Below are 56,067 nucleotides of genomic sequence, written 5' to 3' on the forward strand. Positions count from 1 at the left end.
GCCGGCTCCGACCTCAACGCGCTGAGAACGCGGGCCGAGCGGGCAGGCGACGGCACCTACCGCATATTCGGCCAGAAGATCTTCATCACCTATGGCGAGCACGACTTCACGGACAATATTGTGCATCTGGTTCTTGCCCGCCTGCCCGATGCGCCGGCAGGCACGAAGGGCATCTCGCTGTTCCTCGTGCCGAAGTTCCTGGTGAATGAGGACGGTTCGCTGGGCGCCCGCAACGATGTTTTCTGCGCGTCCATCGAAAAGAAGCTTGGAATCCACGGCTCGCCGACCTGCACCATGATTTATGGCGACGGCAGGTTTGGCGATCAGCCCGGGGCCATCGGCTGGCTGGTGGGCGAGGAGAACCGGGGGCTCGCCTGCATGTTCACCATGATGAACAACGCGCGGCTGTGCGTCGGCGTGCAGGGCGTTGCAGTGGCCGAGGCGGCCTATCAGAAGGCGCTCGCCTATGCGCGCGAACGCAGGCAGGGCCGGGCGCCCGGGCACGAGGGCGAGGGAATGAGCCCGATCCTGGCCCATCCCGACATCAAGCGCATGCTGCTTACCATGAAGGTGATGACGAAGGCAGCGCGCGCGGTCACCTATTCCTGCGCCCACGCGCTCGATATGGCGCGGCTGAGCGGTGCCGCCGACAGGGAGCACTGGCAGCAGCGGGCGGATCTCCTGACGCCGGTGGCAAAGGCCTTCCCTACCGATATCGGCGTGGAGGTGGCCTCGCTGGGCGTGCAGGTGCATGGTGGCATGGGCTATATCGAGGAAACTGGTGCAGCGGCCCTGCTGCGGGACGCGCGCATCGCGCCGATTTACGAAGGCACCAATGGCATACAGGCCATCGATCTCGTCACGCGCAAGCTGCCGCGCGCGGACGGCGGGGTCGTCCGCGGCTATATCGCGGAACTGCGCGGGCAAGCCGAGGCGGCGCGCGGCGCGAACATTCCCGACCTGGGAGAAACCGGCGGCCATCTGCTTGCGGCACTGGACGATCTGGAGCGGGCGACGAACTATCTCCTTCAGCTTTTGAGCGAAGAAAGGGTGGAGGAAGCGCTTTGCGGGGCGACGCCCTATCTGCGCCTCTTCGGGTTTGCGGCCGGCGGAACCATGCTGGCGCGGGGCGCGCTTTCCTCGGGTGATGCCGGTGAGGCGAGGCTTTGCCGCTATTTCGCGGAAAACCACCTTTGCGAGACCACGGCGCTGAGGAAGAGCGTGATGGAGGGAGCCGAAAGCCTGTTGTCCGCCTCAGAGGTTCTTAGTTAAGGGCGGGCCGCTCTCATCCAACACGGGCGCGGCATGTGGGGTTCAGGGGTAAAGCCTTGTCTTGCTCCATGCGCCGCCTTCCTCGCGTCTGAAGAGCACGCGGTCGTGCAGCCGGAAAGGCCGGTCGTGCCAGAACTCGATGGTTTCGGGAACGATGCGGAAGCCGGACCAGTAGGAAGGGCGGGGTATTTCGCCGACGGCGAATTTGGCCGTGTATTCGGCGACAGCCTTTTCCAGAGCGAAACGGGATTCGAGCGGCCGCGACTGTTTCGACGCCCAGGCTCCGATGCGGCTTCCGCGCGGGCGCGAGGCGAAATAGGCGTTCGCCTCATCCTCGCTCACTACCTCCACGGGACCGCGGATGCGCACCTGCCGGCGCAGGCTTTTCCAATGGAAACACATGGCCGCCTTCATCGAGGCCAGAATTTCCCTGCCCTTGGTACTCTCAAAGTTGGTATAGAAAACGAATCCATGCTCGTCGAAGCCTTTGAGCAGCACCATGCGCACGTTCGGCATGCCGTACTCATCGACGGTGGCGAGCGCGGTGGCATTCGGGTCGTTAAGCTCGGATGCCTCTGCATCGGCGAGCCAGTCCGCAAACAGCCGGAAAGGCTCGTCACGTTCGGTGAAGTCTGCGTCTTTTAACGCGTTCGTAATCATCATCATGCTCTTTGATCTCATTTGGGAGAATGCTGATTGTACAAGCCGACGCAAGGGGCAGACGCTGCAATTCGCCAGTCCTTTTTGGTGAGAGCGGTGGTTCTCGCCGCCGTGATCGCGCTCGGGCAGGGATGTGCCGGCCCCATTTCAGCAAAATCAGCCCCTGATCTTGGGCTTACCACGGCCTCGATCACCGAGAGGAACGTAGCGTTTGAGGGCGACGAGAGCCTGCTTTCCGATGGCCGCGCCATCCTTTCAGCCCTTTCCGCGACCGATCTCTCGGATAACGCGGCCCTGCCGTGGGAGAACGAGGATAGCGGCGCGCGCGGACTGATTACGGCCTATGGCGCGGAGCAGAGGGACGGGCGGGAATGCCTTGCCTTCACGACGACGCGGGAGAATTTCGACGGAATCGGGCTTTACCGCGGAACGGCCTGCGAGGATGCGGCCGGGGTTCTGCGCCTCTACGACTTCTCGTCGCTTTAGAGGCGGAGCCCGGCGTTCCACTGGAATTCGGCCCGGTGAATACGCATATTACCGGCGAAAAGCGTCAGAAATTCACCCGGTTGCGGCTCCCGCGTCTAGGCGAACGATGAAAGACCCATATGATGTGCTGGGCGTGCCGAAAAGCGCGTCCGCCAAGGAGATAAAGGCGGCCTTTCGCCGTCTGGCGAAGAAGTATCATCCGGACCAGCGGCCAGACGATCCGCGGGCGAAGGAGCGCTTTGCCGAAGTCAACCAGGCCTACGAAATCCTGGGAGACGAGGAAAAGCGGAAGGCCTATGACCGCGGTGAAATCGACGCTACCGGCAAGCCGCGCTTCCACGGCTTCGAGGGCGGGGCTCATGGGGACCCGTTCGCCGCTTTCCGCCGGGCGGGCGGCGGCCCGGGTGGCGCGCGCTTCGAGTTTCGGACCAGCGGCTTCGACGGCGATCCCTTCGGCGGCGCCGATTTCTTCTCCGAGATTTTCGGCAATGCGTTTTCGGGCGGCGGCACGCGCCGCACCACCCGCCCTGACGGTATGGGCGATATCAACACCACGCTGGATGTCAGCGTCGAGGATGTGGCGACCGCCGCGAAGGTCACGGCCGTCTTTCCGGACGGCCGGCGCGTCGCGGTGAAGCTGCCGCGCTATGTGGAGGATGGCCAGACGATTCGTCTGAAGGGGCAGGGGGCCGAAACGCCCTTCGGCGAGCGGGGCGATGCGCTGGTGAAGCTGCGCATCAGGCCGCACCCGCGCTACCGGATCGAGGGGCGCGACCTGCATGTGGATCTGCCTGTCGGCCTGCGCGAAGCGGTCGTCGGCGCCAAGGTTGCCGTGGACACGCCCTCGGGCAAGGTGGCGGTCTCCGTTCCTCCCTGGTCGAGTTCCGACCGCAAGCTGAGGCTTAAGGGCCGTGGCCTTCCGCTGAAAACCGGGGGCAATGGGGACCTGTACGCCCACGTGCGCATCATGCTGCCGGAAGGCGGCGATCCGGCGCTGGAAGCGCTGTTCCGCTAGGAGGGCAGTGGCGCGGCGGGAACGTAAGAGCGGGGAGACTTTCCCCAGCCGCCGCACTGGCTTATTGCCTTTTACATGGCCGCCGTGCGATAGGCTCCCGCACGAAATTTGGAGAATGAACATGGCTGATGGCAATGGCCTGATGGCGGGCAAGCGGGGGCTGGTGCTTGGTGTCGCCAACAATCGCTCGATCGCATGGGGAATCGCCAAGGCATGCTCCGCGGAAGGGGCGGAACTGGCCTTCACCTATCAAGGTGATGCCTTGAAGAAGCGCGTCGAACCTCTGGCTGCGGAGTTGGGCGCCTGGGTCGTGGGCCATTGCGACGTGACGGAGCTTCAGACGGTCGACGCGGTGTTCGCGGAGCTCGAAAAGCGCTGGGGACGGCTCGACTTCGTTGTGCACGCCATCGCTTTTTCCGACAAGGACGAGCTTACCGGCCGCTACGTGGAAACCACGCGCGAGAACTTCCTGCGCACGATGGACATCTCCGTCTATTCACTGACGGCAGTGGCCAAACGGGCCGAGCCGCTGATGACCGACGGCGGCTCGATCCTGACCCTCACCTATTACGGCGCCGAGAAGGTGATGCCGCATTACAACGTCATGGGTGTCGCCAAGGCGGCGCTGGAGGCGAGCGTGCGCTATCTCGCCGTCGATTTGGGCGGCAAGAACATCCGCGTCAACGCGATTTCGGCGGGCCCCATCAAGACGCTTGCAGCCTCGGGTATCGGGGATTTCCGCTATATCCTGCGCTGGAACGAGTACAACTCGCCGTTAAAGCGCGTGGTCACCATCGAGGAGGTGGGAGACACGGCTCTATATCTGGTCTCGCATCTCTCGCGCGCCGTCACCGGCGAGGTTCTGCATGTCGATTCGGGCTATCACGTAGTGGGCATGAAAGCGGTCGACGCGCCGGATATTTCCACGGTCACTGAATGAAACGCCGCGGGGACGGGCCCCCGGCACGAGGGCATGTCATTGTTTCCGCAGCTTTACATCATCCGACACGGCGAGACCGACTGGAATGTCGAGGAACGCCTGCAGGGCCAGGCCGACACCGACATCAACGAACGCGGCCGCGCCCAGGCCGACCGTAACGGCCGGCGTCTGGCGGAGCTGATCTCCGATCCCTCGGCATTCGATTTCGTGGCGAGTCCGCTGCGCCGTACGGCCGAGACAATGGAGCGCGTGCGCGTGCAGCTCGGCCTGCCGCCGCATGGATACCGCACCGATCCGCGCCTCAAGGAGGTGCATTTCGGGGACTGGCAGGGATTCACCTATGCGGAACTGGAAGCGCGCGAACCGGGCTGCACGGATGCGCGCTCTGCCGCCAAATGGCATTTTCTTCCGCCGGGTGCGGATGCGGAAAGCTACGAGGTGCTTGCGGCCCGTGTCCGCTCGTGGCTGGAGGAACTGAAGAGGCCGACCGTCTGCGTCACCCATGGCGGGGTTGTACGCACGATCTTTCACTGGCTGGGCGGCCTGCCCGCCGAAGAGGCATGCGAGCTTGCGGTGCCGCAGGACAGGATTCTGCGCGCCGAGTGCGGCCGGCTCGAATGGGTGTAACGCCCGTCACTCGGGCAGGAACATGTCGGTGATCTGCTTCACGCCGTTTTCGGTTTCCTGGTAGGCAAGCACCACCTGGACACCGTCTGTAATGACGGAAATATCCATTTCCGCCGGCAGCTTGTAGGTGCCGCCGTCATCCAGCGTGATCGTCATCGCCTCCGGATCGACCTTGGTCACGGTGCCTTCCGCCTCGGCGGAAAGGGCGGGGAGGGAAAGGAACAGCAGTAAGAGCGCAGCAACTGCGTTTCGCATATCTGACCTCTTCGTGAATGCGTTTGCGACGACCGATCGTGACTATAATCCATTAGAAATGCGAAATGTGTCGAAACTCGTTCGGTGCATGGGTTTGACCGCATCCTGAAAGCGCCATAGAAGCGTACGGCACCGCGCGGAAAGAAGCATCTATGTCGCACAACACTTTCGGTCATCTGTTTCGCGTCACCACGTGGGGCGAAAGCCATGGTCCGGCGATCGGCTGCGTAATCGATGGGTGCCCGCCCGGCATCCGGTTCACCGTTGGCGACATTCAGGCCGAGCTTGACCGGCGCAGGCCGGGCCGGTCGCGTTTCGTCACCCAGCGCCGCGAGCCGGACGCGGTGAAGGTTCTGTCCGGAGTCCTGCCCGAGGAAGACGGCGAGACGCTGGTGACCACCGGCACACCCATTTCCATGATGATCGAGAACGTCGATCAACGCTCCAAGGATTACCGCGAGATTGCCGAGCGCTACCGACCCGGTCACGCGGACTACACCTACGAGGCGAAATACGGCCTGCGCGATTATCGCGGCGGCGGGCGCTCGTCCGCCCGCGAGACCGCCATGCGGGTGGCTGCCGGTGCGCTGGCGCGCAAGGTCGTGCCGGGGCTGGTGGTTCGCGGCGCGCTCGTTTCCATGGGCGAGAAGGAAATCGACCGCGCGAATTGGGACTGGGATTTCGTCAACGATCCAGAAAATCCGTTCTTTACGCCCGATCCGGCCTCGGTGCCGGTCTTTACGGATTATCTCGACAGCATCCGCAAGGCGGGCTCGTCGGTCGGTGCGGTGATCGAGGTTGTGGCCGAAGGCGTGCCGGCGGGTCTTGGCGCACCGCTCTACGGAAAGCTCGATCAGGACATCTGCGCCAATCTGATGTCCATCAACGCCGTCAAGGGCGTGGAGATCGGCAACGGCTTCCAGGCGGCCCGGATCAGGGGCGAGGAGAATGCCGACGAGATGCGCGCGGGGCCGGAGGGGAAGCCGGTCTTCCTGTCGAACAATGCCGGCGGCATTCTGGGGGGCATTTCTACCGGCCAGCCCGTGGTGGCGCGGTTCGCCGTCAAGCCCACCTCATCCATCCTGACGCCGCGCCGCAGCGTCGACCGCAGCGGGGCCGAGGTCGAGGTCGTCACCAAGGGGCGGCACGATCCCTGTGTCGGCATCCGCGCCGTGCCCATCGGCGAGGCGATGGTTGCCTGCGCGATTGCAGACCACTATCTGCGGCACCGCGGGCAGACGGGAAGAGGATGAGCGGACGGGCAACAAGTTCAGACGCTGCTAACCCGGGGCGCAGGCCAGGTCTTCTGCCGTTCGCCGCCCCCACTGGCGGATCATGACCTCCAATGACCTATGATCAGACAAGAGTAGTGGAAGCCCTGCGTGCCTTCGAGCGCGGGGAGATTGTCGTCGTCACCGACGATGATGGGCGTGAGAACGAGGGCGATCTCATTCTTGCGGCGGTGCACTGTACGCCCGAGAAGATGGCGTTCATCGTGCGCCACACCTCCGGCATCGTCTGCGCGCCCATGCCGCGCGAGGAGGCGAAGCGGCTCAATCTCCAGCCCATGGTGGCGGAGAACGACGCGCCGCACCATACGGCCTTCACCGTTAGCGTCGATTTCAAGCATGGCACCACCACCGGGATTTCCGCCGAGGACCGGACGCTTACAGTGCGCAATCTCGCCAATCCGAATGCCGGTGCGGGCGACTTCGTGCGGCCCGGGCATATATTTCCACTGGTTGCGCGTGAGGGCGGGGTGCTCATGCGCTCCGGTCATACGGAAGCCGCGGTGGACCTCTGCAAGCTTTCCGGGCTGCCACCCATCGGCGTGATCTGCGAACTGGTGAATGACGACGGCAGCGTCATGCGCGGGCCGCAGGTGGCCGAGTTCGCCAGGAAGCACGGGCTGCGTCAGGTCTCCGTCGCCGATCTGATCGCCTACCGGCAACGGCAGGAAACGTTGGTCGAGCGCGTGGCCACGTTCCCGATTGACACGCGCGGCGGCCCCGCCGTCGCGCACGCCTACACCCTGCCATGGGAGGCGATGCAGCATCTGGCCGTCGTCTTCGGGGATATCCGGGATGGCGCACGGATTCCGGTGCGGCTCCACACCGAGAATGTCGTGACCGACGTGTTCGGCAGGGAAAACCGGCTGCACCATGTGGTAAGGTCGATCGCCGCCATGGGGCGCGGCGTGGTGGTCTATCTGCGCGAGGGATCGGTCGGCGTTGCCCACCAGCCGCGCCGCCGCGCCGAAGGCAGCGAGTCGCACGCGGAGGCGCTGGACCGGGAGAGCGAATGGCGTGAGGTGGGTCTCGGCGCGCAGATCCTGAAAGATCTCGGCATCACCTCGATAAAGCTCATGGCCTCACGCGAGCGGCACTATGTCGGGCTTGAAGGCTTCGGCATCGAGATTGTCGAAACGCAGATCATCGATAGGGAGTAGCACCGGCACACGCATGTGCCGATGCCGCCGGCAATCGTGTGCCGCCCTCAGGCGTACCACGCGCCAAGCACGACTTTCGTTGCGCCGCCGGCTTCGGCGACCTTTTGGGCGAAAGCCTCCACGTCGCTGCCCTGGTAGTGATAGGGATAGACATAGGCGGGCGCGAATTCGGCAACCGCCGAGGACGCCTGGTCGATGTCCATGGTGTAGGGCAAGTTCATCGGCACGAAGGCGATGTGAATGTCGGTGAGCGCGCGCATTTCGGGAATGTCTTCCGTGTCGCCCGCGATGTAGACGCGCCGGCCGCCGGTCGTGACGATGTAGCCGTTGTCCCGCCCCTGCGGGTGATATTGCAGCCGCTCCGGCGTAGTGTTGTAGGCCGGGATTGCCTCGATCGTCAGATCGCCCACGGCGGTGCTGTCGCCGTTTCCGATGGCGCTCGCCTTCGCCTTCAGCTCCTCGGGCAGCATATCGAAAACGGCGGGGTTGGTGATCAGCCGAGTTTCGTCCCCGACGATAGCGGAGAGCGTTTCGGCATCATAATGGTCGCCGTGCTCGTGGGTGATCAGGATGAGGTCCGGCGCCGGATGGCCCTGGTAGGCTTCCGCCCCGCCAACCGGATCGCTGTAGATCACCAAGCCGGGCACGGTCATGACGAAGGAGGCGTGCGAGACCGGAAAGATGGTGATCTCGCCGTTTTCGGTCTCATAGGTGTCGCCGCTGCCCTGGGCACGCGCGGCAAAAGGCATAACGGTGATCGCGCCGGCCCCTGCCAAACCCGCGACGGCGAACTTCAGGGTCTCACGTCGTGTAAAGGGCATCTTTCCCTCCTCTCATGGGTCTACCGGCTGCTTTCGCCAGCCTCGAGATTTTCCGCGCATATGCCGGGAGCTTCAACTGTTTCCCTGATGAAATTTTTGCGATCAGGCGCGCCTCATGGGTCCGGGATGCAGCCCTGAAGCCTGTTGATGCCGCGCGCTGCGGCGTGGCCAAGCCCGGCTCACGCGTCTATACCGGGGCGATGCCGACGAGACTGTACAGCCACCCCGTGTGTCTCCAGCATTTGACGCCGCCCGGCCATCCCGAGCGGCCGGATCGGCTACGCGCCATCGAGCGGGCGCTGGAGGACGACGCTTTCAAGGAGCTCGAGCGTTGCGAGGCGCCTCTGGCGGAGGAATCTTCCATTCTTCTCGCCCATCCCGAAATCCATCTCCGCCGCGTGAAGGCCTTTGTCCCTGAGGAAGGGCTTGCCAGGGTCGATGCGGACACCAGCGTGAGCCCGAAGAGCTGGGAAGCAGCACTGGCCGCCATCGGCGGCGCGCTGGCGGCGGTGGATGACGTGTTCACCGGCAAGGCTGACAATGCTTTCGTGGCGGTTCGCCCTCCCGGTCACCATGCGGAGCGGGAGAGGGCGAGGGGCTTCTGCCTGTTCAACAATGCCGCAGTCGCAGCGCGCCATGCCCAGACGGCGCATGGGGCGGAGCGCGTGGCCATCGTCGATTGGGACGTGCATCACGGCAACGGGACGCAGGACATCTTCTGGGACGATCCTTCCGTGCTATACTGCTCGACCCACCAGATGCCGCTTTATCCGGGCACGGGTGCGGCGTCGGAAACGGGAGCAGGCAACATCGTCAATGTGCCGCTCGAGCCGGGGGTAGACGGAGAAGCGTTCCGCCGCGCGTTGAGCGGGATCATTCTGCCGCGCATTGAGGCGTTCCGCCCGGATCTCGTTATCATTTCCGCGGGTTTCGATGCCCATCACCGCGATCCGCTGGCCGAGCTCAATTTCAGCGAGGAAGATTTTGGCTGGGCGACGGAGAGGCTTATGGAGCAGGCGGAGCGCTGGTCGGGCAATCGCCTTGTCAGCCTGCTCGAAGGGGGTTACGACCTTCAGGGGCTGGCGCGCTCGGTGGCCGTCCACGTCAGACGCCTGATGAAGGGGTGAAGCATGAGTGCCGAAAACGGCGATGCCGCGAGCAATGACGACATCAAGACGATGACCTTCGAGCAGGCCCTCGAGGCGCTTGAAGCGATCGTGAACGATCTGGAGCGCGGCGACGTGCCGCTGGAACAGTCGATCCGCATCTACGAGCGCGGCGAGGCGCTGAAGGCCCATTGCGACCGGCTGCTCAAGGCCGCTGAGGACAAGGTGGAGAAGATCAGGCTGTCGCGGGATGGCGCGCCGGTGGGCACCGAGCCGCTCGATCCGAAGTGAGGCGCCTGTGGCCGGTTCTCTCCCGCCTGCAAACTTCCGGTAGATTCTATATCGCTGCGGCGCGTTTACTTTGTGCCTGTGACGGCCTATTTCCTTCCGGAAGTGTTCGAGACGAGTGACGAAGCGTGAAATCGCCCCCTGAAACGCCCATTCTGGATCGTGTGCGCTTTCCCTCCGACCTGAAGCAGCTTCCCGAGGAAGATCTGCCGAAGCTTGCCGAGGAGCTGCGCGCCGAGTTGATCGACGCGGTTTCGCAGACCGGCGGGCATTTAGGCGCCGGGCTGGGCGTGGTCGAGCTCACCGTGGCGCTGCACTATGTGTTCGACACCCCGCACGACCGGCTGATCTGGGATGTGGGCCATCAGGCCTATCCGCACAAGATCCTGACAGGGCGGCGCGACCGCATCCGCACGCTACGGCAGGAAAACGGGCTTTCCGGCTTCACCAAGCGCGCAGAAAGCGAATACGACCCCTTCGGCGCGGCGCATTCCTCGACCTCGATTTCCGCCGGGCTCGGCATGGCCGTGGCGCGCGAGCTATCCGGCGGCAAGCGTCATGTCATCGCGGTGATCGGGGACGGCGCCATGTCCGCCGGCATGGCCTACGAGGCCATGAACAATGCGGGCGCCCTGAATGCACGGCTGATCGTCATCCTGAATGACAACGACATGTCGATCGCCCGGCCCACCGGCGCGATGAGCGCCTATCTCGCCCGGCTCGCCTCGGGCGGCGCCTATCAGGGCTTCCGCGATTTCGGCAAGAAGCTCACCTCCTATCTCGGCAAGGGCGTCAACCGCGCGATCACCCGCGCGGTGGAGCATGCGCGCGGCTATGTCACCGGAGGCACGCTTTTCGAGGAGCTCGGGTTCTTCCACATCGGCCCGATCGATGGGCACAATCTGGAACACCTGGTGCCGGTGCTGAGGAACGTGCGCGACCATGGCAACGGCCCGGTGCTCATCCACGTGGTGACCCAAAAGGGCAAGGGCTATCCGCCGGCGGAAGCGGCCGCCGACAAGTATCACGGCGTCGCCAAGTTCGATGTCATCACCGGCGCGCAGGCCAAGAGCCCTGCCGGCCCGCCCAGCTACACGAAGGTGTTCGCGCAGTCTCTCGTCGAGGAGGCGCGCCGGGACGAGCGTATCGTGGCCATCACCGCCGCCATGCCCTCGGGCACGGGACTCGACAAGTTCGGGGAGGCGTTTCCAAAGCGTTTCTTTGACGTCGGCATCGCCGAGCAGCACGCGGTGACATTCGCGGCCGGACTTGCTGCCGAGGGCTTCCGCCCCTTTGCCGCCATCTATTCCACCTTCCTTCAGCGCGCCTACGATCAGGTCGTCCACGACGTGGCGATTCAGAACCTGCCGGTGCGCTTCGCCATCGACCGCGCGGGCTTCGTCGGCGCCGACGGTGCCACGCATTGCGGCGCCTTCGACGTGACCTTCCTCGCCACCCTGCCAAACCTCGTCGTGATGGCGGCGAGCGACGAGGCGGAGCTGAAGCACATGGTGCATACGGCTGCTGTCTATGACGAAGGCCCCATAGCGTTCCGCTATCCGCGGGGGAACGGAATGGGTGTGCCGATGCCCGAACGCGGCGAGGCGCTGGAGATCGGCAAGGGACGCGTGGTGCGCGAGGGCACGAAGGTGGCGCTCCTCTCCCTTGGCGGGCGGCTTGGCGAATGCCTGAAGGCGGCCGACGAGCTGGAGGCCGCGGGCCTTTCCACAACCGTCGCCGACGCGCGCTTTGCAAAGCCGCTGGATACGGCGCTGATTGCGCGGCTTGCGCGGGAGCATGAGGTTTTGGTCACCATCGAGGAAGGCGCGATCGGCGGCTTCGGCGCCCATGTCCTACATTTCCTCGCCCATCAGGGATTGCTTGAAAACGGGCTCAAGGTCCGCCCGCTGGTCATGCCCGACATTTTCATGGACCAGGCGAAACCGGAAAGGATGTATGCCAAGGCGGGGCTCGACTGCGCCGGCATCGTCAGAACCGTCTTTGCAGCTCTCGGCCAGGAGACGAAGGCCGCCCGCGCCTGAAACCTGCCGGTCATCCGGCGGGTGCAACCCTGCGCATCATCAATGTGAACACGCACGGGTGCAAGGCATTGAGCACCCGGTCGCCGGGCGTTTCGCGCCCAATAAGCCGCGGGGCCTGTTCAGACCATAACCAGAACAAAGACCTCGATAACCCCCGTTCCGGCTAGGTTCGCCTTCGCCCGACTTTCGGACGCGGCTTGCGAGGCCGTGACCATCCCGTCGGCTTTCCCTCAAGCTGTGGAAAGAAGGAATGTGCAGATGCCGCAAAGGTCCATCGATTCGTCCCTGAATGACTGGAGAGGAGCTGTCGGCCGCTACCATGCGAGGATGGCGGAAAAGCCCCGGCATGCCCGGCCGGAAACGGTGACACCGCATTTGTCGTCAGAGCCGCAGTTCGAATTGCCCGAACGGTGGGAACAATCCGCTTATGGCGAAAGCGGCGTCCGCATACCCCGGCATCTATCGGCAAAGTCTTCCGCGGTGACGTTGGGTCTTCTGCTGAGCACGATGCTGATTGCCGACAATGTTGCCAAAGCGGGAGCGAGCATCTCTCCCGCGGCGGGCGACCGGTACTGGCCGGAGCAGGCGGGTCTGACCAGCGGAGAGGGCCTGTCCGCACCGCTGGCAGCAACGTTTCCGCGTGCGCTCGGGTCGCAGACGGTGAAATCCGATACGGCCGCCGCGGAGCAAGTGACGTCCCCCAAGAGCCTGCGCTTGGCCAGATCGGCCGCGGCCCGGTCTGTCGAGGACATCCCGCAGCTCAATGGAGATCTGCCGCTCGAAAAGGGCTCCTTCGCCGGCGCGCGTGTGAAGGCGGCGCGGAAACTATGGGGAGAAAGAGCGCGGGGCATGGAAGATGAGCAGGTGCTGCATGAGGCAAACAGAATTCACCTCGATGCGCGCGCCAATCCGGACGATGAAGCCAAGGTCCGCAAGTCGTATGATCTGCTGCGGGAGGAGGCTGATATCTGGGCTCTGGAGAACGGCGGAGACAAGGTGAAGCTCTCCCGCGAAAGGGAGATCGCGCTTTACAGAAAGGCCTGGAAAGAGGAGCACAACCTCCCGAAGAAGCCGAAATTCAAGCCGCTTTCCGAGATAACGAAGGAGATCGTTGCGCAAACGCCGGCACACAAGCGGAGAAGGCTGCCATTGTCTCATGTGGACATGGGCGGGATAGTAGCGATAAAAGCAAGTAAGCTATATTATAAGCAATTTATAGATTATATAGAAGATAATATAGATAAACTGTCCATATCGATTGTTAATGAAAATGCCAGAAGGAACAAGATTCCAAGATTATTTATGGAATTTCGTCCAGATGAAATTTATCACATCGACAAGATCGTCCAAATGAAGGGGTATTCCGGCATCTCCAGTCTCGGAATACCCAAGGAGCTCACAAACGGCAGAAACATGCCGGCTTTGATCGCCCGCCTTCCAGATCACGGATTCGTTCTCGTTGATCCGGAGGGGAGGGTCAAAAGGCTCGACCGCAATCCCGCCGATTCGGGAGATTTTGCAGAACTGGCGCGGAAGCTCGACGTGAAGTTCACGGACTATGGCGGCGATCCGCGCCTCATGGCCAGCGTGCGGATCCTTCTGAATTCCCCCAATCAGCGCTCGATAAAGGAGTTCGCGGTAGAGAAAACGAAGGAATATCTGAAGTCGCAGATAACGGATCTTGAGCAGGCCCCGAAAGCGGTGGAGCGCGAAGCGCTCTTCAAGGCGGTAAGTGACGTTGTCGAGAATGCCGTCGCCGCGGGCTTGATGGCTGTCCCGATTCTGGGCGAAAGCGCTCTGGCGATCAGGAGCGGCGTGAAGGCCGCCGAAGCCGCAGTCGAACTCCTTGGGGAAGAAGCCGCGACCGAAGCGAAGGCATCCGCGGCGGCAAGGGCTGTCATGGACGGCTCCAAGACCAGCACTTTCCTGCGGGAAAGCGGGCAGGAGCTCAGTGATTTCATTGTCCCGGACTTCTTCGATGCGGATGGCGCGCAGGCCTACGAGGTCGCTCACGCGCCTGAAGATTTCAGCCTGCTGAAACGCTGCCGGAGAGGGAACGTTTGCGGCGTGATGTCGCGCGGGGATAACCGAGCGCTCCTGGAGGAAGAAAATCTGCAGGAAAGCGCTGGCGATGGCGAAGATATACTGAAACAAATATATAGATCATTGCTCCGTACGGGGAGAGTGAGAAGCCCGTATACGGAGCAGCTCATCAAAGAGGAGATAGATGAACGCGCGAAGCTAAAGGTGCCCAAAACGTTATATAGGGCCCAGGCGGGCCGCTCGATCGTCATCCCTGAAAAGTTTGCAACCATGGATGACCGCCTTGCGGCGATCATCAAGCATGTCGCCACCCATGTCGGAAGAAAAAGCGAGGCGGCATCCCTGACAATGGCGCGACAGATAGCCGAAAGGTTTAAAACGCCGACCGGGAAGCTGCTGCGCATCGACACCTCGCACGACCCGGAGAACTTCCGAACCGTGGAGGATATCCTCAAGAACGACGGACCGCGCCTGGCCAAGAGCGGGAAGATCAGCAAGGGAACGCTCGCAAAAGCCATCGAAACCGCCTTCAACGAGCAGGAACAGGAAGTGTTTTACGTCCAAGGGGACATCCCCGACGAGTGGGTCGAGGTGATTGCCTGACGGACTGTGCCTGCCCGGCTTCGGCTGGCCCGCACCTTGGCTGCGTCCTGCAACAAGGAGGTGGAATCCGGATGCACCGGCGGTATGACGCGGCCGAAGAATGGCCTATATGGACGGGACCTTGTCCCATCCGATCGCGGCACGACATCCATGACTTCGCCTCTGAACCCGCGCCTTCGCCTTGACCAGCTTCTGGTGGAGCGCGGGTTCTTTGCGACGCGCGCCCGTTCCCGCGATGCGATCCTGCGGGGGACCGTCCGCGTGGGAGAGGCTGTCGCCGAAAGGCCGGGGCAGCCCGTTGGCGTGGACGCGCGGATCGTGGTGGAGGATCCCGCGCGCTGCTATGTCTCGCGCGCGGCGCTGAAGCTCGTACATGGTCTGGATGCCTTCGGCCTTGATCCGTGTGGGGCCAGAGCGCTCGATATTGGCGCTTCCACCGGCGGTTTCACGCAGGTGCTTCTGGAGCGTGGGGCCGCCCATGTGGTCGCCATTGATGTCGGTACGGGGCAGATGGATGCCCGCTTGCGCGAGGATAAGCGCGTCACCTGTCTGGAGGGCGTGAATGCGCGTCATCTGACGCTTGAAGAGATCGGCGGACACCGGCCGGACTTTCTCGTCGGCGACGTCAGTTTCATTTCCCTGAAGCTGGCGCTTCCCCCCGCGCTTGCCATGGCGGAAAGCGGCGCGCACGGCCTCTTTCTGGTCAAGCCGCAATTCGAGGCGGGACGGGAGGCGATCGGCAAGGGCGGTCTGCTGCGCGATCCGGAGAAGGCGGAAGAAATCGCCCACGAGATCGCCGCATGGCTCCAAACGAACGACGGCTGGCATGTTCTCGGCCTGGTGCCGTCGCCCATCGAGGGCGGCGATGGCAACCGGGAGTTCCTGCTGGCGGCCCGCAAGCGATGACCGAGCGCCTTACAATCAGCGAATTGGGCGCACAGGGGGACGGTATCTCTCACACCCCCCAAGGGCTGGTCTATGTGCCCTTCGCGCTCCCGGGCGAGGTGGTGGTTGCCCAAGTCGAGAAGCAGCGCGGCCGGCTCGTCTCGATCGAGACGCCGTCTCCTTTGCGGGTGGAGCCGGTCAGCCCGCATTTCGGCACGTGCGGAGGGTGCGCGGTGCAGCACCTGGCAACTTCCGCCTATGCGGAATGGAAGCGGGAAAAGGTCGTCCGGGCGCTCAGGAGCCGGAGACTTATGGCGGAAGTCGGCCCGCTTTTGCTCTGCCCGCCCGCATCCCGCCGGCGCGTCACCCTCACGGCATGCCGTTCCGGGAGCGGCGTGCAACTGGGCTTCAACGCCGCACAGTCGCACCGGATCGTGGAGATCGAGCAATGTCCGGTCGCCCTGCCGGAGATCAGTGCGGCGCTTCCGGATCTGCGCCTGCTTGCAGGCCTGGTCGCGGCGGGACCGCGGCCATTTCATCTCACCGTCACGGCCACCCGCACCGGGCTCGATATAGCAGCCGATTCGCGGCTGCCCGGCGAGGAGATGCGCCGGAAGGCGATAGACTTCGTGCTGGCGAAGGGGTTCGCGCGTCTTTCGGTCGGCGGCGAAGTGCTGGTCGAACGCGAGAAGCCGGTTGTCCTCTTTGGCGATGTCCCGGTGGTTCCTCCACCGGGCGGGTTCCTGCAGGCGACCGAGCACGCGGAACAGGTGATGGCCGATCTCGTGCTGTCCCATCTAACGGAATGCGGGCATGTCGCGGACCTTTTTGCTGGCTGCGGCACCTTTGCGCTGCGCCTTGCCCGCAGTGTGCGCGTTCGCGCGGTGGAAGGAAACACCGCCGCTCTCGCCGCGCTTGATGCAGCGGCGCGGCACGCGCAGGGTCTGAAGCCGGTGACGACGCAGAAGCGTGACCTCTTTTACCGTCCGCTGACGGCAAAGGAACTTTCCGCATTTGACGGCCTCGTTTTCGATCCGCCGCGCGCGGGGGCGGAAGCTCAGTGCCGGCAGATTGCCGTTTCGCGGGTCACGCGCGTGGTTGCCGTTTCGTGCAATCCCGGAACGCTTGCGCGCGACCTCGCCATCCTGACCGAAGGCGGCTACCGGCTCGTGCAGGTCACGCCCATCGACCAGTTTCTCTGGTCTCCTCATGTGGAGGTGGTGGCTCTGCTGGAGAAGCGAAGTGCTTCGCGCTTGAATTGAGCGGATATTGAGCGCATATAAAGCGCAAAGCTGTCAAATCGTGTAAGGAATATGGTCATGAGCGCGGCGGGTTTCGATATGACCGCGTCCCGTTACCGCGACGGCGATGCACCTTTCCTCTCGGCGCGCCGGGTGGCGGAACGGCTCGGCGTGACCCTTACGGAACTGGCGGGGCTGATCGGCGTCGCCCGCAACACGCTCACCGCGAAGGCGGGGGCGCGCAAGGCCGATGCGGCGCTGAGCCCGGTGGTCCGCATCCTTGCGATGGCAAGCGAGATGGCGGGCGGCGAGGACCGCGCCGCGATCTGGTTCAAGCATCAGCCGATTCCCGGCTGGGCGGGAAAGACCGCCTACGATCTCGTGCGCGAGAAGAAGGCGGACAAGGTGCTTGCCTATCTCGAAGCCGTTCGCTCCGGCATCTATGCCTGAAGGTGAGCCGCAGCGGCTCATCCTCTGGCGCGCCTTCGTGCCGCGATGGGCGCATCTGCCGCTTTCGGGCGAGGGCGCGGCGCGTTTCGGCGGCCGCTGGAATCCGGTCGGTCAGCCGGCGATCTATGCCGCGCGGGAGCTTTCGACAGCCTGGGCGGAATACAATCAGGGCTTCGTGCAGCATCCGGCGTTGATTGCGCAGCTCGTGCTGACGGGCGCGCAGCTGGCCGACCTGACGGATGCCGGCATGCTTGATTCGCTCGGCGTAGGCGCGGACATCCATCGATGTGAGTGGCGCGCCTTGCTGGACGCCGGACAGGAACCGGAAACGCACAGGCTTGCGCGGCGGCTTGCGGCCGAGGGGTTCGACGGCGTGATCTACCCTTCCTTCATGTCGCCGGGCGGAAGCTGCGTGGTCCTCTGGCGCTGGAACGACGAGGGCGCGCCCAGGCTCGAGGTGATCGACCCGGAACACCGGCTTCCGACGACGCCGGCATCCTGGATGGAAACATAGCCGTCTCTCAGGCGGTGCTCAGGCCTGCGTGCCGCCGACCGTCATCCGGTCCATTCTCAGATGCGGCTGCCCGACGCCGACCGGAACGCCCTGGCCCGCCTTGCCGCACATGCCGATGCCGCTGTCGAGCTTCATGTCGTTGCCGATCATGGAAACGCGGTGCATGGCGTCCGGCCCGTTGCCGATCAGCATGGCGCCCTTGATGGGCCGGGTCACCTTGCCGTCCTCGATCATATAGGCTTCGGTGCAGCCGAACACGAATTTCCCGCTCGTGATGTCCACCTGGCCGCCGCCGAAGGAGACGGCGTAAATGCCCTTCTTCACTGAGGCGATGATTTCCTCGGGCGTCTTGTCACCGCCGAGCATGTAGGTGTTCGTCATGCGCGGCATGGGCTCATGCGCGTAGGATTCCCGGCGCCCATTTCCGGTCGGCTGCATGCCCATGAGCCGGGCGTTCAGACGGTCCTGCATGTAGCCTACCAGCCTGCCGTCCTCGATCAGCACCGTACGGTTCGTCGGCGTGCCCTCATCATCGATCGTGAGCGAGCCGCGCCGCTCCGCGATGGTGCCGTCGTCCACCACCGTCACGCCTTTCGCCGCCACCTGCTGGCCCATGAGACCCGCGAAGGCCGATGTCTTCTTCCGGTTGAAATCGCCTTCAAGTCCATGCCCCACGGCCTCGTGCAGCATGATGCCGGGCCAGCCATTGGCAAGCACGATATCGAACGTGCCGGCCGGCGCCGGCGCGGCCTCCAGATTGACCAATGCCTGACGCAGCGCCTCGCTCGCGGCATGGCGCCAGGACTCCTTGGCCAGGAATTCGCCGAAGCTCTTGCGCCCGCCCATGCCGTAGGAGCCCGTCTCCTGACGGTCGCCGTCGCCCACCACGACGGAGATGTGCATGCGCACGAGAGGGCGGATGTCGCGGGCGAGCTGCCCGTCGGCGCGCAATATCTCCACATGCTGCCATGAGGCGGCAAGCGAGGCCGTCACCTGCCGCACCCGCGGGTCCTTCGCGCGGATCCAGCCGTCGATTTCCTGAAGCAGCCGCGCCTTCTCCTCGAAACCGGGGGCCTCTATGGGATTTTCCTCACCATAAAGGCGCTGATTCGTGCCTGCGGGTGCGGCGGCAAGCTTTCCTGAATAGCCGTGCTTGACGGCCGAGACGGCATCAGCCGCCCGCAACAGGGCGGCATGGGATAGCTCGCTCGAATGGGCATAACCCGTCGCCTCTCCCGCAACGGCGCGCAGGCCGAAGCCCTGGTCGGTGTTGAAGTTGGCCGTCTTCAGCCGGCCGTTGTCGAAAACGAGCGCTTCGCCTTCGCGGTATTCGAGGAAGAGTTCGCCATCGTCGGCGCCGGAAATCGTATCGGCAACGATGGACCTGAGCTTTTCGGGCGAGCAGTCGAAGGCGTCGAGAAGCGATCGGGCCATGGGGTGTTTCCTTTCCTGCTCCCCATGTAGAGACAATGGCCGTTTCAATCCAGTAGCCGGAAGGGCTTGCCGACCGGTGTCGGCTCTTCATGCGCGGGATTCGGTAGCGCCATCATATCCACCCCGTCATATAAGAAGCCGCGCAGCGGCTAACCGGGACCCAATGCTGTCATCTCCACCGCCCCGCTGGGTCCCGGCTCGCTGTGCTCAGCCGGAATGACGACAGGGAAGGCCACTGTCTCGCGCTCTCACTTCGCTCGGCCGGGAGGCGGTCGGGATGACGTGTGGCGTTGCCCTCAGGGCAGGGCGTCGAAGCCTTCTCCGAAGCCTTCCAGATCGACCGGAATGCCGATGCCTTCCTCCGGCGTCTGGAACATGATGAAGGTGGCGGATTTGCCGTTCCTCAGCGTTTGCAGCAGCTCCTCCTCCAAAACCACTTCCGCATAGCAGCCGTCCTGGAAGCAGCGCAGGAAATAGGCTCTGCCGATGTCCTTGCCGTCTACGTTGAGGCCAAGCCCGTTGGGCAGCAGAACGCCGAGCGGCGCAAGCACGCGCAGGATTTCAGCCTGGTTGTCGGCGGTACGCAGCACGACCACCGACAGGGCGACCTCCGGCCTGTCCTCCAGCACGACGTTCTGGATCATGACGCACTGCTCGCTCGAGGCCCCCGCAGGCGTGTCGCACACGATCGACCAGGCGCCATGGGTGGAGCGCACATCGCCATTGTTCTGTTGTGCCTCCGCCGGCAGCGTGATCGCCAGGAAGGCTACAAACGTCGTCGCATAGGCGAGCAGCCGCATGATGACCTCATTCCCATTGATTCGGTGCAACTTAGCTCGGCAAGGTCCGGTCTGAAAGAAAAATGCGCCTTCCGGGCCATCCGCCCGGCCGATTTTCCACGAATCCGGCGGCCACATTTTCCCAGAAATCGGTCAGAACTGCGGCGCGCTGGGCAGGCTCCGCCGCGGCTCCCGCACACCGGCAGCGCAAAAATGCCGCATCCGTCCAGCCTCCCCTTTCTTGCGGTTCTCACAAGAGTATGGTTTGAACGCGCCAATGTGGAGCTGGGAGTCTCATAGGCTCTCGCCGCGCCCGCTCCGGCGGGCGGGAGGCGCGTGGACCAGGAGATGACGAGGTGATGAAGAGATTTGCAGCAGGCTTTGGGCTATCCGCGCTGTCGACCGTCAGCGCCTATGCCGCGCAGCCCCAACCCTGGCAGGTGCGCTTTCAGCCGGCAGCGACCGGCATCATGGAACAGAATACTTGGTTCGAAGGCTACACGCTGGTATTCATCGTGCCCATCACGCTTCTGGTGATGGCGCTTTTGGCCTGGTGCATCATCCGCTACCGCGCCAGCGCGAATCCAATACCTTCCCGCACGAGCCACAACACCCTTATTGAAGTGCTGTGGACCGTCGGGCCGGTCATCGTGCTGCTTCTGCTTGCGGTGCCTTCCTTCCAGCTTCTGACCGCCCAGCACACGCCGCCGGAAGAGCCGGCGATGACCGTCAAGGCGACGGGCGTCCAGTGGTACTGGGATTATGAGTATCAGGACGAGGAGCCGCTCACCTTCACCTCGCTCCTGCTTCAGGAGGATGACCGGGCTGAGGCCGGCAAGGAGGATGTCAGCCAGTATCCGCGTCTTCTGGCCGTGGACAACGAGATGGTCGTTCCTGTCAACACCACCGTGCGTGTTCTCGTGACGGCGAGCGACGTCATTCACTCCTTCGCAATGCCTTCGTTCGGCATCAAGATCGACGCCGTCCCCGGCCGCATCAACGAAACCTGGTTCAAGGCGGAGCGGGAAGGCATTTATTACGGCCAGTGCTCAGAGCTGTGCGGCAAGGACCACGCTTTCATGCCGATCGCGATTCGCGTGGTGTCCCAGGAGCAGTTCCAGACCTGGTACGCGGCCGCGAAGGATGATCTCAATGCCGCCAACCGTGCTCTGCTGGCGGCAATCGAGAGTGAAGGCGAGAGGAAGGTCGCTGCCGCCGAATAGGCGAAGCGGATACATATAAATCGGAGCGTGACGACATGGCAGGCGCTGCAGCAGCTCATACCGACCACGACGACCACAAGCCGAAAGGTTGGGTGCGCTGGGTCTATTCCACGAACCATAAGGACATCGGCACTCTTTATCTGATCTTCGCGATCTGCGCCGGTGTCATCGGCCTATTCCTGTCCGTGATGATGCGCTGGGAGCTGGCAGAGCCCGGCATCCAGATCTTCCACGGGCTGGCCTCGATGGTTTATGGCGCCGAGGGCCCTGCAGCGGTGGATGCGGGCAAGGAGATGTACAACGTCTTCACCACCGCCCACGGCCTGATCATGATCTTCTTCATGGTCATGCCCGCGCTCATCGGCGGGTTCGCCAATTGGATGATACCGCTCATGATCGGGGCGCCGGACATGGCATTCCCGCGCATGAACAACATCTCCTTCTGGCTGCTGGTCCCGTCGTTCATCTTGCTGCTCCTGTCCATGTTCGTGCCGGGCGCCCCGGGCGGCCACGGCGCCGGAACGGGATGGACGCTCTATCCGCCGCTTTCCACGGCCGGTCAGCCCGGCCCGGCCGTCGACATGGCGATCCTGTCGATCCACATTTCCGGCGCGTCGTCGATCCTCGGCGCCATCAATTTCATCACCACCATCTTCAACATGCGCGCACCCGGCATGACGCTGCACAAGATGCCGCTGTTTGCCTGGTCGGTGCTGGTCACGGCTTTCCTTCTGCTTCTGTCGCTGCCGGTGCTGGCTGGCGGCATCACCATGCTGCTGACGGACCGCAATTTCGGTACCGCCTTCTTCGCGCCTGCCGGCGGCGGTGACCCGATCCTTTACCAGCACCTGTTCTGGTTCTTCGGGCATCCGGAGGTTTACATCCTGATCCTGCCGGGCTTCGGCATCATCAGCCATGTGATCTCGACCTTCTCGCGCAAGCCGATTTTCGGCTATCTCGGCATGGCCTATGCCATGGTGGCGATCGGCGTGGTCGGGTTTGTGGTATGGGCTCACCACATGTTCACCGTCGGACTTTCGCTCAATGCGCAGCGCTATTTCACCTTCGCGACGATGGTGATCGCGGTGCCGACGGGCGTGAAGGTATTCTCGTGGATCGCCACCATGTGGGGCGGGTCGATCTCCTTCCGCGTTCCGATGCTGTGGGCGATTGCCTTCGTGTTCCTGTTCACCGTCGGCGGCGTGACGGGCGTGCAGCTTGCCAATGCCGGTCTCGACCGGTCCATGCATGACACCTACTATGTCGTGGCACATTTCCACTATGTGCTTTCCATGGGCGCGGTCTTCGCCATCTTCGCGGCCTGGTACTACTGGTTCCCGAAAATGTCGGGCTACATGTACAATTCCTTCATCGCCCGGCTGCACTTCTGGATCACCTTCATCGGCGTGAACCTGATCTTCTTCCCGCAGCATTTCCTCGGGCTTGCGGGCATGCCGCGCCGCTACATCGACTATCCGGACGCCTTTGCGGGGTGGAACCTGGTGTCTTCCTACGGCTCCTATCTCACGGCGATCGGCGTTCTGGTGTTCCTCTACGGTGTGGTCGAGGCCTTCGCGCGAAAGCGCGTCGCCGGCGCCAATCCGTGGGGCGAGGGCGCAACGACGCTGGAGTGGCAGCTTCCTTCGCCGCCGCCCTTCCACCAGTGGGAAGAGCTGCCGCGGATCAGGTAGCAGGGCATCGCGCCGGCCGGACTTCGGTCAGGCCGGCGCATAAGCCTTAAAGGAGACACGAAAGACATGACTCTGGTGGAACGCAGGCATATGGACGGCACTGCCGGCCGCCTCTCCGAGGCGACCGCGGCCGACTATGTCGCGCTTCTGAAGCCGCGCGTCATGTCGCTCGTGGTCTTCACGGCGTTCGTCGGCATGGTGCTCGCGCCGGCCCAGCCGAACCCGTTCCTGGCCTTCATCGCCATTCTGGCGATCGCCGTCGGGGCGGGGGCCTCGGGCGCGCTCAACATGTGGTACGATGCGGACATCGACGCGAAGATGGCGCGCACGGCCGGAAGGCCGGTGCCGACGGGCCGCGTGACACCCGGCGAGGCGCTTGCTTTCGGGCTGGTGCTCGCCGGATTCTCGGTCGCCATCCTCGGGCTGATGGCCAACTGGGTCGCTGCCAGCCTGCTCGCCTTCACCATTTTCTTCTATGCCGTCATCTACACCATGTGGCTGAAGCGGACGACGCCGCAGAACATCGTGATCGGCGGGGCCGCCGGTGCGCTGCCGCCGGTGATCGGCTGGGCCGCGGTGACGGGGACGGTGACGCTCGAAAGCCTCGTCCTCTTCCTCATCATCTTTCTGTGGACGCCGCCGCATTTCTGGGCGCTGGCGCTGTTCAAGACGGGTGATTACGAGCGCGCCGGGATTCCGATGATGCCGAATGTGCGCGGCGAGGCTCATACGAAGCGGCAAATGCTCGCCTATTCCGTGCTCGTGGCGGTGAGTGGCGTTCTGCCCGCGATCATAGGATTCGCGAGCCTTGCCTACGGGGCCGCCGCCGCGGCTCTGGGTGCGGGCATGATCTGGCACTCCTGGCGGGTTCTCTGGATGGACGAAGCCGACCGCTCGAAGCGTCCGGCCAAGGCGCTGTTTGCCTATTCGGTTATCTATCTTTTCGCCATCTTCGCGGCACTTCTGGTCGATGGCGTGGTTGCGCGCTTTGGAGCCTGACATGCCGGATCTTGAGGAGCGCATCAAGCCGACCGAGAAGGAGCTGAAGGCGCGGCGCAGCCGCAACATCGCCCTCGCTTTGGCGCTGGCGGCCTTTGTTATTGTCGTCTATCTGGGCAGCATCATGAAGCTTGGGCCCGCCCTGTTCGACCGACCGATGTAAAGAGCGATGAGCAGCAACGTGAACAAGGATCGCGCCAGAAGCCGCCGCAACGCCGGCGTGGCCATGGTCTGCGTCTGCGTCCTCGCCGGGATGGTGGGGCTATCCTATGCCGCCGTGCCGCTCTACCGCCTGTTCTGCCAGGTGACCGGCTATGGCGGCACAACGCAGCGGGTGGAGCAGTACTCGGACACCATCCTCGACCAGACGATCACCGTCCGTTTCGATGCGAATGTGAACGGCCTGCCCTGGGATTTCCGGCCCAAGCAGCGGGAGGTGACGATCAGGATCGGCGAGACGGCCGAGATCGCCTATCTGGCGAAGAACTTGGCTCAAGGAGCGACCGCGGGTTCCGCCACGTTCAACGTGGCGCCAGCGCTTGCTGGCGCATACTTCAACAAGATCGAATGCTTCTGCTTTACCGAGCAGGAGCTTCAGCCCGGCGAGACTTACGAAATGCCGGTGCAGTTCTTCGTCGATCCGGAGATCGTCAACGCTCCGGAGCTGAAGAACCTGAAGACCATCACCCTGTCCTACACCTTCTACCCGCTGCGTCAGGAGTCGGCCGGATTGTCGGCTTCGGATGCCGCGCAAACTCGACAGCTCGGGGGATAACGAATGGCGCAAGCCCACGCAAAAAACCACGACTATCACATTATCGATCCGAGCCCCTGGCCATTCATCGGCTCCGTCGGTGCTCTGCTGATGGCCCTTGGCGGCATTGCCTGGATGCGGGCGTTGCAGGGCAGCTCCTTCCCGCTCTTTGGCGTGGATCTTGCGAAAGCGAATTACTGGCTCTTCCTCATCGGCGTTCTGGTCGTGCTCTACACCATGTTTTCCTGGTGGAGTGACACGATCAGGGAGGCGCATGAGGGGCACCACACACGGGTGGTCTCGATCCATCTGCGCTACGGCATGATCATGTTCATCGCCTCGGAGCTGATGTTCTTCGTGGCGTGGTTCTGGGCATTCTTCGATGCCAGCCTTTTCCCGGGGGAGGCTGCGCAGGTCAGCCGGGCGGAATTCACCGGCGGCGAATGGCCCCCGCAGGGCATCGAGGTGCTCGATCCCTTCCACCTGCCGCTCTACAACACCATCATCCTGCTCCTGTCCGGCACGACCGTGACCTGGGCGCACCACGCGCTTCTGGAGAATGACCGCAAGGGGCTGATTGCGGGCCTGGCGCTCACGGTGGCGCTCGGCGTTCTGTTCTCCTTCGTGCAGGCCTATGAGTACATGCACGCGCCCTTCGGTTTCCGCGACTCGATCTACGGCGCAACCTTCTTCATGGCGACTGGCTTCCACGGTTTCCACGTGATCGTCGGCACGATCTTCCTGGCCGTCTGTCTCCTTCGGGCCATGGCCGGGCACTTCACGCCGCAGCAGCATTTCGGCTTCGAGGCGGCCGCCTGGTACTGGCACTTCGTCGACGTGGTATGGCTTTTCCTGTTCGCCTTCGTCTATGTCTGGGCCTCTGCCGGCGCGACAATCGCACATTGAGGAGGGCTCCAGCGGGCTTGAGGGGGCGGCCGTCGCGCACGGCTGCCCCTGTCTTTTTACGTACAAGCAAGTGCGAGCGCTGTCGAAGCGGGGTGAATGACGATGAATAAGGCGGACGAGACGGCTCCTGTAAATCCGCTTCGGGCGGGCGTTACCGGCCGGTGCCCCCGCTGCGGAGAGGGCAGGCTGTTTTCCGGCTTTCTGAGACTGGCGGAAAGCTGTGACCACTGCGGCCTTGACTACCGCTTCGCCGATGCCGGAGACGGCCCGGCCGTCTTCGTCATCCTGATCATCGGCTTTGTCGTTGTCGGACTGGCTCTCTGGCTCGAGGTCAGCACTGGCGCGCCATTGTGGCTGCATGCGGTGCTCTGGGTGCCGCTGACGCTGATCCTGTCGCTTGTGGCCCTGCGATTGCTGAAGGGCCAGCTGATCGCACTGCAATATCGCAACAAGGCTGCAGAGGGCAGGCTGGATACCGCCGAATGAGCGATCCGCGCCGCGTATCCGGCGGACGCCGGAACTGGCTCTTCATCGCGCTGAGCGTGCCGATGCTGGTGCTGCTTCTTGCGCTCGGCACCTGGCAGGTCCAGCGCCTGCATTGGAAGGAAGCGCTGCTCTCACGGATCGAGGAGCGCGTCGCATCCGATCCCGTGCCGCTCGAGGAGATTGTGCGCCTTCAGGCGGCAGGGGAGGATATCGACTACCGGCCCACGCAACTCTCCGGCACCTTCCTTCACGACCGCGAGCGGCATTATCTCGCAACATGGGAAGGCCAGTCGGGCTTCTTCGTCCACACGCCGCTCCGCCTTGCAGAGGGGCACTATGTCTTCGTCAATCGCGGCTTCGTCCCTTACGACCGCAAGGACCCCGGAACGCGCCCCAAAGGCCAGCTTGACGGGACTGTCGAAATCAAGGGACTGGCCCGCATGGCGCCGGAGGAGAAGCCATCCTTCATCGTGCCGGATAACGACCTGGCGAAAAATATCTTCTACTGGAAGGACCTTTCGGCCATGGCGCGCTCTGCAGGGCTCGATGAAGAAGAGGTCTATCCGTTTTTTGTGGATGCGGACGCCACGCCCAACCCGGACGGATTGCCGGTGGGCGGCGTCACGCTGATAAATCTGCCGAACAATCATTTCCAATATGCGGTCACGTGGTATGGGCTGGCCTTCGCGCTAGTCTGCGTTCTGGCGGTCTGGATTCGGCGCGGCCGGGGGCGCGGCGCCGACGAGGCTTGACAGGACCATCAGACTGCACCCACTTTCCGGCCGCACAGGAGGCTCCAGACGATGGCGCAAACGCAGGACAAGGCGAAGCTGACGGTGCGGCTGTGCGGGCCGCGGGGATTTTGCGCCGGCGTCGACCGGGCGATCCAGATCGTTGTGCTTGCGCTCAAGAAATATGGCGCGCCCGTCTATGTGCGGCACGAGATCGTGCACAACCGCTACGTGGTCGAGGGGTTGCAGGAGCGCGGCGCGGTTTTCATCGAGGAGCTGGATGAAATTCCGGAGGAGGACCGCGACCGGCCCGTCGTCTTTTCCGCGCATGGGGTGCCGAAATCCGTGCCGCAGGAGGCTGCCGCGCGCAACCTCTTCTATCTCGACGCCACATGCCCTCTGGTCTCCAAGGTGCATAAGCAGGCGATACGGCACCGCCGGCTTGGCCGCCATGTCCTTCTCGTCGGCCATGCCGGCCATCCGGAGGTCGTCGGCACGATGGGCCAGCTCCCGCCTGGCGCGGTGACCCTCATTGAAACGGTCGAGGATGCACGCCGCTTCGTACCGCCCGTGGAGGGCGAGCTCGGCTACGTCACCCAGACCACGCTTTCGGTCGAGGATACGGCGGAAATCATCCATGCGCTGGAGCAGCGCTTCCCGACTCTCCACGCGCCGGCCTCCGAATCCATCTGCTATGCGACGACGAACCGGCAGGAGGCGGTGAAACAGGCCGCTCCCGGGGCGGACCTCTTTCTGGTGGTCGGTGCGCCGAACTCCTCCAATTCGCGCCGTCTGGTGGAAGTGGCGGAAAGGGCGGGGGCCGCGCGTGCGCTGCTCGTGCAGCGCGCGTCCGAGATTCCGTGGGAAGAGATCGGCGAGGTTTCGGTGCTCGGCCTTTCGGCAGGCGCCTCGGCTCCCGAGATCATCGTGGAGGAAATCATCGATGCCTTCGCCGAGCGCTATGACGTGACGGTGGATCTGGCCGTGACGGCGGAAGAGCGTGAGAACTTTCCCGTCATGCGTGCGTTGCGCGACGTGGAGCTGACGAAGTCCGACATGGCCTTCGTCAATGGGATGGGCTGACGCCTATGGCGGTCTATACGGACGTTTCAGAGGGAGAGCTGAGCGCCTTCCTCGCTCAATACGAGGTGGGCAGGCTCCACTCCTACAAGGGGATCGCCGAGGGCACCGAGAATTCGAACTATCTGCTCCACACCTCCACCGGCTCCTACATTCTCACCCTCTACGAGCGCCGGGTGGAGAGGGCGGACTTGCCGTTTTTTCTCGGCCTGATGGAGCATCTTGCGCGCAAGGGCGTGTCCTGCCCGCTGCCAGTGCACCGGCGCGACGGGAGCATGATCGGCGATCTCGCCGGCCGGCCCGCGGCGCTGATCACCTTCCTGGAAGGCATGTGGATGCGCAGGCCCACGGCGCAGCACTGCCGGGCCGTAGGCAAGGCGCTGGCCGAGCTTCATCGGGCGGCGGCGGATTTCCCGCTCAGGCGGGCGAACGCGCTGTCGCCGGACGGTTGGAGGAAGTTGTGGGATATTACCAGGGCCAGAGCGGACGAGGTCGAGCCGGGGCTTGCCCGGGAAGTGGAAGCAGATTTTGCGGATATCGTCCGCAAATGGCCCACCGATCTGCCCGCGGGCATCATTCATGCCGATCTCTTTCCGGACAATGTTTTCTTCCTCGGCGGCGAACTGTCCGGCATCATCGACTTCTACTTCGCCTGCAACGATCTGCTGGCCTATGACATCGCCACCTGCCTCAATGCGTGGTGCTTCGAGAAGGACGTTTCGTACAATCTCACCAAGGGGTCGGCTCTGCTTGCCGGCTATCAGAGCGTGCGCCCGCTGGAGCAGCGCGAGATTGAGGCGCTGCCGCTTCTTGCGCGCGGCTCCGCGCTCCGTTTCATGCTGACGAGGCTTCATGACTGGCTCACCGTGTCGGAGGGTGCCTTGGTCGAGAAGCGCGATCCGATGGAATATGTGCGCCGTATGCGCTTCCACCGGCAGATTGCCTCGCCGGCCGAATACGGGATCGGACTCGCATGAAGAAGGTGGACGTGTTCACCGACGGCGCCTGTTCCGGAAATCCCGGCCCAGGCGGCTGGGGCGCCATCCTGCGCTACAACGGTGTGGAGAAGGAGCTTTCTGGTGGGGAGCCGGCCACCACCAACAACCGCATGGAGCTCGTTGCCGCCATCGAGGCGCTGAACGCGCTGAAGGAGCCCTGCGAGGTCCACCTTCACACCGACAGCAACTATCTGCGCGACGGCATTTCCGGGTGGATAGAGAACTGGAAGAGGAATGGCTGGCGGACCGCCGACAGAAAGCCGGTGAAGAACGCCGAGCTGTGGCAGGCGCTGGACGAGGCGCGGAAGCGGCACAGGGTGCGCTGGCACTGGGTACGCGGGCATGCCGGGCACCCTGAAAATGAACGTGCCGACGCGCTGGCGCGCGCCGGCATGGCGCCCTTCAAGAAGAAGGTGTCTGATTCTCAAGCCTGAATCTGCTCGAGGATGCGGGCTGCCCCGCTGGTAACCGCCTGACCGCGCACCTCTTCGATGTTCAACGCCTTCACCACGCCGTCCTCGACAATCATGGAATAGCGCTGGGACCGGGTGCCAAGCCCGCCGGCCGACATATCCTGATCCAGGCCCATCGCACGCGTGAACTCGCCGTTTCCGTCCGCCAGGAAGATAAGCTTGTCTTCCGCACCGAGGAATTTCGCCCAGGCGTTCATCACGTGATGGTCGTTGACCGCCACGATTGCGATCTCATCGACGCCATGACCCTTGATGGCTTCGTGATTCTCAAGAAAGCCCGGCACATGGCTGTTGCTGCAGGTGGGCGTGAATGCGCCCGGCACGCCGACCAGCACGATCTTGCGGCCGGCGAAGTAGTCGCGCGTAATGATGTCCTCCACGCCTTGCGGCGAAACCTTCTTGAGGCTGACTTCGGGCAAGCGGTCGCCGATGGAAATGGTCATGCATTACTCTCCTGACAATGGTTTGGGATGATGGAAAGCGGAGGAATCGTGTTTGCTGAAATCTAGTGCGGCCCGGCAGCTCCGGCCAGTGGCTAGGAATTCATTCCCGCAGGGTGACCGTGCCCGCCACTGCGTCGCCGTCGGCGGTCAGCGTGTAGTCGATTTCGACCGCACCGCTGGGAAGAGGTGAGAGCAGGCTGGCCGAAAAGGTGGCCGCCCCATCCTTCTTCGACACAATCTCGGGAGGCCCGACCCGTAAGCCCTCGGGTGCCGCCAGGAAGAGCGAGGCCTCGGCCGCGTCCTCCGGCAGACGGCTCTGGAACACGAGATGGCCCTCCTCCTGCGAAACGGCGCTTATCCGGAAGTCTTCGCTTGCCGGGGCGGGCAATTCCGCAAATGCTGCCGTGACCACCATGGCATCTTGCGGATTGTCGGGATCGGCGCCCGCATCGAAGGAAAATGGCGCCTCGACGGGAACGCAGATCGTCTCGCAGACGCCCACAAACAGGGTTCCTTCGATAATCCCGGCGCTGCGCGGCGTGCCGAGCCTAAAGAGGACGGGAAAGGAGACCGGGCGGCTGTAGCCAGCCCAGGTGGCGTAAGGATTGCTGATACGCTCGGGCGGCGGGAACAGGAGCTCCGCCGCCGATGCGTCTGACGCTGCAGAGAGGTGCAGGCGCGGCGGAATGCCGGCCTCACCCGGATCGCGCCAATAGGTCTTCCAGCCCGGCTCCAGGCGGATCTCAATGGCACCGCGAAGCAGCCCTTCCTTATCCGACAGTCCAGACGTCACGATGCGCACCGCGCCACCCCCGCTTTTCACCCATGTGCTTGAGGCGGCAGCGGCAGGCAGGGCCGGAGACAGGATGCAAATCAGCGAAACGAAGGTCCGAAGCATGGCGCGGACAATGGCGGGTGAACCAGCGAAGCGCAACTCACTCGTGATGGCAGCCTCATCATATTCATGTGAGACGGCAGGCCGAAAGCCTATCCTGTCACTTTCAGCGGTGGAGGGCACTTCCATCTTTTATGAGCGGCAGAAACGCGATAGGTTTGCATCATGGAACCCAAGAGCGGCATATTCGCAAAGCGGTCGGATCTCTCGCTGCAGAACCATTTCCTGGTCGCCATGCCGGGCATGCGCGACGAGCGGTTCGCACGGTCGGTCATCTATATGTGCGCGCATAGCGATGAAGGTGCCATGGGCATCATCATCAACCGCACCCAGCAGCTCGGCTTTACCGACGTGCTGGTGGAGCTCGGCATTGTCGAGCGCAGCCAGACGATCCGCCTGCCTGCACGCGCGCGCAACATCGCCGTCCGCAGCGGAGGACCGGTGGACCGCAGCCGCGGCTTCGTGCTGCACAGTGGCGACTACATGGTCGATTCTTCGATGCCGGTGTCGGAAGATGTCTGCCTGACGGCGACCATGGACATCCTGCGGGCCATCTCGATGGGCCGCGGACCCAGCCGCGCACTGATGGCGCTCGGCTATTCCGGCTGGGCTGCCGGACAGCTCGAGGCGGAGATTGCGGAGAATGGCTGGCTCGCCTGCCCGGCGGTTCCGGAGCTGCTGTTCGATGCGGAGATCGAGACGATCTATGATCGCATTCTCGCGTCCATCGGCATCGACCTCGCGCATCTGAGCTACTCGGCGGGCCACGCCTGACGCGCGGAATCCTTTCCGTGTTTCGCGAAAACACAGAAAGGATCTAAGTCATTGTTTTGGGCAAATCCGAATGGAAAACCGGCTGGCGGCGGTCAGAACCGGTAACGCAGCCCGAGCGTATTGACGTTCGAGCCTTCGCCCATATCGCCGATGGTTCCGTTGGCACCGGACCTGTGATGGATCTGGTAAACCAGCTCGAGGTTCGGTGCCTGCCTGAACCGTATCGCGATTTCGGGGCCGACAAAGCCCAGAAACGTTGCATCACCGTCTCTTGTGGCCGCGCGCTCCTGCTCGATCTGCGTCGGGTCCGTGACCAGGCTGAAACCTGCGGTGAAGCCGGGAGAGATTGCAACATTGCCGATGACGAGGCCATGATGGCGCAGCCTCATGCCGGCCCAGAGCTCGCCGCTCGCGTCGTCGTCGTCACCGAAGCGAAGGCCAAGCCCCGCAACGCCGCCCAGCACAAAACCGGCCGGGAGCTCGTAGAAATCGCGGCCGTAGACCGCGCCAATCATATAGTTGCTAGTGTAATCCGTATCCCAAAATCTGAGGGCACCGCCAAAGGTATCCTGCGTCGAAACACCGCCGAAGATGTAGATGTCGTTTCTGGTGGCGGGCTTGCCAGGCTCCACGAAGGGATCATCGGTGGCGAAATAGAGAAAGGGCTCTCCGGTCGCTGGCGCAAATGCTGTCATCACGGCCAGGAAGGCCGATGCAAATGCAAGGCAACGGGATGTGCGCATAAAAGCTTCCGAATCAGGATAGCTGTTCAATTACCATCGGACTATGGAAGCAGATCCTCGTCAAGAATTAGGCATTCAGTGGGCAGCTTTTGCTCCCATATTGGAAACAATTGTGCTCCGCATGCGCGTCGCCGGCTTTTTAAGCGTCCTCTCAAGTCGCGGCGACCGGGTTCTGCTCCATGAGCAGCTTCAGGCACGAGTCCGCATCGGCTGGCATGCCGAAATGGAAGCTTTGCACATATTCGCAGCCGATCTGGCGCAACTGCTCGGCGTCCTCTGCGTCGACCACGCCCTCGGCAACGACTGACAGGCCAAGGTCATGCGCCATCGTCACCATGGACCTGAGCAGGACGGCACCCTTGGGGCTCTGATCCTCAACGAAGCTCTTGTCTATCTTTATCGTGTCGAAGGGGAAGCGGCTGAGATACGCGAGCGATGAGTAGCCGGTTCCGAAATCGTCGAGCGAGAGGCCTATGCCAAGCTGTTTCAGCTTGTTCAGCACATGCGCCGACTGCTCCGGATTGTCCATGACGATCGACTCGGTGAGCTCAAGGCGGAAGCAGCGGGGCTTGATGTTCGCCCGGGTGATGGTCGAGCGGACGTCGCCTACAAGGTCTCGGCGGATGAGCTGACGGCTGGACAGGTTGACCGACATGAAAAGCGGCAGGTCGCCGAGCTGCTTTTGCCAGTGATGAAGGTCGTCGGCCGCGCGGCTCATGGCGAACAGGCCGAGCTGGACGATGAGGCCCGAGCTTTCGGCCACGGGGATGAAGTCGGAGGGCGGGATGGTGCCGCGGCGCGGATGTTCCCACCTGAGGAGCGCTTCGAAACCGGCGACGCTTCCATCCTCCAGCCGCACGATCGGCTGATAGACCACGCGCAGTTCTCCGCGCTCCACGGCCCTGCGCAGGTCGGATTCCATCTGCAGGCGGTCGGCGCCGGCAGAGCGGAAGGAGGGCCGGTAAGGCTCTATGCGGTCGCCGCCCATGCGCTTGGCCTGATACATGGCCAGCTCCGCGTCCTTCAGCATCTCCTCGGCCGAGGTCTGCGCCTGCGTCCAGGAGACGAGACCCACGGACGGCGTAAGCACGATTTCCCGCTTTGCGAAGGTGATCGGCGCCCGTATCGCCTGATGGACAGCGTCGGCGACGGCGGCGATCTGGGCTGGCTCCCGTTCGGACAGGAGCATCATGGCGAACTGGTCGCCAGCCACCCGCGACAGCGCGTCTCCCGGCTGCAGGAGCCGGTGCAGGCGCCGCGCAATGGTCAGGAGGATCGTGTCGCCCGCGGAAATGCCAAGCTCGTCATTGACCTGCTTGAAGCGGTCGATGTCGATGACAAGGACCGTCGGGCGGATTTTCCGCTCGCTGCCGGCGAGAGCGATGGTGGCGTCGAGCCGGTTGATGAAAAGCTCCCGGTTGGGCAGGCCGGTCAGATTGTCGTGTACGGCATCGTGCAGAAGGCGCTCCTCGGCCTTTTTCTGTTCCGTCACGTCAACCATCGTGCCGACGCAGCGGATCACCTCGCCGTCCGAGCCGACCACAGGCCGCGCGCGCAGCGAGAACCAGTGATAGTGCCCGTCTGCGCCGCGCAGGCGGAAGCTCTGCGAAATCCGTCCGCGGCGCTGCTCCAGCACCATGTCCAGCGTGGTGCGGAATGTGTCGCGGTCGTCAGCGTGCATGAGGGGAAGCCAGCTTCGCGCTGGTCCCTGCAGCGTGCCTGCGGGAAGTCCGAGCTGCCGGCTTGCATCAGGCTTCGTCACCACACGGTCGCGCAGCACGTCCCAGTCCCAGACCGTGTCGCCGGACCCGGTGATGGCGAGCGCTTGGCGCTCCATGTCCGAGAACAGGCCCTGAAATGGCGCGCTGCCGGAAAGGGCATGCTGCATGACCGTAAAGCCGATGAGGAGCACGATGAGAATGAGGCCGCCACCCATGGCGGGCTGGACGATGTCATTTGCCAGCGTGCCCGTCACCGCCATGAAGGCGCCGACCAGCCACACCAGAACCATGAGCCAGGCCGGCACCAGCATGATTGCGCGGTCGTAGCCCTGGCTGCCGAGATAGATGATGAGACCGAGCCCGATCACCGCCGTGGCGGCGAAGGAAAGCCGGGCAATGCCGGCGGCAATGGCGGGATCGATGAAGGCCAGCCCGGCGATGGCCGCCAGTCCCAGCACCCAGCCGAGCATGCCGTAGCTGAAATGCGTATGCCACCGGCCGAGATTGAGATAGGCGAACAGGAAGATGACGAGCGTGGCCGAAAGCGCGACTTCTGTGCCCGCGCGCCAGAGCTGCTCGCTACCGGGCGAGATGTCGACCAGGCGCGACAGGAAGCCGAAATCGATGGAGATATAGGCGAGGGTGGCCCAGGCGAGGGCGGCCGTCGCCGGAAAGACCGATGTGCCGCGAACCACGAACAGAACGGTGAGGAAGAGGGCCAGAAGCCCGGCAATGCCGATCACTATGCCGCGAAAGAGCGTGTAGGAGTTCACCGTGTCCTTGTAGGCATCCGGGTCCCACAGATACACCTGCGGCAGATTGGGAGAGGCCAACTCGGCCACGAAGGTGATCACCGTGCCGGGGTTGAGGGTCACCAGAAATTCGTCCGCATCGCCGCTCTGCTGCCGGTCGAGCGCGAAGCCTTCGCTGGGCGTGATGGCGGTGATGCGGGGGGAGCCGAGATCGGGCCAGATCAGGCCGGAGCCCACGAGCCGGAAATGCGGCGCCACGATGAGGCGGTCGAGCTGCTCGTCCGTGGTGTTGGCAAGCGCGAAGACGGCCCAATCGCCCGCGGCGTTTTCGCCCTGTGCTTCCACTTCGATGCGCCGGACGATGCCGTCAGCGCCGGGCGCGGTGGAAATCTGGAAATTGGCACCCTGATCCCGGTAAATCTCGACGGCCCTGGAGAGGTCGAGCGCAACGTTGTCGCGCGAGATCTTGATAGGCTCGATGGCCCAGGCAGGGGCAATGCCCGTTGCCGTGAACAGCCATGCAAAGACGGCCAGCAGCACCGCCGGTTTCGATCGCAACAACAAGAGCCTCAGCCTCGCCTTGCTCGCGCGCGATGCTGCCCGGCAATCAGCGCGTAGAGAAAATGATCTTGCCATACGCCGTTGATGCGCAAATAAGATTTCAGCAGTCCTTCCCGCTGGAAGCCGGCCTTTTCGAGCAGGCGCACCGAACGCGTGTTTTCGGGAATACAGGCCGCTTCGAGGCGGTGCAACCTCAACCGGTCGAATGCAAACGGGATAACCAGTTCGAGAGCATCGAGCATCAAGCCTCGCCCGGCAAAACGTTCGCCCATCCAGTAGCCGATATGGGCCGACTGGGCGACGCCTAGGCGTATGTTGCCGAGCGATATGCCGCCGGCCAAATGGCCTCCTTCCTTCAGTATGACAAAGAACGACACGCCCGTGCCCTGGTCGAACTCATAGCGGTAGCGCTTGAGCCGCTGGCGAAACGCATGCTTCGACAATTCTTCGGGCGCCCATTGAGGTTCCCATGGCTCAAGAAAGGCTCGGCTTTCGCCGCGCAAAGTGGCCCACTCGGCATAGTCCGACAATTGCGGCATGCGCAGGCGCACCCTTGCTCCTTCGAGCGCCGGAAAATCACGGCGGAAGAAGGGCGCCTGGAACATCTGGCAACCGGCTCAGCCAGCCAGCCTGCGCGGCGGCGTCCGGCGCGGCGCAGCAAGCATGTCACGGATGCTTTCGAAGGGGGCGAGGGAGCCGACCGGCCCGAGCGCCGTGACCGTCGGCTTGGACGTGAAGAGGCGAGCCGACAGGTCGGTCAGGCGTTCGACGGTGAGGGCGCCCAGGCGGTCCATCAGCTCCTCCATTTCGATCGGGCGGCCGTAGAGCAGGAGCTGGCGGGCGATCTGCGAAGCCCTGCTTGCAGGGCTCTCGCGCGACATCATCAGCCCGGCGCGGTACTGCGCCCGCGCGCGGTCCAGTTCGGCCTGCTCGATCCGCTCTCCCGCCTTCTGCAGCTCGCCGAGGATGACGGGTACCAGTTCATCGACATCAGCCTCCCCCGTTGCAGCGTGAATGCCGAAGATGCCGGTGTCCGAGAAGCCCCAGTGGAAGGCGTAGACCGAATAGCACAGGCCACGCTTTTCCCTCACCTCCTGGAACAGGCGGGAGGACATGCCGCCGCCGAGGATCATCGAAAGAACCTGCGAGGCGTAAAAGTCGCGGACGTGATAGGCGCGTCCCTCAAAGCCGAGGATGATCTGCGCATCCATTAGGTCGCGGTTCTCGCGGTAATCGCCCCCCACATAGTGGGAATATTGAGGCAGCGCGGTATCTGCCTTATCGCGGAAGCTGCCGAGCCGGGCTTCCACCTCGCGCACGAATTCGTCGTGCCGGAGCCCGCCTGCGGCCACGACCACCATGCGATCGGCGCCGTACTGCCGCTCCATGAAGCGGTGCAACTGTTCCGACGTGAAGGACTTCACCGTTTCCGGCGTGCCGAGGATGGAGCGCCCAATCGCCTGATGGCGGAAGGCCGTCTCGGTGAAGCGGTCGAAAACGGCGTCGTCGGGGGTGTCGTGGGCGGCGCCGATTTCCTGGAGGATGACGTGCTGCTCGCGCTCCAGCTCTACCGGGTCGAAGCGCGAGTCCATCAGGATGTCGGCCAGGATGTCGATGGCGAGCGGCAGGTCGTCCCGCAGCACTCTTGCATAGAAAGCGGTGGTCTCGACGCTCGTTGTCGCGTTGATTTCGCCGCCCACGTCCTCAATGTCGGTGGCAATCTGCAGTGCGGTGCGTTTGCCAGTGCCTTTGAAGGCCATGTGTTCGAGCAGATGGGCGATGCCGTGTTCGTCGTCCCGCTCGTTGCGCGATCCCGACTTCACCCACACACCCAGAGCAACCGATTCCAGATGCGGAAGGGTTTCCGTCGCGACCGTCAAGCCGTTCGATAGACGGCTTACCTCAACGCTCATATAGAATTCACTCCCTGAGGGCCGCCCTGCCGTGGCGGCTGATATGATCTTCCACCATTTTCAGGTCCGATGAAAGGACCGCGAATTCCTCGTCTTCCTCCATGAGCCCTTCGAGCCATGGCGGCAGGGAGGGCCGCACCCCTGATGCCTCCTCCACGGCCTCCGGAAACTTGGCCGGATGCGCGGTGGCCAGCACGACCATCACTTCGCCCGGACGGGCTTCCGCACGCGCCGCCTTGAGAGCCGTAGCCGTATGCGGATCGGCAAGATAGCCGCTCGCGGCCAAAGTGTCGCGAATGGTTTCAGCCGTTTCCGCCACGCTCGCACGCTCGGCACCGAACACGGACCGGATCTCTGAAAGCGTGTCCGCGCTCAATGTAAAGCGGCCCGACTGACGGAGGCTTTCCATCGAGGCGCGAACCTCGTCCGCATTCCGGCCGGAGGCTTCGAAGAGGAGCCGTTCGAAATTGGAGGAAACTTGAATGTCCATCGATGGCGAAGTTGTGGCGACGACGGGACGCATCGCATATTCGCCGGTGGCAAGCGTGCGCGCCAGAATGTCGTTCTCGTTGGTCGCTATGATGAGCCGTTCGACCGGAAGGCCCATGCGCCGGGCCGCATAGCCAGCGAATATATCGCCAAAATTGCCGGTGGGAACGGTGAAGGAGACCGGCCGGTCCGGCGCGCCAAGGGAGACAGCGGCAGTGAAGTAATAGACGATCTGCGCCAGAATCCGCGCCCAGTTGATGGAGTTGACTCCGGCAAGGCCAACGCGGTCGCGGAAGGCGTGGTCGTTGAACATGGCTTTGACCAGCGCCTGGCAGTCGTCGAAATTGCCTTCGATCGCAATGGCGTGCACGTTAGGGGCCCGGCATGTGGTCATCTGCCGCTGCTGAACCGGCGAAACACGGCCATGCGGAAAGAGGATGAAGACGTCGGCCCGCTCCATGCCGGCGAAGGCATGGATGGCGGCACCGCCCGTGTCGCCGGAGGTGGCCCCGGCAATGGTGACGCGCTGGTCGCGCTCGGTGAGCACGTGATCCATCAGGCGCGTGAGGAGCTGCATCGCCACGTCCTTGAAGGCCAGCGTCGGTCCGTGGAAAAGCTCCAGCACGAATTCGGACGGTCCCGTCTGCACGAGCGGGCAAACCGCCGGATGACGGAAGGTGGCGTAGGCCTCCTCCACGATACGCTTCAGCGCCGCTTCGGGAATCTCGCCGCCGATGAACGGCGTCAGCAGGCGGAGGGCCGCTTCCGGGTAGGCAAGGCCCCGCATGGCCCGGATGTCGGCCGCCGACAATTGCGGCCATTCGCGGGGAACGTAGAGCCCGCCGTCGCGGGCAAGCCCCGTGAGCAGTGCGTCGGAAAAGCCGAGTTCCGGTGCTTCGCCGCGCGTGCTCACATACTTCATAGCCATTCATTCGCTCCGTTTGGGCTTGCCGGTGGGGAGAAACAGGCTGCTGCCGGTCGAAATTTCCCCGCGCGATTGATATAGAAGGCGAAATTATCTTAGGAAAGTATGGGGTGAGATTTGTCGAACAGGAATTATGGCGCGGCGTTCAGCCTGGCGGGATTGGTTCTTTTGGCAGCATGCCAGACTGGTAACACACCTTCAAGCACAAGCCAGGCTGAAAGCGTTCCCGAGGGTGCGGTTCGGGAAAGCGAATTGAGGGCATACTGCCCGCCGGTAAGCCTGCAGCAGGAAACGGCTGTTTTCACCACCTATGAGCGCGGCGGGGAAGGCGACCCGGACCGGATCGTCTACCGCACCGCGATCAGCGATGGGAGCCGCGCTTGCAGCTATGGCGACGGCGCGGGAACGATCACGGCCGCGATCGCGGGCCGCGTAATTCCCGGCCCGCGCGGCCGCACGGGTACCGTAACCCTGCCCATCCGAGTCGAGGCCACGCGGGGGGACGACGTGCTGTATTCGAAAACGTTCCAGCATCCCGTTACCATCAGCGACACGGCGGGGGCGACGCAGTTTCTCTTCACCGATCCGGGCATCGTCATCCCGGGCGGCATCGACCGCAGCGTGAGGCTTACGATCGGGTTCGCACGCAGTCGGTGATGCGCGGATGCTGCCCCATGCCGGTCAGCCTTCCTCGGACCATTCCGAAAGCGCAAGGATCGTGGGCTTGAGATCGGCCATGCGGTGGATCGTCGTTTCCGCGCCCGCCTCCATCAGCATGTTCGCATGGCCCGGGCTCGTGTGCGAGGCGCCGGTGAATCCGATCACGCGCATGCCGGCAGCACGGGCGCCGGTGATCCCGTGCACCGAATCTTCGATGACGATGCAGCGGGCGGGCTCCGCCCCCATCTTCTCCGCGGCGTAAAGGAACACGTCCGGTGCGGGCTTAGGCCGTTTGCTCGGCGTCGCCAGTGACGAAAAGATCACGCCTTCGAAGAAGCGGCCAAGCCCGGTGCGCTCGAGCATGGCGGCGATGCGGTGTTCGCTCGAATTCGAGCAGACGCATTTTTTCAGCGAAAGTGATGCAAGGACCTCGGCAACGCCGCTGATGGGCTTGACCTCCTTGCGCAACCGTTCGTCCACCCGCGCCTCCGCATGATCGATGAGGGACGCCTTGAAAAGCATCTGCGCTTCCTCCTCAATGCGAATGAGGATGTCGCGGAAGGTGAGGCCGGCGTAGCGCTCGGCCAGCTCCTCTGCCGTGATGTCATGGCCCGCCTCGCGCAGCATTTCAGCCTCCACGCGCGCGGCAACGATCTCCGAATCGACGAGCACGCCGTCGCAATCGAAAATGACGAGATCAGGAGCTGGCATGGGAGAACCTGTGCGCTGGGGTTGGATGAGACCGAGCCAATAACCCCGGAACGGCCTCCGGCGCAACTTGGTTGCAGACGAACATGTGGCCCTTCCCGCCGGGCAGGTGCGAGGCGGGAAGGGCCGGCTTGGAGCCGCGGCTATTCCGACAGCACCTCGTATTCGATCTTCACCTCGGTGCGCTCGCCGGCCTGGACGGTCGCTACGAAATATCTCTCGTAAGCGCCTTCGTCATAGGTGACCCGCACCTTATAGGCGCCCGCATTGAAAACCTCCTCGGCTTCCTCGCCCAAAGTGCTGCCATAGGTTTTCGTGCCGAATGCGTCGAGGAATTCGATGCGATAGGCGCTAGGAGCATTCACGTAGAGCGTGCCGGCATTGAGGTTAACCGTAGGCTGAATGATCTGGCCTGGCTGCACAACGATGGGCGTAGTTGCCTCAGCCTGGCCGCGCCGCGCACGCAGGAGATAACGGCCAGCCGGAACCTCCTTGGCTTCCGCGCCCGAGCCCAGGTAGAAGACCGCGCGCTCGCCTTCTGCATTCGGCTCGGCTGCGATCAGCTCGTAGGTGACACTGTTGCTGTCCTCTACCGGCCTGCCTTCGGCGTAGGCGGCGGAGGGGAGAATGGTGCCGGAGCCGAGGATCAGATCGATTTCGATTTCCTCACCGGCAGAAATCATGCGCTCCTCAACGACCGTGGCATTCTCGGTGCGCCCTATCGCCGTGACAGGACCAGCGCTGACGAAGGCGGACAGTATGCCGCGACCTTGAATCATGCCGTCGCGGGAGGCGACGGTCAGGCGGGCATCCTCCATGGGCAGGGCGTCGTTCGCCGCGTTCTTCGCGGTAACGGTGACTTTTCCTGCATTGAAGATTGCCTCGACTTGCGTGACACTATCGTCCGTCACCAAGATCGGCTGCTCTACGACGATGTTGCCCAGGCGCGCTTTTGCGAGATACCGGCCCGGCGCGAGATGGGTGTTGCAGATGCTATCATTGATCCGGGCTTCAGCCTCTTCGGCTGGATCACCATCCTCTCCAAGGGGCAAGAATTCCCATTTTACGGCTTGATTGCTCGCCATCGGCGTGCCGTCTTCGGCAAGCCGCGCGACGCAGACGAGGTTCCGTTCCACTTTGGCCGGCTGGGGCACTGCGGCGCGCTCCTCCTCGTTTGAGGGCTCGCCGGCATCTTCCGGGACGGTTTCAGGCTCCTCCGGGGCGACCGCTATGGCCAGAGCCTCGGACAGTTCCGAAGCATTGGCCGCGCTGAGGTAGCGGCCGCCCGTGCGCTCGGCCAGGCAGGCCACCTGCTTGCCTTCTTCATCGGAAATGCCGAAACCCACGACGTGGACGGTAAGATCGATACCCCGCTCCTCCAACTGCTCCGCAACGGCGCAGGGATCCGCGTGGCATGTTTCAATACCGTCCGTGACAAGAATAATATTGGTAGGATCGGCCTCGTATTTCAGCTCCTCCGCAGCCACGCGCACGGCGTCCGTGAGGGGCGTCATGCCTTTCGGATTGACGCTTTCGGCAAATTGCACAATCCGTTCCGCTGTCCCGACGCCCGCCGGTACGGCCACTTCGATGTCCGTGCAGGTCTTTTCCCGGCGATGACCGTATACAATCAGGCCGAGTTCCCGGTCGCCCGGGATCGCGCTGAGAACATCGCGCAGAACGTCACGCGCGATCTCGATTTTCGGTACACCGCCGATCTGCCCCCACATCGAGCCCGAACCGTCTAGCACGAGCATCGTCTTGCTTTGTGCAAGGGCTGGCGCCGCGCCGAAGAGCGCGAACATAAATGCAAGAAAGTATGAAAGACGCATGCGATATCTCCATCATGATATCGTTTTGGTGATACAATCAAAAATAGCATGATGTCCGATATTGCTGCAACTAAAGATAGAATAATCGGGATCTGAGGGATTCTCCTTACGGAAAATTTACCCTCGTCGGTAACCATAACGCTCAGTTAACGCCGTTGCGTCGAGGTCTGCGTATGTCCGCTGTGCGTCCTCTCAAGGAGGCTACCCATCCTTCCGCCGAGCCCGAATGGCTGGATTCGATCCTGAAGGGCGATTGCATTCCGGTGATGGAGGCTCTGCCGGAGAAGTCCGTCGACCTGATTTTCGCCGACCCGCCTTACAACCTACAGCTTGCAGGCGCGCTTCATCGGCCGGACCAGTCGCTGGTCGACGCGGTGGATGACGAGTGGGATCAGTTCGAAAGTTTTGCCGCCTATGACGCCTTCACCCGCGCGTGGCTGCTTGCGGCGCGGCGGCTCTTGAAGCCCACCGGCACGATCTGGGTGATCGGCTCTTACCACAATATCTTTCGCGTCGGCACGATCATGCAGGATCTGGGCTTCTGGATCCTGAACGACATTGTCTGGCGCAAGACGAACCCGATGCCGAATTTCCGCGGGCGGCGATTCCAGAACGCGCACGAAACCCTGATCTGGGCATCCCGCCACCGGGAAGCGAAGGGCTACACCTTCAACTACGAGGCCATGAAGGCGGCGAACGACGACCTACAGATGCGCTCGGACTGGCTGTTTCCCATCTGCACAGGAAAGGAGCGCCTCAGAAACGCGGATGGAAGCAAGGTGCACCCGACGCAGAAGCCTGAGGCGCTTCTTGCGCGAGTGCTTCTTTCCTCCTCGAAGCCGGGGGATGTGGTGCTCGACCCGTTTTTTGGCTCGGGCACAACTGGCGCCGTGGCCAAACGCCTCGGGCGTCATTTCGTCGGTATCGAGCGGGATGCGAGCTACGTTGCCGCCGCCGAGGCGCGGATCGCCGCGGTGGAACCTCTGGACGAGGCAAGTCTTGCCCCCCTGATGGCCAAGCGCAGCGAGCCGCGCGTGGCCTTTGTCAGCCTTGTCGATTCAGGGCTTGTGAAGCCTGGCACGAGGCTTTTCGACAAGGCGAGGCGTTGGGCCGCGGACGTGCGGGCCGACGGCACGATCGCCATCGGCCAGGAGTCGGGATCAATCCACCGTCTCGGCGCGCGCGTTCAGGGGCTGGACGCCTGCAATGGCTGGACCTTCTGGCATTTCGAGGAAGACGGCGCCCTGAAGCCGATCGACGAGCTGCGCCGTATCGCCCGGCAAAACCTGGAGAGCGTGGGCGCCTGATACTTGCAGCCCGCGCTCTTTGAGGGAGGTCAGGCAGGCCGTTCTGACGGGCGCGTTCGAACGCCAGAGACCGCTAATATTGAATGTTATGCGCGGCCATGGCCGATGACTGCGCCAGCGTTGCGTACTGGTCTATGGTTGCGTCCCGTACGCGAGAAAGCTCGTCGGAAGATATGGCTTCCGGACCGGGGTTCCAGTTATCCACACACTCCTTTATTCTCTTGCACTCTTCGAGAAGTTGCAGCGCCTGGGTGAATGCCTCATGCTGCTCTGGCGTGAGTTCATTTTGGGAAAGCTTTTGCTGCAACGCCTCAATCAGACTATCGACCGCCTCGGCGGTTTCGACAACCTGCGATGAAAAGCGGTAGTCTGCAGAATTTTTCTTGCTGTAATCGTACCAGCGGTTGAGCCCCATTTGTAAACCAAAATTGGCAAACGGTGCTGCTATTGTCACCGCGGCATTCCGAACGTGCGCCTGCATTCCTCCCAGCGAATTGATGTTCTTGCCATTTAGTGCAAGTGCGAATGCCATCTTAAATTCTTTAAGAATGAATTTTGTAACTGCTAGAGCAAGTATCTTGCAATATTTTGATGTATTTCCAGATTTTGCATGTTGTTCAATACCTGCAGAAATTTCAGGCTCGACGAACGCAGACACGAGGGTGAAGAGAGTGTTCGCCAAAGCTTCTGGGAAGAATGCATCCCATATTTTACCCTGGATCAGCCGGGTTGCAAAATGGACCAGGGAGCCTGCCAACAATCCCGACAACGCCGTTTTCAGGGATTTGGAAAACGGCGGGTCGTTTCTGAAGTAAGTTGCCGCCGTTTGGCCGGCCGCCGCCGCGGGGGCCTGTACAGCATACGACTCCCAAGGCTCGGCGTTTACTTCATTGAGAAAGGTGCTCGGCGGATGAGAGAACTTGTCCATCGCATCGACCACTCTTTCAAGACATTCGCGTCCCTGTTCGGTCAGATCATGAGACGCCAGCAACTCCTCTGCGAGCTGCCGGCTGATCAGGCCTTCGACCTGGTCAAACACATATTCCGGCGCCTTGGAGATTGCTTTGGACAGCGCATCCGGATCGTTCACCGCCTCTTCGCCAAGTACTTCCCGTACGATGGCGTCCTGCACACTTTGGGGCAATGTATTCATGAATTGGCTCAAGACCGCCGACGTCAAGAACTGGACTCCGTTCATCGCCAGTATCTGAGCCACGGCCGGAAGCAGATACTCTCTATAGAGATGGGATTGGAGTGTGTCGCGGCTAGGCGAAATGAGCAGTTTGGCTAATGCTTTGAAGGGTTCATCCTTCTCCATTTTCCGCAACTGGATGAATTCGTCAAACGCGCTTTTGAGGTTGGCCAAGCTGCCATTCACACGCTCAAGTTCAGCGAGCGGGAGGTTGGACTGATCGCCGCTGTCAAGCAAAAGCTGATTGAGTTCGCCCAGTCCGGCGAAGGCCCCATTGTAGAGAAACCGCCGTTCATCTGCTATCGGGTATTGACGCTTCTGAGAGTCGATCCATCTGGGCAGGGTTTTTTTGAGCCTGGGCAAGGTTTGGAGCGTCCGCTCGTAGTAATTATGGGCCTTTTGCCCGACCCATCGGGCGCCCTCAATCACCACATCGCCCCATGACGGCGCGAGACCATCCTCTGGCGATATTACGGTGTTCTGGTAGACGGAGCCAAAATCTAGGGCTCCGATCATGGGCGGCCGACGTTCCGCCGCGGATGACGGGCCGCGGCGGCGAAGGTCTGGCTGACAAGAAGCCTGCTCATGAAAGCTTGCGGATGCCGTAGGGGCTTGCGAAGGGAGCGATAAAGATGATGGCATCGCCTTTTCCTTAACATTGTAAATATCTACATGGGGGAGTGTATCCGCCTAAACCGAATTTAGGTAATACGAATGATGTATATTTCTATTTGTATTGAGAATGATGAGGGTTCATAAATTAATGCCTGAGTCCGGGCGCGTGAACTCGGATATGAAGGCCTTTTGAAGTTTGATAAGCTTTGCCGATGCCGGCATTATAATGTCTGATATTGCCGCGGCGCGTTTATCGCCGCGGCATCAACCCGAACCGCGCCAGATCCGCCCGTAGCGTGTCCGCGCCCACGAACTGAACGGCCTGCCATCCGGCCTCTTTGGCGCCTGCCACATTCGCCGGGCTGTCGTCGATGAAGAGTGTGGCTGAAGGTTCAAGGCTGAAGGCTGCGGCATGGTGCTCGAAGATCGCCCGGTCGGGTTTGATCAGGCCGATCTCGCCGGAAACGGTGACACCCCGGGGCTTTTCGAGGAACGGAAAACGCTTGCGCGCCTCGGCAAAGGTATCGGCGGCGAAGTTGGTGAGCATCGTCACGTCATGGCCGGCATCAAGCAGGCCCTCCAGGATCTCCACCGAATCCTCATAGGCATGGGACACCATCTCGTGCCAATAGCGGCGGAAGGCGCGGATATTCGTCTCCTCATCGGGATGAACGGCAAGGAGTTCCGCCTCGGCCTCCTCCCATGTGCGGCCCCGGTCCTGCTCCAGGTTCCATTCATGGGTGCAGACATTTTCGAGAAACCAGCGGCGCCGCTCGGCATCGGGGATGAGGCGCCGGAAGGGAATTTCCGGGTCGTAATGGATGAGGACCTTGCCGATGTCGAAAACGATGTGGCGAATTTCGCTCATTTTTTGGAAGTTCTCCTTGCTTTCGTCGCACCGGGGATGGCGGCTTCAATCACCTTTCTCATAACGGTGGGCAGCGCTTCACCGTCAAGGTCGGCCGGCTTCGACCACCAGTGGCCGGCCGGCGCCGGCCGGTGTTCGACATCGGCGCGGTAGACGGAAAGCGTGAGCGCAAAGTGGGTGAAGACGTGGGTGATCGTCCCGCGGCTCTTCCATTCGGCGGGAAATGGGGCGGCATCCGTACCGCTGGCCCCGTCGCGGCGTGCGGTCCAGCTGCTCGTGGGCACCTCGCTCATGCCGCCCAAGAGGCCCTTTTCGGGCCGGCGGCGCAGCATCACGGCGCCATCGGGCCGCACGGCGACGAAGGCCGCACCCTGCCGCGAGGGCTTTTCCGCCTTCGGCGCTTTCACCGGAAAACGCTCGGGCGCCGAGAGCGCACGGGCCGCGCAGCTGTCGCGGACCGGGCACAGGATGCAGGACGGGCTGCGAGGGGTGCAGATCGTGGCTCCGAGGTCCATCATCGCCTGGGCGAAGTCGCCGGGCCGGTCCTCCGGAACCAAGCGCTGGACGATGTGTCTGATCTCGGCCTTTGCGGCGGGCAGGGGCGTTTCGATGGCATGCAGGCGGGCGATCACCCGCTCCACATTGCCGTCAACGACGGCCGCAGGCCGCCCGAAGGAAATGGCAGCGATCGCGGCCGCGGTATAGTCGCCGATGCCGGGAAGCCGCTTCAGCTCCTCCTCCGTGTCGGGAAAGGCGCCGCCGTGGCGGTCCATCACGGTTTCGGCGCATTTCTTCAGGTTGCGCGCCCGCGAATAGTAGCCGAGCCCTGCCCAGGCCTTCATCACGTCGTCCGCATCGGCATTGGCCAAGGCCTCGACCGTGGGCCAGCGCGCCATGATACGCTCGAAATAGGGCTTTACGGCGCTAACCGTGGTCTGCTGCAGCATGATTTCGGACAGCCACACCCGGTAAGGGTCGGGAGAGGCGCCGTTCCGCACTTCACGGGGCGGAAGCCGCCAGGGCAGCCGGCGATGATGCCGATCGTACCAGGAAAGGAGCGCGGCGGCGGTTGCGCCGCGGTCCTCTTCATGTGTTTTCCTGGCCGTTATTGTCGGTGTCATTGGCGCCAGTTTGCGATAGGCTGAAGGTTCAAACGAGGACAAGCTCATGACAGGGAAAAGCGGCGGGCACAATCCCGTCCCCGTCAGCGATCTGGCATCGGAGATACTCGATCCCGTCCTGCGGCGCAGGGCGGGGCTTTCGGTCGCGCTGGTGCAGTCCTGGCCGGAGATCGTCGGAGAGCGGCTGGCCGACCGCACGCAACCGGAGAAAATCGCCTGGCCGAGGCGGCGAAGCGAGGACGAGCCCTTCGAGCCGGCGACGCTTGTCATCGCCTGCGAAGGGCCGGCGGCGCTTTACGTGCAGCACGAGACGGCGGAGATCATCTCGCGCGCCAACAGCTTTCTGGGTTTTGCGGCCATCGGGCGGATCAAGATCGTGCAGAAACCGGTCGCGCGTAGGCCTGCCGAGCGGCCGAAATCCGTGCGTACGCTTTCGCAGGACGAGCGCGAGAGGCTCGACAGGCTTACCGAGGGCATCGAAGAGGAGGGGCTGCGGGACAGCCTGAAACGGCTCGGCGAGAGCCTGCTCGCCTCGCGGCGGAAACCTCCGCTCGCGGATTCGTGAGGATGGCCGGTTAAATTCCCGTTTGGTATCACGCGCATGATCGCCTATTTCACCTGAACTATCGCCGATTGTCCGCAAGCGGTAGGATTCAAACGGAGCTTGATGATTCGCATGACTGAACCGACTACCCGCAGGCGTCTTCTTTCCTGTATCGCCGCTCTTCCGGCGCTTTCACTCCTTGCCGCCTGCAGTGACGGAAAGGGCACTGCGCAGGCCCAGGATGACATGACAACGGCCGCCGTCGATGCGCCGCAACCGTCCGGCACAGTCGATATGAACAAGCTGCTTGAGCCGGGCGCGCTCCCGGAGAAGGTGCAGGGCGCCGACGACGCCCCCGTGACGATCGTCGAATACGCGTCGATGACATGCAGCCACTGCGCCAACTTTCACGTCAACACCTATCCGGCGCTGAAGGAGAAGTACATCGATACGGGCAAGGTGCGGCTCATCCTGCGCGAATTCCCCTTCGACCCGCGGGCGGAGGCCGGCTTCATGCTCGCGCGCTGCGCCGAGGACAAGTACTTCGCGATGGTCGATGTCCTCTTCAAGCAGCAGGGAAATTGGGCCCCCGTGCAGGACGCCCGTACAGCGCTCCTGAATATTGCGAAGCTTGCCGGTTTTACACAGGAGTCCTTCGAGGCTTGCTTGACGAACCAGGCGCTTCTTGACGATGTGAGAGCGGTACGTGCGCGAGGAGCAGCGGATTTCGGGGTTGATGCAACGCCTACCTTCTTCATAAACGGGAAGAAGTATTCGGGAGCAATGTCGATTGAGCAGATGTCGGCGATCATCGATCCGCTTCTGCAATAACGCCGCCACCATCGGCTGCGCCCTTTCTGCGCGTCTGGAGCGCCGCGCATGAAATTCACGAAGCTCCGCCTTCTCGGCTTCAAGTCCTTTGTCGAGCCCAGCGAGTTCGTCATCGAACCTGGGCTCACGGGCGTCGTCGGGCCGAACGGCTGCGGCAAGTCCAATCTGGTCGAGGCCCTGCGCTGGGTCATGGGCGAAAGCTCGTACAAGAACATGCGCGCCTCGGGCATGGACGACGTGATCTTCTCCGGCTCGGCGACACGGCCGGCGCGCAATACCGCCGAGGTTACCCTGTTCCTCGACAATTCCGACCGCACCGCGCCGCCCGCTTTCAACGACGCCGACGAGCTTCAGGTCTCCCGCCGCATCGAGCGAGAAGCGGGCTCCGTCTATCGCATCAACGGCAAGGAGGCGCGTGCGCGCGATGTGCAGCTTCTCTTTGCCGATCAGTCCACCGGAGCGCGCTCGCCTTCAATGGTGGGGCAGGGGCGCATCGGCGAATTGATCCAGGCCAAGCCCCAAGCGCGCCGGGCGCTTCTAGAAGAAGCGGCCGGCATTTCCGGCCTGCATACGCGCCGGCACGAGGCGGAACTGCGCCTGCGGGCCGCCGAGCAGAATCTGGAGCGGCTCGACGACGTGGTGCGCGAGCTCGAAACCCAGATCGAAAGCCTCAAGCGGCAGGCGCGGCAGGCGGCGCGCTTCAAGAATCTTTCGGCGGAAATCCGCAAGGCGGAGGCCACGCTTCTCCATCTGCGTTGGACCCAGGCCAAGGAGCAGGAGGCGGAGGCGAAATCTGCGCTGTCGGAGGCCATGAGCCGCGTTGCCGAGTGCGCGAACGCGCAGATGGAGGCGGTGAAGGAACAGGCGATCGCCGCCAAGCGCCTGCCTGAACTGCGCGAAGCCGAGGCGTCCGCCGCCGCCGCCCTTCAACGGCTCAACATTGCCCGCGCGCAGATGGAGGATGAGGCGCGCCGCGTGCGCGAGCGGGTCGCGGAACTCACCAGGCGCATCGAGCAGCTTGACGCGGACATTGCCCGTGAGGAGCAGATGATCCGCGACAATGCGAACGCACTGGCCCGGCTTGCCGCCGAGGAGGAATCGCTGCGCGAGGCGGAAGACGGCGGGCAGGGGCGGGAGGCCGAACTTGCTGCCGCTCTGGAGGCGGCAAGCGCGCATCTGGCCGAAAAGGAGGCGGCGCTCTCAGCGCTGACCGCCGCCAAGGCGGAGGCAACCGCCACCCGCACGCAAGCCGAGCGCGCGGTACGCGAGGGAAGGGACCGCCGCGACCGGCTGGCGCGTCAGCTCGAAACCGCTGACCGGCAATTGGCCGAGATCGCTCAGGCGATCTCGGGCTTGCCCGATCCGGCGCAGAAGCGCCGCGAGCTGGAGGAAGCGCTCGCGGCCCAGGAGAAGGCGGAGCAGGCGGTGGGTCACGCGGAAAAGACCGTGGCTGAAGCGCGCTCTGCGGAAGCCGCCGCCCGGCCGCCGCTTAACGAGGCGCGCGCGGAACTGCAGCGCATCGAGACGGAGGCCCGCACGCTCGCCAAGGTGCTGAATGCCGGGGGCAATGACCTTTTCCCGGCCGTTCTGGAGAAAGTGCAGGTGGAGCCCGGCTTCGAAACGGCGCTCGGGGCTGCGCTTGGCGAGGACCTTGATGTGCCGCTCGATCCGGCCGCGCCCGCTCATTGGGCGGGTGCCGAGCCGGCACCGGACGATCCCTCGCTGCCTGCAGGGGTACGGCCTTTGAGCGAGGTGGTGCGGGCGCCGAGTGCGCTTTCCCGACGCCTCGCGCAGATCGGCATTGTCGAAAAGCAGGACGGTCCGCGGCTGCAGAAGGAGCTGAAACCGGGGCAGCGCCTTGTGAGCCTGGATGGCGCGCTATGGCGCTGGGACGGCTATGTGGCGAGCGCCGAGGCGCCCACCGCGGCTGCGCAGCGGCTCGCCCAGAAGAACCGGCTGGCCGAGCTCGACCGTGAAGCCGTCGCCGCGACCAAAGCGCTGCGGGCGGCCGAGAGCGTACTGGAAAATGCCGAAAAGGCGGTGCAAGAGGCCGTGGAGAGCGAGCGGCAAGCTCGCGAGCACCTGCGTGAGAGGCAGCGCGCGGTAAGCGGCGCTCGCGACGCGCTTGCCAACGCCGAAAAGGCCGCGGGTGAACTTGCGACCCGCCGCGCGGCACTGGAGGACTCGCGGCAGCGCCTTGTGGAGGAGCACGCGGAGGCCGTCAAGGCGCTTGCTGAGGCGGAGGCAACCGTCGCGGCCGCGCCCGACATTTCCGAGCTTCAGGAACGGCTCGCTGCCGTGACCGCCGAAGTGGCCGATGCGCGCGCCAGGGCGGCAGAGGCGCGGGCGGCTCATGAAGGGCTGCGCCGGGAGACCGAGACGCGCCGGCGCAGGCTTGCCGCGATCGCCGAGGAGCGCAAGAGCTGGAGCGCGCGTGCCGAGAATGCGGAACAGCAGATCAAGGCGCTCACCGAACGCCGCGCCGAAGCTGCTGCCGACCTCGAGAAGCTGGCCGATGCGCCGGACGAGATCGAGGCCAGGGGGCGCGCTTTGCTGACCCAGATTGCCGAAGCCGAGCGCCTGCGCAAGGCGGCAAGCGACCGGCTGCAGGAGGCGGAGAACCGGCAGGTCGAGCTCGACAAACGCGCGAACGAAGCGAACCAGGCCCTTGCATCCGCGCGCGAAAACCGCGTGCGCGCGGAGGAACGCCAGGCTGCCGCCGAGGAGCGGCGCAAGGAGGCCGAAGCGCGCATTCAGGAAGCGCTGAACGTGCCCGCGCATCTGGCTATCCGCCACGCTGAGCTGAAGCCCGATGACCCGCTGCCGGATGTGGCCGACGTGGAGCGCAGGCTGGAGCGGCTGAAGATCGAGCGCGAGAGGCTGGGCGCGGTGAACCTGCGCGCGGAGGAGGAAAGCCGCGAGCTTTCCGAACGGCTCGACGGAATCATCTCGGAGCGCGAAGACGTGATCGAGGCGATCCGCAAGCTGCGCCAGGCGATCCAGAGCCTCAATCGCGAGGGGCGCGAGCGTCTGCTTGCCGCATTCGACGTGGTGAACGGTCAATTCAAGCGGCTCTTCACCCATCTGTTCGGCGGCGGCATGGCGGAACTGCAACTCGTCGAATCCGAGGACCCGCTGGAGGCGGGTCTGGAGATTCTTGCCCGTCCGCCCGGCAAGAGGCCGCAGACGATGACGCTGCTTTCGGGCGGCGAGCAGGCTTTGACGGCGCTGGCACTCATCTTCGCCGTCTTCCTGACCAATCCGGCTCCCATTTGCGTGCTCGACGAGGTGGATGCGCCGTTGGACGATCACAACGTCGAGCGCTTCTGCAATTTGATGGACGAGATGGCGGCTTCCACCGAGACCCGCTTCATCGTCATCACGCACAACCCGATCACCATGGCGCGCATGAACCGCCTGTTCGGCGTGACCATGGCCGAACAGGGGGTGAGCCAGCTCGTCTCCGTCGATCTGCAGACGGCTGAGCGCATGCGCGAGGCAAGCTGAGCCTCGTCCCCGCGAGGGCCTAATCTACGCCAACACACCCGAACCAGCGTGGGCGCTACTTTCGCCGATAAGGTTTATTTTTCGCTCCAGACCGCCAGCTCGTTTCCCGCCGGGTCCAGAAAATGGAAGCGCCGGCCGCCGGGGAAATTGAAGATCGGCTTCACGATGCGTCCGCCTGCCTCTTCCACGCGCCGCAGTGTCTCTTCAAGTTCATGGGAATAAAGAACCGGTAGAGGCTTGTCGGTGCCTTCCACCGGAGAGCCGTAGAAACCGCCGTCGAGCCCCTCGCTGAAGGCCGAATAGCTGGGGCCGTAATCGGTGAAGGTCCACGAAAAGGCGTTGGCATAGAAGGCCTTGACGCTGTCGAGCGTGCCGTTGGCTGCGGGCATTTCGAGATAATCGAGCTTTCCAGTCTCGCGCATAACGGTCCTCCTCGATGTTCTGTTTTTGTTCTAACAGCCGCGGCCGTCACGCGCAAGCCGCTTCGCGTGAATTTGGCTTTGAGGGATTGTCATGCCCCGGCTTATGTCCAACGCTATGACTGGCTGAAGGAGGATCGGCCCGCCCCCCAGAGGTCGGCAGCTTAAAGCGATCTTCAATCCATCCGGCGCAAGAAGGTGGGAAGAGCAAGCGAATTATCCTGTTTGACCGGCGAAGCTTGCGGAGTACGAAGGGACTGATGACGAAGTGGACTTACAGCTTCGGAGACGGACAGGCCGAAGGCAGCGCCGGCGACAGGGACCTGCTTGGCAGCAAGGGCAGCAATCTTGCCGAAATGTGCAGGCTGGGCCTGCCGGTGCCCCCGGGCTTCACCATCACGAGCGAGGCCTGCACCTATTTTCATGTCCATGAGGGCAGCTGGCCGCCGGAACTCGAATCGCAGGTGGAGAATGCGCTGCGCGAACTGGAGCGCATCACCGGCCGGGAGTTCGGAGGCGCGCAGCACCCGCTTCTGGTCTCCGTGCGCCCGGGTTCGCGCGTAATCCTGCCCGGCATGCTGGACACGGTGCTGAATGTCGGACTGAACGACCGGACCGTTAAGGCGCTCGCCTTGGAGTCGGGCGACGCGCGCTTCGCCTATGACAGCTACCGCCGGTTCATCCAGATGTATGGGGAGATGGTGCTCGGCCTCGCCCATGATCTGTTCGAGGAGATTCTGGACGAGGAAAAGGCAAGCCGGGGCTATGACGTCGATACGGAATTTTCGGCTGAAGACTGGCAGGACGTGATCGCGCGCTTCAAGGCGCAGGTGGAGGTCGAATCCGGTGAGCCTTTTCCGCAGGACCCGTGCAGGCAGCTTTGGAGCGCGATCAAGGCGGTGTTCGGAAGCTGGAGGAGCCCCCGCGCCGTCACATACCGCAGCCTGCACAATATCCGCGATGACTGGGGAACGGCGGTCAACGTCCAGCTCATGGTGTTCGGCAATATGGGCCGGGACTCCGCCACGGGAATCGCATGCACGCGCAACCCCTCCACGGGCGAGAAGGGGCTTTATGGCGAATTTCTCGTCAACGCGCAGGGGGAGGACGTGGTGTCGGGAATCCGCACCGCGCAGCACCTTACCGAGCGCGCCCGCCGGGAGGCGAGGTCCGGCCTGCCTTCCCTGGAAAAGCTAATGCCGGAGCCCTTCGCCGCCCTGGCCGAAATTGCCGGGCGGCTCGAAGCCCATTTCCGCGACATGCAGGATCTGGAGTTCACCATCGAGAGGGGAAAGCTCTGGATGCTGCACACACGCACTGGCAAGCGGACCACGCGGGCCGCACTCAGGATGGCAGTCGAGATGGCTGAAGAGGGCCTGATTTCACGGGCGGAGGCGCTCTGCCGCATCGACCCTGGCGCCCTCGACTCGTTCCTTCATCCCACGATCGACCCTGAGGCGCAGGGCGAGGTCATCGCTGTCGGACTGCCCGCCTCGCCGGGCGCGGTGACGGGTGAAATCGTCTTCTCGTCCGAGGAGGCCGAACGCATGACCGCCCATGGCGCAAAGGTCATTCTCGTGCGCGTGGAAACCAGCCCGGATGACGTCCACGGCATGCACGTTGCCGAGGGAATTGTCACGACGCGCGGGGGCATGACGAGCCATGCGGCCGTGGTGGCGCGCGGCATGGGTAAGCCATGCGTTTCAGGCGCCGGCACCTTGCGCATCGACTACCGTGCGGGGACCGTTTCCGCGCTGGGCCGGAGCTTCAGGCGTGGCGACATCATCACGATCGACGGTTCGACGGGCCAGGTGCTGGCGGGGGCGGTGCCTCTGCGTCAGCCCGTTCTTTCCGGCGATTTCTCCACGGTCATGCAATGGGCGGAGGAGAATCGCCGCATGAAGGTGCGGGCCAATGCCGAAACGCCCGATGACGCGCGCGCAGCACGCGCCTTCGGCGCAGAAGGCATAGGGCTGTGCCGCACGGAGCACATGTTTTTCGGTCCGGACCGCATTAGCGTCATGCGCGAGATGATCCTGTCCGACACGCAGGCAAGGCGCCGGGAGGCGCTCGACAAGCTGCTTCCCCTCCAGCGGGCGGATTTCACGGAGCTGTTCGAGATCATGGCGGGCCTGCCCGTCGCCATTCGCCTGCTCGACCCGCCGCTACACGAATTCCTGCCGGGCGACCCGCAGGACATTGCCCGGATTGCCGAGCGGATGAAGGTCGATGCGGAAAGCCTCCTTCATCGTATCGAAAGCCTGCGGGAGCAGAACCCGATGCTCGGCCATCGCGGCTGCCGGCTCGCCATAAGCTATCCCGAGATCGCGGAGATGCAGGCGCGCGCACTCTTCGAGGCCGCGGTCGAGGCGGCGGGCAGGACGGGCATGCCGGTCGTGCCGGAGATCATCGTGCCCTTCGTAAGCACCGCTTCGGAGTTCTCTTTCGTCAAGAAGATCATCGACCGCGTTGCGGTTAAGGTGCTGAAAGAGAAGAAGGCGGCCATCGACTATCTGGTGGGCGCGATGATCGAACTGCCGCGCGCGGCGCTGAATGCCGGCGAGATCGCGCGCGAAGCGGAATTCTTCTCCTTCGGCACCAATGACCTGACGCAGACCACGTTCGGCATATCACGTGATGACGCGGGCGATTACCTGGAGGACTACCGGCGCCAGCGGATCATCGAGCAGGATCCCTTTGTCACGCTCGACCTCGATGGCGTGGGCGCGCTGGTGCGGCTGGCGGCGGAGAAGGGCAGGGCAGCTCGTCCCGGGTTGCGGCTGGGCGTCTGTGGAGAGCACGGGGGCGATCCCGCATCGATCAGCTTTTTCGAAGAGATCGGGCTCGATTATGTGTCCTGTTCGCCGTTCCGGCTGCCCATCGCGCGGCTATCGGCAGCGCAGGCCTGTTGCCGCCCGCACTGAGGGGAGCGTCAGCGCTCCTCTTCCTCGATCGTCACGCGATCAGGGTAGAAGGCGCCGTAGCCCTTGATGGCGAGCATCTCGTCATAGGGATCTTCATAGGCCCACATGACCTCGCGGCGCTGCGGCTCGCTTGCCATCGCCAGCCTCCAGTGGGACGCGTCGCCCTTATAGGGGCAATGCGTCTTCAGCTCCGTCCTCTGCAGACTGGCGAAGTTGATGTCCTCGAAGGGAATGTAGAGCACCGGTGGGTAGCCTTCCTCGTCCAGGCGGCTGGCCCTGGATGTTGCCGCGAGCACCACAGCGCCGGCGGTCACGCTGACCTTGCGGTCATGGGGAAGGATGTCGATACGCTTCTGTGGATTGCGCTGGAATCCTGGTGCTGGTCTGCCTTTCTGCATCGGATTTCCTCCTGGCAAGGCTGTGCCTTACCCGCCTCAAGAGGTGGCAAATTGCTTCATAAGGTCGGCATAGGCTTCAGCAAGGCGGGCAACAGGCAACTTGCTCGATGCGGCTTCTTCCACCAGAAGCGGGCCGCCATCGGTGGGCTGCGCCACGATCGCCAGCGTGTGGTTCTCTTCGTGGCCGAGCTGCACGGCGGCGACCCAATCGTATCCGTCAACGCCGTCCATGCGCATGCGAAAGAGCAGCGAGCCTCCGATCCGCTCGAGCGCCTGGCGCACCGCGCCTTCAAACCCTGTTTCCACGAAATCCTGGTGCCTGAGCACCAGCTCGAGCTCGACAAGTTCAAGCGGCGGGGCGGTACCGGATTCTTCCACAATCGAAGCTGTCATAGGTTACCATACGCTACCCCCCAAACCCTGAACCGCCAGAAATGCATAAACACTCCTGAAAGTTCCATCAGGAGATGCTTATGGCCGATTCGTGGTGGCGCGCCCACCGCGCGGGGCGCGAAATCCACGCCCGGCGGATATCGCTTGCTTTGCCGGTTCCCGATCGGGTTCTAATGGATACAATGGTTGCGGGCGCGGGAGCAGATGAGGACACTGGAGCCGAGATATTCAAAGGCAGCATGCGTTTCCCGCAGCGTCGGTGCATTTGCCGTCGTTCTTTT

Annotated in this window: 54 protein-coding genes (2 of these 54 cut by a window edge); 34 read left to right on the plus strand and 20 right to left on the minus strand. The window is 63.3% G+C overall.

Annotated features, from left to right (window positions below; all coding sequences use genetic code 11):
* A protein-coding gene (locus NYR54_RS14100) for an acyl-CoA dehydrogenase family protein (protein WP_261516333.1) crosses the window boundary here: on the plus strand, positions 1 to 1,272 show its 3' portion. Its footprint begins 498 nt before the window's first position; the window shows 1,272 of its 1,770 coding nt (coding positions 499-1,770); its start codon lies beyond the left edge, outside the window; the stop codon is at positions 1,270 to 1,272.
* Positions 1,273 to 1,314: 42 nt separating this feature from the next.
* Here the strand turns inward: NYR54_RS14100 and pdxH are convergent, their stop codons facing one another.
* The gene (gene pdxH, locus NYR54_RS14105; protein WP_261516390.1) at positions 1,315 to 1,932 is read right to left on the minus strand and encodes a pyridoxamine 5'-phosphate oxidase; all 618 of its coding nucleotides are present in this window, start codon (positions 1,930 to 1,932) and stop codon (positions 1,315 to 1,317) included.
* 36 nt (positions 1,933 to 1,968) lie between these two features.
* On the opposite strand from pdxH, the gene NYR54_RS14110 reads away from it, so the two are divergent.
* The 4 genes from NYR54_RS14110 (at position 1,969) to NYR54_RS14125 (ending at position 5,000) form a co-directional block, all read left to right on the plus strand.
* Complete coding sequence (locus NYR54_RS14110) at positions 1,969 to 2,418, plus strand: RT0821/Lpp0805 family surface protein (RefSeq protein WP_261516335.1); 450 nt, start codon at positions 1,969 to 1,971, stop codon at positions 2,416 to 2,418.
* A 106-nt stretch (positions 2,419 to 2,524) separates the two neighbouring features.
* Complete coding sequence (locus NYR54_RS14115; RefSeq protein WP_261516336.1) at positions 2,525 to 3,433, plus strand: J domain-containing protein; 909 nt, start codon at positions 2,525 to 2,527, stop codon at positions 3,431 to 3,433.
* 121 nt (positions 3,434 to 3,554) lie between these two features.
* The gene (gene fabI, locus NYR54_RS14120) at positions 3,555 to 4,373 is read left to right on the plus strand and encodes an enoyl-ACP reductase FabI (RefSeq protein ID WP_261516337.1); all 819 of its coding nucleotides are present in this window, start codon (positions 3,555 to 3,557) and stop codon (positions 4,371 to 4,373) included.
* A gap of 39 nt (positions 4,374 to 4,412) precedes the next feature.
* Entirely contained in the window at positions 4,413 to 5,000 is a 588-nt protein-coding gene (locus NYR54_RS14125; protein ID WP_261516391.1) for a histidine phosphatase family protein, read from the plus strand.
* Positions 5,001 to 5,006: 6 nt separating this feature from the next.
* Here the strand turns inward: NYR54_RS14125 and NYR54_RS14130 are convergent, their stop codons facing one another.
* The gene (locus tag NYR54_RS14130) at positions 5,007 to 5,255 is read right to left on the minus strand and encodes a DUF1344 domain-containing protein (RefSeq protein WP_261516338.1); all 249 of its coding nucleotides are present in this window, start codon (positions 5,253 to 5,255) and stop codon (positions 5,007 to 5,009) included.
* Positions 5,256 to 5,407: 152 nt separating this feature from the next.
* On the opposite strand from NYR54_RS14130, the gene aroC reads away from it, so the two are divergent.
* Both aroC and ribB read left to right on the plus strand, forming a co-directional pair.
* Positions 5,408 to 6,508, plus strand: coding sequence for a chorismate synthase (gene aroC, locus NYR54_RS14135; protein ID WP_261516339.1), 1,101 nt, complete (start codon positions 5,408 to 5,410; stop codon positions 6,506 to 6,508).
* A gap of 92 nt (positions 6,509 to 6,600) precedes the next feature.
* A complete protein-coding gene (gene ribB / locus NYR54_RS14140; RefSeq protein WP_261516340.1) occupies positions 6,601 to 7,704 on the plus strand; it encodes a 3,4-dihydroxy-2-butanone-4-phosphate synthase in 1,104 nt (367 codons plus the stop codon).
* Between the two features lie 47 nt (positions 7,705 to 7,751).
* Here the strand turns inward: ribB and NYR54_RS14145 are convergent, their stop codons facing one another.
* On the minus strand, positions 7,752 to 8,525 hold the full coding sequence (locus NYR54_RS14145) for an MBL fold metallo-hydrolase (protein WP_261516341.1): 774 nt from the start codon (positions 8,523 to 8,525) through the stop codon (positions 7,752 to 7,754).
* Between the two features lie 200 nt (positions 8,526 to 8,725).
* Between NYR54_RS14145 and NYR54_RS14150 the strand changes: the two genes are divergently transcribed.
* From NYR54_RS14150 to NYR54_RS14185, 8 genes are all read left to right on the plus strand, one after another.
* Positions 8,726 to 9,652 carry a histone deacetylase family protein gene (locus tag NYR54_RS14150; protein WP_261516393.1) on the plus strand — a complete coding sequence of 309 codons (927 nt, stop codon included), beginning with the start codon at positions 8,726 to 8,728 and terminating at the stop codon, positions 9,650 to 9,652.
* A 3-nt stretch (positions 9,653 to 9,655) separates the two neighbouring features.
* Positions 9,656 to 9,922, plus strand: a complete 267-nt coding sequence (locus NYR54_RS14155) for an exodeoxyribonuclease VII small subunit (RefSeq protein WP_261516342.1) — start codon at positions 9,656 to 9,658, stop codon at positions 9,920 to 9,922.
* 125 nt (positions 9,923 to 10,047) lie between these two features.
* On the plus strand, positions 10,048 to 11,961 hold the full coding sequence (gene dxs / locus NYR54_RS14160; RefSeq protein WP_261516343.1) for a 1-deoxy-D-xylulose-5-phosphate synthase: 1,914 nt from the start codon (positions 10,048 to 10,050) through the stop codon (positions 11,959 to 11,961).
* 327 nt (positions 11,962 to 12,288) lie between these two features.
* Positions 12,289 to 14,607, plus strand: coding sequence for a hypothetical protein (locus tag NYR54_RS14165; protein ID WP_261516344.1), 2,319 nt, complete (start codon positions 12,289 to 12,291; stop codon positions 14,605 to 14,607).
* Between the two features lie 150 nt (positions 14,608 to 14,757).
* Positions 14,758 to 15,513, plus strand: a complete 756-nt coding sequence (locus NYR54_RS14170; RefSeq protein WP_261516345.1) for a TlyA family RNA methyltransferase — start codon at positions 14,758 to 14,760, stop codon at positions 15,511 to 15,513.
* Positions 15,510 to 16,754 (plus strand): class I SAM-dependent RNA methyltransferase, encoded by a 1,245-nt coding sequence (locus NYR54_RS14175; RefSeq protein ID WP_261516346.1) that lies wholly within the window; start codon positions 15,510 to 15,512, stop codon positions 16,752 to 16,754. The genes NYR54_RS14170 and NYR54_RS14175 overlap by 4 nt, the downstream gene beginning before the upstream one ends.
* A gap of 57 nt (positions 16,755 to 16,811) precedes the next feature.
* Complete coding sequence (locus NYR54_RS14180) at positions 16,812 to 17,183, plus strand: MbcA/ParS/Xre antitoxin family protein (protein WP_261516347.1); 372 nt, start codon at positions 16,812 to 16,814, stop codon at positions 17,181 to 17,183.
* A complete protein-coding gene (locus NYR54_RS14185) occupies positions 17,149 to 17,697 on the plus strand; it encodes an RES family NAD+ phosphorylase (protein WP_423738621.1) in 549 nt (182 codons plus the stop codon). The genes NYR54_RS14180 and NYR54_RS14185 overlap by 35 nt, the downstream gene beginning before the upstream one ends.
* An 18-nt stretch (positions 17,698 to 17,715) precedes the next feature.
* On the opposite strand, the gene tldD is transcribed toward NYR54_RS14185, so the two are convergent.
* Both tldD and NYR54_RS14195 read right to left on the minus strand, forming a co-directional pair.
* Positions 17,716 to 19,131 carry a metalloprotease TldD gene (gene tldD / locus NYR54_RS14190; RefSeq protein ID WP_261516349.1) on the minus strand — a complete coding sequence of 472 codons (1,416 nt, stop codon included), beginning with the start codon at positions 19,129 to 19,131 and terminating at the stop codon, positions 17,716 to 17,718.
* 296 nt (positions 19,132 to 19,427) lie between these two features.
* Complete coding sequence (locus tag NYR54_RS14195) at positions 19,428 to 19,931, minus strand: invasion associated locus B family protein (RefSeq protein ID WP_261516350.1); 504 nt, start codon at positions 19,929 to 19,931, stop codon at positions 19,428 to 19,430.
* Positions 19,932 to 20,269: 338 nt separating this feature from the next.
* Here NYR54_RS14195 and coxB point away from each other — a divergent pair, with 338 nt between their 5' ends.
* From coxB to rnhA, 11 genes are all read left to right on the plus strand, one after another.
* On the plus strand, positions 20,270 to 21,133 hold the full coding sequence (gene coxB, locus NYR54_RS14200; protein WP_261516351.1) for a cytochrome c oxidase subunit II: 864 nt from the start codon (positions 20,270 to 20,272) through the stop codon (positions 21,131 to 21,133).
* A 35-nt stretch (positions 21,134 to 21,168) separates the two neighbouring features.
* Positions 21,169 to 22,824 (plus strand): cytochrome c oxidase subunit I, encoded by a 1,656-nt coding sequence (gene ctaD / locus NYR54_RS14205; protein WP_261516352.1) that lies wholly within the window; start codon positions 21,169 to 21,171, stop codon positions 22,822 to 22,824.
* Positions 22,825 to 22,890: 66 nt separating this feature from the next.
* A complete protein-coding gene (locus tag NYR54_RS14210) occupies positions 22,891 to 23,823 on the plus strand; it encodes a heme o synthase (protein WP_261516353.1) in 933 nt (310 codons plus the stop codon).
* Between the two features lies 1 nt (position 23,824).
* Positions 23,825 to 23,986 carry a hypothetical protein gene (locus NYR54_RS14215; protein ID WP_261516354.1) on the plus strand — a complete coding sequence of 54 codons (162 nt, stop codon included), beginning with the start codon at positions 23,825 to 23,827 and terminating at the stop codon, positions 23,984 to 23,986.
* A 6-nt stretch (positions 23,987 to 23,992) separates the two neighbouring features.
* The gene (locus NYR54_RS14220) at positions 23,993 to 24,598 is read left to right on the plus strand and encodes a cytochrome c oxidase assembly protein (protein ID WP_261516355.1); all 606 of its coding nucleotides are present in this window, start codon (positions 23,993 to 23,995) and stop codon (positions 24,596 to 24,598) included.
* A 3-nt stretch (positions 24,599 to 24,601) separates the two neighbouring features.
* A complete protein-coding gene (locus NYR54_RS14225; protein WP_261516356.1) occupies positions 24,602 to 25,483 on the plus strand; it encodes a cytochrome c oxidase subunit 3 in 882 nt (293 codons plus the stop codon).
* A gap of 102 nt (positions 25,484 to 25,585) precedes the next feature.
* Entirely contained in the window at positions 25,586 to 25,969 is a 384-nt protein-coding gene (locus NYR54_RS14230; RefSeq protein ID WP_423738622.1) for a DUF983 domain-containing protein, read from the plus strand.
* Positions 25,966 to 26,721 (plus strand): SURF1 family protein, encoded by a 756-nt coding sequence (locus NYR54_RS14235; protein WP_261516358.1) that lies wholly within the window; start codon positions 25,966 to 25,968, stop codon positions 26,719 to 26,721. Before NYR54_RS14230 ends, NYR54_RS14235 begins: the two co-directional genes overlap by 4 nt.
* A gap of 51 nt (positions 26,722 to 26,772) precedes the next feature.
* Positions 26,773 to 27,783 (plus strand): 4-hydroxy-3-methylbut-2-enyl diphosphate reductase, encoded by a 1,011-nt coding sequence (gene ispH / locus NYR54_RS14240; protein WP_261516359.1) that lies wholly within the window; start codon positions 26,773 to 26,775, stop codon positions 27,781 to 27,783.
* Between the two features lie 5 nt (positions 27,784 to 27,788).
* Positions 27,789 to 28,757: a homoserine kinase gene (locus tag NYR54_RS14245; RefSeq protein WP_261516360.1), complete on the plus strand. Its 969-nt coding sequence runs from the start codon at positions 27,789 to 27,791 to the stop codon at positions 28,755 to 28,757.
* On the plus strand, positions 28,754 to 29,212 hold the full coding sequence (gene rnhA, locus NYR54_RS14250) for a ribonuclease HI (RefSeq protein WP_261516361.1): 459 nt from the start codon (positions 28,754 to 28,756) through the stop codon (positions 29,210 to 29,212). Before NYR54_RS14245 ends, rnhA begins: the two co-directional genes overlap by 4 nt.
* On the opposite strand, the gene NYR54_RS14255 is transcribed toward rnhA, so the two are convergent.
* Together NYR54_RS14255 and NYR54_RS14260 are read right to left on the minus strand one after the other, a co-directional pair.
* A complete protein-coding gene (locus NYR54_RS14255; protein WP_261516362.1) occupies positions 29,203 to 29,694 on the minus strand; it encodes a peroxiredoxin in 492 nt (163 codons plus the stop codon). The genes rnhA and NYR54_RS14255 overlap by 10 nt on opposite strands.
* 100 nt (positions 29,695 to 29,794) lie before the next feature.
* Positions 29,795 to 30,592, minus strand: coding sequence for a protein-disulfide reductase DsbD domain-containing protein (locus tag NYR54_RS14260; protein ID WP_261516363.1), 798 nt, complete (start codon positions 30,590 to 30,592; stop codon positions 29,795 to 29,797).
* A gap of 162 nt (positions 30,593 to 30,754) precedes the next feature.
* Between NYR54_RS14260 and NYR54_RS14265 the strand changes: the two genes are divergently transcribed.
* Positions 30,755 to 31,363 carry a YqgE/AlgH family protein gene (locus NYR54_RS14265; RefSeq protein ID WP_261516364.1) on the plus strand — a complete coding sequence of 203 codons (609 nt, stop codon included), beginning with the start codon at positions 30,755 to 30,757 and terminating at the stop codon, positions 31,361 to 31,363.
* A gap of 92 nt (positions 31,364 to 31,455) precedes the next feature.
* Here the strand turns inward: NYR54_RS14265 and NYR54_RS14270 are convergent, their stop codons facing one another.
* From NYR54_RS14270 to thrC, 5 genes are all read right to left on the minus strand, one after another.
* Positions 31,456 to 32,106 (minus strand): hypothetical protein, encoded by a 651-nt coding sequence (locus NYR54_RS14270; protein ID WP_261516365.1) that lies wholly within the window; start codon positions 32,104 to 32,106, stop codon positions 31,456 to 31,458.
* Between the two features lie 151 nt (positions 32,107 to 32,257).
* Positions 32,258 to 35,215: an EAL domain-containing protein gene (locus NYR54_RS14275; protein ID WP_423738620.1), complete on the minus strand. Its 2,958-nt coding sequence runs from the start codon at positions 35,213 to 35,215 to the stop codon at positions 32,258 to 32,260.
* A complete protein-coding gene (locus tag NYR54_RS14280; protein ID WP_261516366.1) occupies positions 35,149 to 35,745 on the minus strand; it encodes a GNAT family N-acetyltransferase in 597 nt (198 codons plus the stop codon). Before NYR54_RS14280 ends, NYR54_RS14275 begins: the two co-directional genes overlap by 67 nt.
* Positions 35,746 to 35,757: 12 nt before the next feature.
* Positions 35,758 to 37,053: a M16 family metallopeptidase gene (locus NYR54_RS14285; RefSeq protein WP_261516367.1), complete on the minus strand. Its 1,296-nt coding sequence runs from the start codon at positions 37,051 to 37,053 to the stop codon at positions 35,758 to 35,760.
* Between the two features lie 7 nt (positions 37,054 to 37,060).
* A complete protein-coding gene (gene thrC / locus NYR54_RS14290; RefSeq protein WP_261516396.1) occupies positions 37,061 to 38,464 on the minus strand; it encodes a threonine synthase in 1,404 nt (467 codons plus the stop codon).
* Between the two features lie 255 nt (positions 38,465 to 38,719).
* Here thrC and NYR54_RS14295 point away from each other — a divergent pair, with 255 nt between their 5' ends.
* Positions 38,720 to 39,124: a hypothetical protein gene (locus NYR54_RS14295; RefSeq protein ID WP_261516368.1), complete on the plus strand. Its 405-nt coding sequence runs from the start codon at positions 38,720 to 38,722 to the stop codon at positions 39,122 to 39,124.
* A 24-nt stretch (positions 39,125 to 39,148) separates the two neighbouring features.
* On the opposite strand, the gene NYR54_RS14300 is transcribed toward NYR54_RS14295, so the two are convergent.
* Together NYR54_RS14300 and NYR54_RS14305 are read right to left on the minus strand one after the other, a co-directional pair.
* Positions 39,149 to 39,838, minus strand: coding sequence for an HAD family hydrolase (locus NYR54_RS14300; RefSeq protein WP_261516369.1), 690 nt, complete (start codon positions 39,836 to 39,838; stop codon positions 39,149 to 39,151).
* A gap of 140 nt (positions 39,839 to 39,978) precedes the next feature.
* Complete coding sequence (locus NYR54_RS14305) at positions 39,979 to 41,667, minus strand: vWA domain-containing protein (protein WP_261516370.1); 1,689 nt, start codon at positions 41,665 to 41,667, stop codon at positions 39,979 to 39,981.
* Positions 41,668 to 41,840: 173 nt separating this feature from the next.
* On the opposite strand from NYR54_RS14305, the gene NYR54_RS14310 reads away from it, so the two are divergent.
* Positions 41,841 to 42,974 carry a site-specific DNA-methyltransferase gene (locus NYR54_RS14310; protein WP_279327542.1) on the plus strand — a complete coding sequence of 378 codons (1,134 nt, stop codon included), beginning with the start codon at positions 41,841 to 41,843 and terminating at the stop codon, positions 42,972 to 42,974.
* 73 nt (positions 42,975 to 43,047) lie between these two features.
* Here the strand turns inward: NYR54_RS14310 and NYR54_RS14315 are convergent, their stop codons facing one another.
* The 3 genes from NYR54_RS14315 to mutY all read right to left on the minus strand — a co-directional run bounded on the left by NYR54_RS14315 (position 43,048) and on the right by mutY (position 46,770).
* A complete protein-coding gene (locus NYR54_RS14315) occupies positions 43,048 to 44,682 on the minus strand; it encodes a hypothetical protein (protein WP_261516371.1) in 1,635 nt (544 codons plus the stop codon).
* Between the two features lie 349 nt (positions 44,683 to 45,031).
* A complete protein-coding gene (locus tag NYR54_RS14320) occupies positions 45,032 to 45,649 on the minus strand; it encodes an HAD family hydrolase (protein WP_261516372.1) in 618 nt (205 codons plus the stop codon).
* Positions 45,646 to 46,770: an A/G-specific adenine glycosylase gene (gene mutY, locus NYR54_RS14325; protein WP_261516373.1), complete on the minus strand. Its 1,125-nt coding sequence runs from the start codon at positions 46,768 to 46,770 to the stop codon at positions 45,646 to 45,648. The genes NYR54_RS14320 and mutY overlap by 4 nt, the downstream gene beginning before the upstream one ends.
* Positions 46,771 to 46,816: 46 nt before the next feature.
* Between mutY and NYR54_RS14330 the strand changes: the two genes are divergently transcribed.
* From NYR54_RS14330 to smc, 3 genes are all read left to right on the plus strand, one after another.
* Positions 46,817 to 47,335 (plus strand): DUF721 domain-containing protein, encoded by a 519-nt coding sequence (locus NYR54_RS14330; RefSeq protein WP_261516374.1) that lies wholly within the window; start codon positions 46,817 to 46,819, stop codon positions 47,333 to 47,335.
* A 111-nt stretch (positions 47,336 to 47,446) separates the two neighbouring features.
* Positions 47,447 to 48,145: a DsbA family protein gene (locus NYR54_RS14335; RefSeq protein WP_261516375.1), complete on the plus strand. Its 699-nt coding sequence runs from the start codon at positions 47,447 to 47,449 to the stop codon at positions 48,143 to 48,145.
* Between the two features lie 48 nt (positions 48,146 to 48,193).
* A complete protein-coding gene (smc, locus tag NYR54_RS14340; protein WP_261516376.1) occupies positions 48,194 to 51,652 on the plus strand; it encodes a chromosome segregation protein SMC in 3,459 nt (1,152 codons plus the stop codon).
* 74 nt (positions 51,653 to 51,726) lie between these two features.
* On the opposite strand, the gene NYR54_RS14345 is transcribed toward smc, so the two are convergent.
* Positions 51,727 to 52,074, minus strand: coding sequence for a VOC family protein (locus NYR54_RS14345; RefSeq protein ID WP_261516377.1), 348 nt, complete (start codon positions 52,072 to 52,074; stop codon positions 51,727 to 51,729).
* A 257-nt stretch (positions 52,075 to 52,331) separates the two neighbouring features.
* Between NYR54_RS14345 and ppdK the strand changes: the two genes are divergently transcribed.
* Positions 52,332 to 54,995 carry a pyruvate, phosphate dikinase gene (gene ppdK / locus NYR54_RS14350; RefSeq protein ID WP_261516378.1) on the plus strand — a complete coding sequence of 888 codons (2,664 nt, stop codon included), beginning with the start codon at positions 52,332 to 52,334 and terminating at the stop codon, positions 54,993 to 54,995.
* Positions 54,996 to 55,003: 8 nt separating this feature from the next.
* Here ppdK and NYR54_RS14355 read toward each other — a convergent pair whose 3' ends face one another.
* Both NYR54_RS14355 and NYR54_RS14360 read right to left on the minus strand, forming a co-directional pair.
* Positions 55,004 to 55,393, minus strand: coding sequence for a DUF427 domain-containing protein (locus NYR54_RS14355; RefSeq protein WP_261516379.1), 390 nt, complete (start codon positions 55,391 to 55,393; stop codon positions 55,004 to 55,006).
* 36 nt (positions 55,394 to 55,429) lie between these two features.
* Entirely contained in the window at positions 55,430 to 55,786 is a 357-nt protein-coding gene (locus tag NYR54_RS14360) for a hypothetical protein (RefSeq protein WP_261516380.1), read from the minus strand.
* 204 nt (positions 55,787 to 55,990) lie between these two features.
* Here NYR54_RS14360 and NYR54_RS14365 point away from each other — a divergent pair, with 204 nt between their 5' ends.
* On the plus strand, positions 55,991 to 56,067 hold the 5' portion of the coding sequence (locus NYR54_RS14365; RefSeq protein ID WP_261516381.1) for a DUF1499 domain-containing protein. It continues 697 nt past the right edge of the window; only the first 77 of its 774 coding nucleotides appear in the window; the start codon lies at positions 55,991 to 55,993; the stop codon falls past the right edge of the window.

It is taken from the genome of Chelativorans petroleitrophicus (genome assembly GCF_025398195.1).
Taxonomy (GTDB): Bacteria; Pseudomonadota; Alphaproteobacteria; order Rhizobiales; family Rhizobiaceae; genus Chelativorans; species Chelativorans petroleitrophicus.

Bases quoted from the DNA above. Each gene is read 5' to 3' on its own strand.
- pdxH (WP_261516390.1), bottom strand. From the start codon at position 1,932: ATGATTACGAACGCGTTAAAAGACGCAGACTTCACCGAACGTGACGAG.
- NYR54_RS14115 (WP_261516336.1), top strand. From the start codon at position 2,525: ATGAAAGACCCATATGATGTGCTGGGCGTGCCGAAAAGCGCGTCCGCC.
- fabI (WP_261516337.1), top strand. From the start codon at position 3,555: ATGGCTGATGGCAATGGCCTGATGGCGGGCAAGCGGGGGCTGGTGCTT.
- NYR54_RS14130 (WP_261516338.1), bottom strand. From the start codon at position 5,255: ATGCGAAACGCAGTTGCTGCGCTCTTACTGCTGTTCCTTTCCCTCCCC.
- aroC (WP_261516339.1), top strand. From the start codon at position 5,408: ATGTCGCACAACACTTTCGGTCATCTGTTTCGCGTCACCACGTGGGGC.
- ribB (WP_261516340.1), top strand. From the start codon at position 6,601: ATGACCTATGATCAGACAAGAGTAGTGGAAGCCCTGCGTGCCTTCGAG.
- NYR54_RS14145 (WP_261516341.1), bottom strand. From the start codon at position 8,525: ATGCCCTTTACACGACGTGAGACCCTGAAGTTCGCCGTCGCGGGTTTG.
- NYR54_RS14150 (WP_261516393.1), top strand. From the start codon at position 8,726: ATGCCGACGAGACTGTACAGCCACCCCGTGTGTCTCCAGCATTTGACG.
- NYR54_RS14155 (WP_261516342.1), top strand. From the start codon at position 9,656: ATGAGTGCCGAAAACGGCGATGCCGCGAGCAATGACGACATCAAGACG.
- NYR54_RS14165 (WP_261516344.1), top strand. From the start codon at position 12,289: ATGGCGGAAAAGCCCCGGCATGCCCGGCCGGAAACGGTGACACCGCAT.
- NYR54_RS14170 (WP_261516345.1), top strand. From the start codon at position 14,758: ATGACTTCGCCTCTGAACCCGCGCCTTCGCCTTGACCAGCTTCTGGTG.
- NYR54_RS14175 (WP_261516346.1), top strand. From the start codon at position 15,510: ATGACCGAGCGCCTTACAATCAGCGAATTGGGCGCACAGGGGGACGGT.
- NYR54_RS14180 (WP_261516347.1), top strand. From the start codon at position 16,812: ATGAGCGCGGCGGGTTTCGATATGACCGCGTCCCGTTACCGCGACGGC.
- tldD (WP_261516349.1), bottom strand. From the start codon at position 19,131: ATGGCCCGATCGCTTCTCGACGCCTTCGACTGCTCGCCCGAAAAGCTC.
- NYR54_RS14195 (WP_261516350.1), bottom strand. From the start codon at position 19,931: ATGCGGCTGCTCGCCTATGCGACGACGTTTGTAGCCTTCCTGGCGATC.
- coxB (WP_261516351.1), top strand. From the start codon at position 20,270: ATGAAGAGATTTGCAGCAGGCTTTGGGCTATCCGCGCTGTCGACCGTC.
- ctaD (WP_261516352.1), top strand. From the start codon at position 21,169: ATGGCAGGCGCTGCAGCAGCTCATACCGACCACGACGACCACAAGCCG.
- NYR54_RS14210 (WP_261516353.1), top strand. From the start codon at position 22,891: ATGACTCTGGTGGAACGCAGGCATATGGACGGCACTGCCGGCCGCCTC.
- NYR54_RS14215 (WP_261516354.1), top strand. From the start codon at position 23,825: ATGCCGGATCTTGAGGAGCGCATCAAGCCGACCGAGAAGGAGCTGAAG.
- NYR54_RS14220 (WP_261516355.1), top strand. From the start codon at position 23,993: ATGAGCAGCAACGTGAACAAGGATCGCGCCAGAAGCCGCCGCAACGCC.
- NYR54_RS14225 (WP_261516356.1), top strand. From the start codon at position 24,602: ATGGCGCAAGCCCACGCAAAAAACCACGACTATCACATTATCGATCCG.
- NYR54_RS14230 (WP_423738622.1), top strand. From the start codon at position 25,586: ATGAATAAGGCGGACGAGACGGCTCCTGTAAATCCGCTTCGGGCGGGC.
- NYR54_RS14235 (WP_261516358.1), top strand. From the start codon at position 25,966: ATGAGCGATCCGCGCCGCGTATCCGGCGGACGCCGGAACTGGCTCTTC.
- ispH (WP_261516359.1), top strand. From the start codon at position 26,773: ATGGCGCAAACGCAGGACAAGGCGAAGCTGACGGTGCGGCTGTGCGGG.
- NYR54_RS14245 (WP_261516360.1), top strand. From the start codon at position 27,789: ATGGCGGTCTATACGGACGTTTCAGAGGGAGAGCTGAGCGCCTTCCTC.
- rnhA (WP_261516361.1), top strand. From the start codon at position 28,754: ATGAAGAAGGTGGACGTGTTCACCGACGGCGCCTGTTCCGGAAATCCC.
- NYR54_RS14255 (WP_261516362.1), bottom strand. From the start codon at position 29,694: ATGACCATTTCCATCGGCGACCGCTTGCCCGAAGTCAGCCTCAAGAAG.
- NYR54_RS14260 (WP_261516363.1), bottom strand. From the start codon at position 30,592: ATGCTTCGGACCTTCGTTTCGCTGATTTGCATCCTGTCTCCGGCCCTG.
- NYR54_RS14265 (WP_261516364.1), top strand. From the start codon at position 30,755: ATGGAACCCAAGAGCGGCATATTCGCAAAGCGGTCGGATCTCTCGCTG.
- NYR54_RS14270 (WP_261516365.1), bottom strand. From the start codon at position 32,106: ATGCGCACATCCCGTTGCCTTGCATTTGCATCGGCCTTCCTGGCCGTG.
- NYR54_RS14275 (WP_423738620.1), bottom strand. From the start codon at position 35,215: ATGGCAAGATCATTTTCTCTACGCGCTGATTGCCGGGCAGCATCGCGC.
- NYR54_RS14280 (WP_261516366.1), bottom strand. From the start codon at position 35,745: ATGTTCCAGGCGCCCTTCTTCCGCCGTGATTTTCCGGCGCTCGAAGGA.
- NYR54_RS14285 (WP_261516367.1), bottom strand. From the start codon at position 37,053: ATGAGCGTTGAGGTAAGCCGTCTATCGAACGGCTTGACGGTCGCGACG.
- thrC (WP_261516396.1), bottom strand. From the start codon at position 38,464: ATGAAGTATGTGAGCACGCGCGGCGAAGCACCGGAACTCGGCTTTTCC.
- NYR54_RS14300 (WP_261516369.1), bottom strand. From the start codon at position 39,838: ATGCCAGCTCCTGATCTCGTCATTTTCGATTGCGACGGCGTGCTCGTC.
- NYR54_RS14305 (WP_261516370.1), bottom strand. From the start codon at position 41,667: ATGCGTCTTTCATACTTTCTTGCATTTATGTTCGCGCTCTTCGGCGCG.
- NYR54_RS14310 (WP_279327542.1), top strand. From the start codon at position 41,841: ATGTCCGCTGTGCGTCCTCTCAAGGAGGCTACCCATCCTTCCGCCGAG.
- NYR54_RS14315 (WP_261516371.1), bottom strand. From the start codon at position 44,682: ATGATCGGAGCCCTAGATTTTGGCTCCGTCTACCAGAACACCGTAATA.
- NYR54_RS14320 (WP_261516372.1), bottom strand. From the start codon at position 45,649: ATGAGCGAAATTCGCCACATCGTTTTCGACATCGGCAAGGTCCTCATC.
- mutY (WP_261516373.1), bottom strand. From the start codon at position 46,770: ATGACACCGACAATAACGGCCAGGAAAACACATGAAGAGGACCGCGGC.
- NYR54_RS14330 (WP_261516374.1), top strand. From the start codon at position 46,817: ATGACAGGGAAAAGCGGCGGGCACAATCCCGTCCCCGTCAGCGATCTG.
- NYR54_RS14335 (WP_261516375.1), top strand. From the start codon at position 47,447: ATGACTGAACCGACTACCCGCAGGCGTCTTCTTTCCTGTATCGCCGCT.
- smc (WP_261516376.1), top strand. From the start codon at position 48,194: ATGAAATTCACGAAGCTCCGCCTTCTCGGCTTCAAGTCCTTTGTCGAG.
- NYR54_RS14345 (WP_261516377.1), bottom strand. From the start codon at position 52,074: ATGCGCGAGACTGGAAAGCTCGATTATCTCGAAATGCCCGCAGCCAAC.
- ppdK (WP_261516378.1), top strand. From the start codon at position 52,332: ATGACGAAGTGGACTTACAGCTTCGGAGACGGACAGGCCGAAGGCAGC.
- NYR54_RS14355 (WP_261516379.1), bottom strand. From the start codon at position 55,393: ATGCAGAAAGGCAGACCAGCACCAGGATTCCAGCGCAATCCACAGAAG.
- NYR54_RS14360 (WP_261516380.1), bottom strand. From the start codon at position 55,786: ATGACAGCTTCGATTGTGGAAGAATCCGGTACCGCCCCGCCGCTTGAA.